Genomic DNA, 56,343 nt, shown 5'->3' on the forward strand with positions numbered 1-56,343 from the left:
AGCCGGTCGGGAAAATGTCAGAGAGCATCACATAATCATCTTCTTTTTCTACTGCGTCAGGCGGAAGCACCAGGCAGTTAAAGTCCGCAAACGGGACCCGAAGCAGTTCCGCCTGGCCACCTTCCCACGCGCCCATTTCAGCAAATCCGTAGGCCGCGCCCGCAGTACCGGGATTGGCGGTGAGGCAGAAGCCAGTCAGACCTTTTTCACAATTCTCGCAAAAACCGCATCCGACATTAAATGGCAGACAGACATAGTCACCGACCTTAACACGTTCCACTCCTGAGCCAATTTCAACTACCTCACCCAGGTTTTCGTGCCCCAGGATACGTCCCTGCTCAAAGCTGGTCCGACCTTCGTACATGTGCAAATCCGATCCACAAATATTGGTGGTGGTAATGCGGACAAGCACGTCGGTGGGGCGAACAATTTTTGCATCCGGCACGTCTTTTACTCTTACATCATAGGGGCCGTTGTAAATAACTGCTTTCATGATCTTCTCCTGCTTGCGGCCGGAAAGGTGTGGCTGCCCGGCCGGGTGAATGTCAATTAAGCTTAGCTGCCATGATTGATAACGCGATCGACAGCACGGCGATCGGGATGTTTCTTATCGGATACGTTGAGGACTGCTGGCGGGGGATGACGGTCAAAGCCAGCCGGGAAAAGATCAGGATGATGCCGCATCAAGCCGGGCGGCAGCAGCCGGTAGCGTTGCGGGTATATTTGCGTGAAGCAGTTATCAATTATCGGCAGCGGTCTTAGCCGCAGCTTGAAGATAAAGACCCAATTTATCAAAAGGATGAGTTGTTTTAAATCAGGCCAGACTTTGCCTGATTCACTGCCAGAACCTTATCAGAGAGCAACTTCCCGGTAGATGCAATCTTAGCTAAAACCCTGGACTCGCTTAGCCTGGCACCCTGGATATGGGTGTCTGTGTCCCCTTCTCTCTGCGCTACGTTAAGGCTGGAATAAAAAATATCGCTTCCGGGTCCCCGTCATCGAGATTGTCGACCTGACCGCTGGCGATAAATCCGGCGTTCAACAGCAGCCGCTGCATTGGCAGGTTAGAACGATTGGTGGAGGTGAACAGCTTCGGGTGCTGGCAGCGGGACCTCAACGCTGCAATCAACGCCAGACCGATCCCCCTGCGGCGGTAGTGTTCCCCTACCATCAGCATTTCAATAAAGCCGCAGCCGAAGAAATGTGTGTTCAGCACGCCATATCCCATCGCTATTCCCTGCTGTTCGGCAATATAACAGACAGACTGGGCACACCAGCTGCGGATTTGCGCCGCACGTTTTGGCTGGTGCTGGGCAACAGAGTCGATAGTAATCAGGGACATAGCATCGTTTTCAGTGGCCAGACGAACACGCATATTCAGTCTTCCTCTCTTTAATTGACTGCAGTGCAGCCTTAATAAAACGGCAATCCCGAACAGATTGTTTTAATTGCTGCGGGATTTTACAATCCCATAAGATGATTAGTTAACCCTAATCATCCCAGAGAGGCAGGGTTCATTTTCTGAAAGTTATCGTTAACCCGATATTGGGCCACCATATCTCTACCTCATAAACCCACCATATTTGCCAAATTTAGTTATATGCAGGGTGACAGCATGTTCGCTTCACGCTCGTTGCTGCCGGATGAAGCTGTTGCAACTGCTTTTTCACAGCGACCTGTATTGGCGCTTTGGCCAAACATCTGCGGCGAGTCGAATAGATCCCTGCAGTGCCGGCGGTCGTTTCGCCTGCCGATCGTCGTTTGACGCATTACCTTATCTCGATCACTTTTTAATAACGGCGTTCAGCAACGGCTCGGTTTGCTGTCAGTGGTAATACCCTCTGTATGTTGCTGCTAAAACGGGTTATATGAAACAAACGGAGAGCTGTATGAATAATAAGCACGTATTGCTGGTCGGTGCTGCCGGCGTAGTGGGCTTTGCCGCTCATGATTCCTTCCAAAAAGCGGGCTGGCAAATCACTACCCTTGGGCGTTCGCCGCACAGCCCTCACCCTTCTCCTCATATCAGCGCTGACCTGACCTCTTCCGAAAATCTTAATCAACACCGGGTAGCGTTTGAAACGGTGACGCACATTTTTTACGCGGCATTGCGCCAGGATGCCAATCCGGGCGTGGAGGCGGATATCAATGCGCTGATGTTTGAAAATCTGATCGGCGCGGTACGCTCGTCAGGCAATTCGCTGAAACATATTATCTTTATTCAGGGCGGAAAGGTTTATGGGGCCCATCTGGGCGTTTACCGCACCCCGGCGCGGGAAGAGGACAGCCGTCATTTTCCGCCGAACCTCTATTTCCGGCATGAGGACTATGCGAGAAAGATTGGCGATGAAGGCATCGGCTGGACTGCACTGCGCCCGGATATTGTCATCGGTCACTCATTCGGATCGCCGATGAACCTGGGAAATTTGATCGGCGTGTACGGAACAATCTGCCGCGAAACCGCAACCGCCCTGCATTTTCCCGGTCCGGATGACGCTTACCGCAATACCCTGGTGAACATCACTGACAGCCGCATCCTCGGTGATAGCGCTGTCTGGGCTGCCGAAAAGGCCAGATTCGGCGCGTTCAATATCACCAATGGCGACGTGTTTCGCTGGTGTCACGTCTGGCCGAAACTGGCTGACTGGTTTGGCGTTCCGGTTGGCGAGGCGCAGCCTGTCTCGCTTAGCGAACGTCTCAGCGCGCTTAAGCCTCTCTGGTCATCCATCGCCGACAAGGCGCAACTGCAGGAGCGAGATATCGATAAACTGGCGTTAGGTGGTTTCGGTGACTTTATCTTCCATGTTGAGAAAGATGCCATCTTTGACGTCACCAAAGCGCGTCAGGCAGGGTTTAACGCCATGATCAAGCGCTCTGATGAGGTGTTGATTGAACATCTGGATGCGATGCGAAGCAGCAAACTTATTCCCTGATTTCTCAGGCAGCCCGTCATCTGGCAGGCTGCCGGCCTGCTCTCCAGGCCCGTTTCTGGACGGCGGAAGATTACACCAACCCATTGTTCCGGAAGCCAGGCGCACCGGGATGCGGTACGCCTGGCCGCTTCGCCGGATAAGTGTCCGTTATGTGCCAGAAGCGGACGCTGCTAACTTCATGTTAAGTTGATGTGCGGGAAGCAGGTCACCTCGAACAGTCCACAGCGCAAGATGTCTCTTTGCTTCCGGATCGGTTCTCTTGTGTGACTTGCTTAAGGTTGACCATGGTTCTCTTTGGCAAACAATTGAAAGCCTGAGGCTTAGATAACATAAAAAGCAATAGGCAGAAACAATTAAAATATTGGCTGTTTTTGCCGATAGTTCCAGGTAAATTAATTCCGGGCTTCTATTATAATGAAAAAATATTTATCATTTACTATCCTGAGTATCTCTTTATTAAGTGGCTGCTCAGCCTTTAATTATTCCGCGCCGCTTTATAAAGACCCCGTCGGTGAAAAAAGCAATCTGGCTCGAATCCGTTTTGTTGGGAATGTAACCGGCACATCGATATCGACTAAAGAGAACAGAGAATATCAACAGTTAGTGCCGCATACTTCATTTGGTTATTATAATGACACCCGAGATATTGGTATGCCTAAGATAAGTTATCGCCAGAATGATTATAAGAATTATTATTTTGAAGTATATGCAAAACCAGGTCAGACTATTTTCCATATTCTTACAGACAATACCGAACAGGGAAGCTGCTCAATGTCAGCGTTAGTTAATCTTGAGGCTGGAAAAGATTACGACGTGAATTTTGATGCACATGAACAGTTTACTAAATGTGTTTTCCACTTTAGTGAAATTGTAACCGATCCAGCTACAGGAGTGAAAATCCTTAAAGCTAAACCGTTTAAAAAAGAGGATTACTTTGCGACCAAATTCAATTAAATTAATCATTTATACTTTAATGCTGGCTTTACCTTTCGTGCAGGGCTGTATGTCTGGAGGCGTGCGCTCACATAATCTTCCGGAGACATTTTCTGAAAAAAAACCTCTTAGCAGTTGGTTAATTGCTGGAAAAACAACTAAACGGGAAGTCCTGAACCGTTTTGGGCCACCCAATTTTCCTGAAAACTTCAGTGAAGCCCTGAGCTGGCGCTATATCTGGAGTCAACAAAGCAGACTCGTAATAGTTCCGCTTTCGCCGAAAATACTCGGTCATGAACAAATTCTTACTTTATCTTTTACCGAGGATGGTCATCTGATTAATTATAAACTTGATGAGCAGAGCCCTCACCTTCAAAAAGGTGATGATCCTAAAGGGGCATTTTTTTAAACACCCCAACCAGAGGCGTCTCCATCATAGCAATTGACCTGCTACCCTATACTTGATACAACGCGGACTTACTGATGTCCGCTCTTCGCTCAGAGCGGACTACGCCGCGCAAGCATGTCCACTCTGTGCCAGAAGCGGCACCTCACAAAGCTGAGTCCTTTCCTGAGATGGAGTCAGTCAAAAATAGCGCTGAAACGGCGGTAAAATAAGTTGTGATTAAGTGGCAGTTATTTACTCAACTGTTTATTGACCAAAAAGCAGCATGTCGCAAAAAAACTGATTCAAACGTTTTATGAAGCGCTGATCGGCAGAGTGTTGAAAATGTATCATTTTTAATTTTGAAATTGAGTTATCTAAACCAGCCGAAAAGATTTAATTTAAATTTTGCGTCATATTAATGCCGGTGATATGAAAGCCATTGTTATGATACAGTGCTTTGGCTGAGGCATTGTTCGGCGCTACTCTAAGTCCGACTTCATTGATGCCCATTTCTTTCAGCACTGTTTTCATTACGCTCAAGGCCAAACCGCCGAATCCACGACTGCGCCAGTCAGGATAAATGTAGAAATCACTTATCCACGCTGATGACCCGGTGAGGGACAGCCACAGAATGCCAATAATCTCTTCTGGTTCATCAGGGTGTTGAATACACCACAGCTGATTAGCTGGAGTCGCAACGCCTTTTGTTAACACGGTGTCAATAGATTCTATGGCTTTGGCTCGTGCTTTTTCAGGGCGATATTCCCGATTTCTTTGTAGATCCTGCGCATATTCATTGATGAAAAGAGAACGATAACTTTCGAATTCTTCTTCATTCATATCCCTCAGAGTAATCATGCTCTCTTCCTGATCAGGTAATTATGTACTGAAGATATCACCTGAAAGCGGGTTTTCAAGCGTCTCTGTTAAAAGAATTTTTTCTACCAATATCGACCACCGCTGATAATGTTGATATTTCAGAATAACCAGCAAAACTACACCAACTCATTATTACTAAGGTCCGCCCTTCGCTTATGTCAGGCCGCTTTGTGCAACAAGAAAACGTTGTCTACGGAACGGTAGCATTTACATTATTCAGCTCATTAAGGTGCGAACCGGCGCGAACCGATGACGCTGAGAATGATCCCCAGCGTCACCAGCAGCATCAAAGGACTCACCGTTTCCGAAAGCAGTAAAGCGGAAAGCCCGAGGCCAAAAAACGGCTGCAGCAGCTGCAACTGACTTACAGCCGTAATGCCACCGGTAGCTAATCCTCTGTACCAGAAAATGAAGCCGATCAGCATGCTGAAAAGGGAGACATAGCCCAGCGCCAGCCAGCTCTCGATGGTTATGGTATTGATATTTTCTGGCATCGTTACGCAGGCAGCCATCAGCATCAGCGGCAGGGAAATAATCAGTGCCCAACAGATGACCTGCCATCCACCAAGTTCACGTGAAAGCCTGGCACCCTCCGCATAACCCAGCCCGCAGACGAGCACGGAAGCCAGCATCAGCAGGTCGCCGAACAGCGAAACCGAAGCATTTTGCGACAGAGCATAGCCGCCCACTAACAGACTGCCCAATGCGGAAAATATCCAGAATGGCAGGCGCGGTCGTTCTCCTGCTCTGATCACGCCAAAAACAGCCCTCGCCAGCGGCAGCAGTCCGAGAAATACCACTGAATGGGAGGAGGTTATATGCTGCAGTGCAATGGCTGTCAGCAGCGGAAAACCGATCACGACACCAGCCACAACAATTATTAATGAGAACACCTGATTGCGCTGAGGAGGTTTCTGCCTGAAGAGCAAAAGCAGTGCAATCGCCAAAACCCCGGCAACAGAGGCCCGCATGAAAGTCAGAAAAAAAGGACTCATATCCTGCACGGCCAGGCGTGTAGCCGGAAGTGATCCGCTGAATATCAGCACCCCCAGAAAACCATTAATCCAGCCGGACAGCGAACCAGAATTAGCGTTATTTAAATCATTTGTCGCCACCACATCCCTCTCCTCAAGTGCTTATATCATCAGCCCGACGGTAAATTGACAGTTCCTATGCTAAGTCCCATGATTCATGACGATCAAAAAATTGTCATAGGTACAACTCATGAAGGTGCGCTATAAAGCTGTCGTGGATGAATATGCCGCTGCGATCCGCAACGGCAACCTTCCAGCCGGTACACGGCTTCCAACCCACAGAGCACTCTCAGTGGATAAAGGCATCTCCCTTGCCACTGCAACCCGCGTTTATGCAGAGCTGGAAGCCATTGGCCTTGTGCGCGGAGAAACAGGCCGCGGCACCTTTGTCAGAGATATCTCGTTACCTGCCGGCCAGGGTATTGATCAGCTGGCATTGGCAGCTGATGTGCTGGATCTCAACTTTAATTCCCCTTCACTGCCAGACCAGAAAGAACAACTACGCGATTCAATGCGCCAGCTGGCTGCCACTGGCGATCTCGATTCGCTGCTGCATTACCACCCTCATGCCGGAAGAAAAAACCATCGGGATATCATTGCATCCTGGCTGGCAACTGCTGGCATGGCGGCATCCGGGGATGACTTGCTGATTGTGAACGGTGCACAGCACGGTCTTACCGTCGCAGTGATGGGTTTGCTGAAACCCGGTGATGTGGTCGCTGTGGATGCACTGACCTATCCTGGTTTTAAAGCACTGGCCACGCTTTATCATCTGGAGCTTGTGCCCATACCCACCGGCGTGAACGGCCCTGACCTGACCGCACTCCGGCAAATCTGCCAAAGCAGGCGTGTCCGGGCGATCTACACAATGCCCACGCTGCATAACCCCATGGGCTGGGTGCTGAACCACGCCCAGCGTAGTGAGCTCGCGGGTATTGCCCGGCAATTTGATTTGCTGGTGATAGAGGACGCGGCCTACGCTTTTCTGGTTAATCGCCCTCCACCCCCGCTGGCCCGTTATGCGCCTGAAAGGACGGTCTACGTTAGCGGCTTTGCTAAAAATATCGCCACCGGCCTGCGTGTCGGCGTGGTGGTCTCTCCGGCTGGAATGCGACAGTCTCTCGAACGCGCTATCAGGGCCACGACATGGAATACACCCTCCCTTATGGTTGCTATTGTTTGTGGCTGGATTAAGGATGGAACGATAAAAAAAATGGAATCAATGAAGCGGCACGATGCCCGGCAGCGTCAGGCCATTGCGCGCGAGATAATGGGTGACGGCCAGTGGATAAGCCATGCCAGCGCTTATTTCATCTGGCTGCCCTTACCCGCAGAGGTCAGGGCTGAACGAATTTTGCATCGATTACTTGAGCAGCAGATATCTGTTTCAACCGCCGAGCCATTCAGTACATCATCAAATGTGCCGCACGCCATACGCCTGGCGCTCGGCTCGGTCAGCCTGGACAGGCTTCGGCTTGCCCTCACTGCGGTGAAGGAAACCATCAATTATGAAAAAGACATCTAGATAATGTTAAAAAGCTGCCTCTGCCTGATGACTGTGCTTTTCAAAATTAGCAATGTGCGTCTTTCGCTTATTTCGGACATCAGAATAGGCATCGTCAGTCCACTTTGCGCGTGCCGGCCTGACGCGTCGCGCACTGTGCCTGGTAACAGTCGATACTGCGCCAACATCAGACGTTGCCTGGGTCACGGTTTATTCAGCTATGTCGAACAGACCTTAATGCGATGAAACAAATACCGACGCTGGCTGTACCGGCGGAACGGCGAAGTGACGCTGCATGCGTTTTATCTCCTCAGCCGGCGGCAGCCCAAACAGGCGTTTGAACTCGCGATTAAATTGCGACGGACTTTCGTAGCCGACGGCATAACTCGCGGCGGCGGCAGTGATCTGCTGACGTACCATCAACATCCGCGCCTGATGCAGGCGTACCGATTTCACATACTGCATCGGCGGCATCCGGGTTATCGCTTTGAAATGGCTATGAAATGTCGGCACACTCATGCCGGCGTCCATCGCCAGTTGCGTCAGCGTTAACGGCTCAGCATAGGTAGCATGGATGCGCTGCAGCACTTTACCTATTTTGCCAAACTGTCCCTGCAGGGCCAGTGCGGCGCGCATTGCATTGCCCTGTGCGCCCGTCAATACGCGATAATAAAGCTCACGCACCCGCGCAGGGCCGAGGATCGCCGCATCAAGCGGATTGTTCAGGGCTTCAAGCAAGCGCAGCACGGCCGTTTTTACTGCGTCGTCCATCGGGCTGGACATCATGCTTTGCGGCGCGGCGGGAGGATGCGGGACATCATGTTGTTCAATCTGCAGCATCAGTTCAGCGGCCAGTTGAAAATCCAGATGCATATAAATCGCCAGCAACGGATGTTCTGCTGACGCCTCGGTTTCCATCACAAACGGCACCGGCACCGAAACTGCCAGATAATGCTGTTCATCATATAAATAAGTCTGCTGACCAAAATAGCCGCACTTGCTGCCCTGGCAGACAATCACGATCCCCGGATCGTAAAGCACAGGCGTTCTGGCAAGCGGGCGATCGGCACGTAAAATTCTCACGTCAGGCAACGCAGTAAGATTATACCCCTCCTGCGCCGCCAGTGCTTTCACTAAGGTCACCATCCCCGACATCACACCACCTCATAAAATCAGGCAAGAAAAAGAGAAGATACGGCCTGAAAATGCAGCAGAACATAAAATACTATGCAACTTCCACAGCTCAGGGGAGTTTTTTTATGACATCTGTAAAAACAATTTTAATCACCGGCGTCAGCAGCGGCTTTGGTCAGGCGCTGGCACAGGAAGCCCTCGCCGCAGGCCATCGGGTGGTGGGTACCGTTCGCACCCGCGAAGCACAGCAGGCTTTCGAGGCGCTCAATGTGCAGCGGGCTTTTGGCCGTCTGCTTGATGTCACCGACTTTGAGCGTATTGATAAGGTCGTTGGCGAGATTGAGTCTGACGTCGGTCCGATTGATGTGCTGGTAAACAATGCCGGTTACGGCCATGAAGGCATAATGGAAGAATCATCAATCACAGAGATGCGCCGCCAGTTTGACGTGAACGTGTTTGGCGCAGTGGCGATGATCAAAGCCGTGCTACCAGATATGCGCCAGCGCCGTCGTGGCCATATTATTAATATCACCTCAATGGGCGGTTTCATTACCCTGCCCGGCATCAGTTATTACTGCGGCAGCAAATTTGCACTGGAAGGAATATCTGAAACGTTAAGCAAAGAGCTTGCCCCGTTCAACATACAGGTGACAGCCGTGGCACCTGGCTCGTTTCGCACCGACTGGGCCGGGCGATCAATGGTTCGCAGCGTTCGTAGCATTCCGGACTACGACGCGTTGTTTGATCCTATTCGCCAGGCTCGTGAGGAAAAAAGCGGTAAGCAACCTGGCGATCCTGTAAAGGCAGCCCGCGCCATACTGGCAATCATTGAGAGCCAGACCCCGCCAGTGCATTTATTGTTAGGCAGTGATGCATTAGGTTTAGTGCGGCAAAAGCTCACGGCTTTAGGCAAGGAAATGGAACAGTGGGAAGCAATAACACGTTCAACGGATGGTTAATCCGCGACTGAAACAGTGAGTACGCTGGAACACGTAATAGGGCCGGTCGTACTGACGGCCATTTCGCGCGGGCCACAGTGCTGATGCTTTTCAGCACGGACTTCGCTTCGTGCGATTGCGTCCGCCCTGCGCTCAACGCCGACTGTAACCCAACGGCAGAAGCTGAGCTTGCCGTATACAATCTGACGCCTGGCAATCCTGTCGGTTAGTGCCCCAACCGGCTTCCTTTTATGGCCTGTTGCCGCACCGAAAAAAACTCTAAACTATTAATACTGTTACCCTTAGTGGTGTTTTTTTCCGGGAACATTGAAGGACTGATTTATGAATACATCGTTATCACTGGAAGAACTGGGCCCACGCATCTGCATTATGGGACCCTCAAACAGCGGTAAATCAACGCTGGCTGATGCGATAGCGCGTAAAACATCTTTGCCTTTAATCCATCTGGATCAACTGCATCATCTGCCGGATTCAAAATGGGTCCCCCGGAAACCAGAGGACTTTTATCGGTTACATGCTGAGGCGGTGCAAAAGGAAAAATGGGTGATGGAGGGCAACTATACAAAATGCATACATCCACGCCTCGAACGTGCCACTGGGCTAATCCTGCTTGATGTACCGGTGCCGATAGCGTTGCTGCGCTATATTCGCAGATGTTACTCATCAAAACCCAGAATCGGCGGGCTCAAAACCGGCAGGGAGAATGTTAGCTGGGAGATGCTCAAATACATTGCGCTTATTGCGCCTGCAAACCGCCTTCGCTACAGGACGCTGTATGAGCAGATTACCATCCCCAGGCTAATGCTGACGTTTCCCCGCGAGGTTAACGCCTGCTATCAATGCTGGGAACTCAACCAATAGATGTTTCAGTATTTGATGAGACTGAGCCGGTAAGGTCATTGGGTAATCACCAGAGAAGCCGGGCTTTGTGGTCATGCGATGGATGTCCTGTTTCATAATCCAGTCCTGCGGCCAGCCTGATCGGTGCCTGCATCAGCGCAGTGTCTGCTCCACTTCAGCGCGCGCTTTAATAGTTGAAAACCGGTTTGCAGATATGCGCTGGTGCTCACGCCTGCCAGAACGGCCGCAGTTTAATCACCCGGATGGAGTCAGCCCGGGATAGTTCCTCATTGAACTCAGACTTCAGCTTTCCCTTCAGCATCAGCAGGCGGATGCCCGCCTGTAGCGACGCATATCATCAGACGTAACCCATCATTTTCAGCAGCGACTGCACCTGATTCATCGCTTCGGTACGATGCGACACGCCCAGCTTCTGATAGAGATTGCGGATATGGGTTTTGATGGTGGTGGACGCCACCGCCAGTTCACCAGCGATTTGATCGTTGCTGTAGCCTGAATAGATTAACCCCAGCACCTGCCATTCACGCTGCGTCAGCGGACTGGTGCGGATCAATTCCGGCACGTCAGGATGGTTGAGTAACCGGCTGACAAATCCCTCATCAAAATGGGCGAACTTGTGACGGTGGTATTTGTTAATCTCCAGCAAAATTCGCCGGGCACGATGGTTGTCCAGTTCATTAAGGGTGTTCAGCTGGATCAGCTGGCGCAGCTGCTGAGCCATCATCTCGCCTTCAATCACAAAATGGCTGATAAAGCCGGTACTGCGCGCCAGTTTCAGCGCCTCGATCAGCGTGCGCTGCGCGTCGGCTTTGCGATCGGTTTGCCAGTAAATCTGATTAAGCAGCAGCAGGTTACGGTTTAAATCACTCATTAACCGCAGGGCGCGGGCGTTTTCATTCAGCTCCTCCAGTACCACTTCCGCCTGGCTGACATCGCCGAGTAAGATCTGCGCCCGGGCGATATTGCGCCACTGTCCCTGCAGGAAATGGTTATTGGCGAAAGCCGGCTTCGGCGTTTGCCGCATCCAGTTGCTGGCGCTCTCGTTGTCGCCGGTCATCTGCCAGTAGATCACCCGCACTTTATCGGCGTTAGCGATCCAGTCGCTGTGCCAGTTGCCGTTATTCAGCAGGTTTTCCAGCCGGTTGAGGTAGCTGCGTGCATTATCCAGATTGCCACGCGCCAGCGAGCACTGCACCAGCAGCCCCAGACACTGGATCTGCTGTTGCGGCTGAAAGCCGGTCAGTACCTGGATGCCTTCGCGTGCCGCCTGCTCTGCTTCCTCCAGCCGACCCCACGCCCACAGCAGCTGAGCGCGGATCCGCAGCAGAAACTCATGCAGCGGAAACTGCGCCAGATGCTGCTCATCGACCAGCACAAACGCCCGGCTCTGGATCTCATAGGCCGCCTGTATAAAACCCTGAGCAAACAGAATTTCACTCTGCTGAATCAGGCTCCACAGCGCGTAATGCCAGACCTCATCGCGACGCGCCATCTGTTCAGTCTGGCGCATCAGGTTAAGTGAATTGTCTAAATCGCCTTGCAATGCATCACCTCGCCGTGTACCGAGGTTGCCACAATGCGGCTGTAGTGACGGCTGGTGGGTAAAATATCCAGCGCCAGTTTCGCCAGTCGCTCCGCCTCATCGGTGTTGCCATCATTGATCGCCACCTGGGCACGCAGCGCATTAAATTCGCCGCGCAGCGCATCGTCAATCTCGCAGCGGCTGGCCTGTTCAAAGCGGGCCAGCAAGCTGTCCACTTCGGAAAAGCGATGCTGACTTTGCATCAGCCACGCCTGCAGCAGCACCAGCATTGGATTTTCCAGCATCATCTCCCACGGCAGCGCTTTCAGGGAGTTTTCCAGCAGCGGTAATTCGCTCTGATTAAACAGCGTCCAAGCGTGCTTCAGCAGCACATCGCGTAGCATACTGGCATCGCCGGAGGCCAGCGCATGATGAATCGCCTCGCCGGGAAAGCCCTGTGCCATCCAGCTTTCCGCTGCGGCCCGATGCAGTGCCGGCAGCTCCGCCGCCAGCTCCCACTGACAGCGCTGGCGCAGAAAATTACCAAACAGCGGGTGGTAGCTAAACCAGCAACCAGAATCGTCCATGCGCTGCAAGAACAGCCCCTGGCGCTCAATCTCTTCCAGCCGCATCTGTCCGTTCTCTTCGCGGGTAACACCGGCGATCAGCTCATCGTTCATTGAGCGCAGCAGCGCGGTTTTCAGCAAAAAATGGCGGGTTGGCAGGTCGACATTATCCAGCACCTCTTCCACCAGATAATCGGAAAGATGGCTGGCATTGATGCCGGAAAGACGCCGCGCCGAGTCATGTGCGGCACTGGCACCCTGGCGCGCCGACAGCACGATCAGCTGCAGCGCGGTGGCCCAGCCCGCGACGTCATCACACAGCTTGCCGCTCTCTTCGCTTTCCAGCGGCGCGGCCAGCCGGCAGTCGAAAAACTGACGCGCTTCCTGATGGGTAAACGCCAGCTGCTGGCTGCCGAGTTCGATCAGCTGCTCACGCACCCGCAGGTTAGCGATGCCGAGCTGCGGCAGATTTCGCGACAGCAGGATCAGGGTCAGATTTTCGGGTTGATGACGCAGGAAAAAACGCATCGCGTCGTGAATAACCGGATTGGTGATCAGGTGGTAGTCGTCAACGATCAGCCACAGCGGCTGCTGCCACTCCACCAGTTCTATAAACAGCTGTGAAAACAGGGCATTGAGATTAACGTATTGCCGCTTTTGCGCCAGTAATTCACTGCGTGGACAGCCGCCGTTGCTGGCCTGTTGCAGTGCAGCAATCAGGTAGTCGGCGAACCGCTCCGGCTGATTGTCACCCTCGTCTAACGAATACCAGCCAAGATGCGTTTTACCCGCCGCCCACTGCGACACCAGCGTGGTTTTGCCGTAGCCCGCCGGACTGGTGATCAGCACCAGCCGGTAATTGCCGGCGGCGGTCAGTTTTTGCAGCAATCTTTCACGGATGACGGTGCCTTCAAGGCGAACCGGGCGGCTGAGTTTTGAGGGAATTAGCATGGGCGCACGTTTCTCCATTCACGTCAAGCGCATCATTATTTTACGCTTCGTAATTATTCCTTACACGTTCATCCATTCGCCTGGCGAATGCAAGCAAACCCATTAACTAAACTTTACAAAAGCGCGCGGAATCACACTCCTGGCGCGCTTTCAGATTAGCCTCAGCCTCTCCACCCTCCCTATCCTCCTGGTCTAATTCGCTTCAGGAGGAGGAGCCGTATCTGTCGCACGGGCAAACTGGTGTCACATTGACCCATTGACTGTTCTGACAGGACACAAACCATGACACAGCCCGAATTTAACCCCGAACATTTTACTGCTGCCCTGACGCGTCAGTGGCAACGTTTTGGTCTGCGCGATGCGCGTGAAATGACTCACGCCCAGTGGTGGCAGGCGCTGAGCGGCGCGCTGGCCGATCTGCTGGCGGCACAGCCTCCGGTGGCGGCGGACAGTTCGCTGCGCCACGTCAACTACCTGTCGATGGAGTTTCTGATTGGCCGGCTGACCGGCAACAATCTGCTGAACCTCGGCTGGTACAACGCGGTCAATGAGGCGCTGGCGGGCTGGGATATTTCACTGACTGAGGTGCTGGAAAATGAAACCGATCCGGCGCTGGGTAACGGCGGTCTCGGACGACTGGCCGCCTGTTTTCTCGACTCGATGGCAACGGTCGGACAGCCTGCCATCGGCTACGGGCTGAACTACCAGTACGGTTTGTTCCGCCAGCGCTTCGAAGACGGCGCGCAGCACGAAACCCCTGATGACTGGCAGCGCGATCGCTATCCGTGGTTTAACCATAATGCGGCACTGAATGTCGACGTCGGTCTGGGCGGCAAAGTCACCACCGTCGACGGACGCCCGCACTGGCAACCGGCATTTGTGCTGCAGGGTGAAGCCTGGGATCTGCCGGTGGTGGGATACCAGAACGGCGTCAGCCAGCCGTTACGCTTGTGGCAGGCGAAGCATGCGCAGCCGTTCAATCTGAACCGCTTTAACGACGGTGATTTTCTGCGCGCTGAACAGCAGGGAATCGACGCTGAAAAACTGACTAAAGTGCTCTACCCGAATGACAATCATCAGAACGGCAAAAAGCTGCGTCTGATGCAGCAATATTTCCAGTGCGCCTGTGCGCTGGCCGATATTCTTCGTCGCCATCATCAGGCCGGACGCAGCATTGAATCGCTGGCCGATCACGAAGTGATTCAGCTCAACGACACGCACCCGACGCTGGCGATCCCTGAACTGATGCGCCTGCTGCTGGATGAGCATCAGCTCAGCTGGGATCGCGCCTGGCAGATTACTCAGCACACCTTTGCTTACACCAACCACACCCTGATGCCGGAAGCGCTGGAGTGCTGGGATGTGCGTCTGGTGCGCAGCCTGCTGCCGCGCCATATGATGATCATCAATACCCTCAATACCCAACTGAAAACCCTGGTTGAGTCACGCTGGCCGGGCGATGAAGCCAAATGGGCGAAGCTGGCGCTGGTGCATAACAACCAGCTACGCATGGCGAACCTGTGCGTCACCAGCGGCTTTGCGGTAAACGGCGTTGCCGCCCTGCACTCCAAACTGGTGGTGCAGGATCTGTTCCCGGAATATCACCAGCTGTGGCCGGAAAAATTCCATAACGTTACCAACGGCATCACGCCGCGTCGCTGGATCAATCAGTGCAACCCGGCCCTGAGCGCGTTAATCGATAAAACGCTGCAAAAACCGTGGCTGAACGATCTTGATGCGCTGCAGGGCCTGGAGGCGTTTGCCGACGATGCGGCGTTCCGCGCCGAATATCGCGCTATCAAACAGCAGAACAAAGTGGCGCTGGCCAACTGGGTTGCCAGCCGTACCGGGATTGAGATCGATCCTGAGGCGCTGTTCGACGTGCAGATTAAACGCCTGCATGAGTACAAACGTCAGCATCTGAGCCTGCTGCACATTATTGCGCTGTGGCAAACGCTGGTCACCGATCCGCAGGCGAATCGGGTGCCGCGCGTGGTGCTGTTCGGGGCCAAAGCGGCACCGGGCTATGCGCTGGCGAAGAACATCATTTATGCCATCAACAAAGTCGCGGAAACCATCAACCAGGACCCGCGGGTCGGCAACCGTCTGAAGGTGGTGTTTGTGCCGGACTATAACGTCTCGGTGGCCGAGCGCCTGATCCCGGCGGCCGATCTCTCCGAGCAGATTTCCACTGCCGGTAAGGAAGCCTCCGGCACCGGCAACATGAAGCTGGCGCTCAACGGCGCGCTGACCATCGGTACGCTGGACGGCGCGAACGTTGAAATCGCCGAACAGGTCGGCAGCGAGAACATCTTTATCTTCGGTCACACCGTAGACCAGGTGGTGGCGTTAAAGGCTGACGGCTATGCTCCGGCGCAGTGGCGTAAGAAAGATCATCAGCTCAATCAGGTGCTGCAGGCGCTGGAAGATGGCACCTTCAGTCAGGGCGACTGCGCGGCCTTTGAGGAAATGCTGCATAGCCTCGGTCCGCAAGGCGGCGACCCGTATCTGGTACTGGCCGATTTCCAGCCCTACCTGGATGCGCAGGCGCAGGTGGAAGCGCTGTGGAGCGATCGGGATGGCTGGACGCGCGCTACCATCCTTAACACCGCGCGCTGCGGCATGTTCAGCTCCGATCGGGCCATCCGCGACTATCAGCAGCGCATCTGGCAAGCCACGCGCTAAGGAACGCCATGAAAACCGAACAGGTACTGGATCAGTTTTCTCTGGCAGGTATTGCCGCCGAGTATATTAATGCCCACGGCCAGCCGCAGGCGATTCCGACCGACACCCGCCAGCGTTTGCTGGCGGTGATGCAGCCGCCGCGACCGGCGACCACGCCGCTGCCGCCGGTCGCGATTTTTCGCAGCGGCGAAGTACCGAGTCTCGCCCCGCAGCTCAGCACGGACGCGCACTGGCAGCTCACCCGCGAGTCGGGTGAAATCACCGCCGGGCGTTGCCAGCCCGGGCAACCGCTGCATCTGCCGCCGCTGGCAGAGGGCTATCATCAGCTGTCGCTGCAGCAGGCGCATCAGCAGTGGTCCTGCCAGCTGATTATCGCGCCGCCGCGCTGCTATGAGCCGCCCGCGCTGATGGCGGGTGAGGCTTTATGGGGTGCCTGCGTCCAGCTGTATACCCTGCGTTCGGCAGAGAACTGGGGGATCGGTGATTTTGGCGACTTACGCCGGATGTTGCCGGCCATAGCCGCACGCGGCGGCGCATTTATCGGCCTTAATCCGATCCATGCGCTGTTCCCGGCTACGCCTGACAGTGCCAGCCCTTACAGTCCCTCGTCGCGCCGCTGGCTGAATGTGGTTTACATCGATGTAGCGGCGGTGGCGGATTTTCAGCAATCGCCTGCGGCACAGGCGTGGTGGCAACAGGCCGACACCCGGCAGGCTCTTGAGCTGGCGCGTACGGCTGAGTGGGTCGATTATCCGGCCGTTACCCGGCTCAAAATTGATGCGCTCAGCTTAGCCTGGCCGCAGTTCGGGCAGCGCGATGCCGCCGACCCGGAGGTAAAAGCGTTCAACGACTTTGTTCAGCAGGGCGGCGAAAGCCTGTTACATCAGGCGTTGTTTGATGCGCTGCACGCCGACCAGATGGCGCAGGATAGCCAGCGCTGGGGCTGGCCGGTCTGGCCGGAGGCGTTGCAGCAGCCCGACAGTCCGGCGGTGCAGCAGTTTCTTCAGCAGCACGGCGACCAGGTGCGATTCTGGCTGTGGTTACAGTGGCTGGCCGCCCGGCAGTTCGCCGCCTGCTGGCAGTGCTGTCAGCAGCAGCAGATGCCGATTGGACTCTATCGCGATCTGGCGGTCGGCGTAGCGCAAGGCGGGGCCGAAACCTGGAGCGAGCGCCATCTTTACTGCCTGGATGCCAGCGTCGGCGCACCGCCCGATATTCTGGGCCCGCGCGGTCAGGACTGGGGCTTGCCGCCGATGGATCCGCAGGTGATGCGGCAGCGGGCCTGGCAGCCGTGGATCGCCCTGTTACGTGCCAACATGCGAGACTGCGGTGCGCTGCGTATCGATCACGTGATGGCGTTACTGCGCCTGTGGTGGATCCCTGCCGGTCAGGGCGCTGCTAACGGCGCTTACGTGCACTATCCGATTGATGATCTGCTGGCGATACTGGCGCTGGAAAGTCAGCGCAACCGCTGCATGGTGATCGGCGAAGATCTTGGCACCGTGCCGGAGGCCATTGTCGATAAGCTGCGTGACGGCGGGGTTTATTCCTACAAGGTGCTCTATTTTGAGCAGACTTCGGCTCAGGGTTTTCGTCCGTCGGCCGAGTGGCCGCGTCAGGCGATGGCGGTGGCCACCACCCACGATCTCCCGACGCTGCGAGGCTGGTGGCAGAGCGATGATTTGACCACCGGAGACCGGCTTGGCCTCTACCCCGACAAGGTGGTGCTGGCCGGGTTGTATCAGGATCGGCTGCGGGCGAAGCAGGCGTTGCTGCACAGTCTGCACCGGGTCGGTGCCCTGCCCAAACGTGCCGGACGCGATGCACGCCGTACCCAGATGAGCAAAGCCCTGAACCGGGCGATGCAGCGGTATCTGGCGGACAGCCACAGTGCGTTGCTGGGTCTGCAACCGGAGGACTGGCTTGATATGGCGGCTCCGGTCAATATTCCCGGCACCAGCGACGAGTATCCGAACTGGCGACGTAAGCTCAGCGCCACGCTGGAAACGCTGTTCAGCGATGCCGCCACCGACGCACTGCTGCGTGATCTGACGGCTCGCCGAAAACGCCTCGCTAAGAGATAAAGGCTGAATGAAAGAAAACCCCGGCTACTGGCCGGGGTCATTTAGCGTTCAGCATCAGGTTGATGATAAGCGTCCATAGCCTGAGCCTGCTTTAACAGCGTTTCCCAGTCATCAGGGGGATAGCCGCCGTCAAGCATCATGGCAAAGACTTTATAAGCATCGCGCTTACTGCCATAAGCACGCTTAGTCTCTGAGTCATTCATCCACGCCAGAATGATGGTTTTGTACTGTTCGCTGTACCTGAAGAATAATCGATACTGCATTAGAAATTTTGCACGGAACCAATGCCTGTTGTGATCGCCCAGCGTGCTCCCCTGGCGGAACTTCGCCTGAGTCGGATCGGCACCGATTTCACTGTTAATGACTTTGAATACCGCGGCTAAAAGTTTGGTGGCTGCTTTTTTTTGGTAGCTTTCCGGGTGTTTAATCCGGAGTGATTCTACTTCATCCACTAAGGCGATCAGTTGCGACCCAAAGCAGGGATGAAGATAAATTTTCCATTCCTTTACAGCAGCACGATCAATCATCAGATTTACTCGTCGTCCGTAAGCGGTGCATCCAGATTAACATCCATTCCCGCGGTTAAGGATGCAATGCGTGTGACTAATGTGGCGTCCAGCGTTTTAATCTTCTCTGGATGCTGGCGCATATCATCCGCAAGGAAACTGAGAAAACTCGCCATAACCGGATCATCATCCGACACCGTTTCCTGCCGGCTGATAAGCACTTTACCGCCAGGAAGAACCGCATATTCAATATTTTCGCCAGGTTGCAGGTTCATCGCATCACGAACGGCAGCCGGGATAGTGGTCTGGCTACGTGCGGTCAGTCTCGAAGAAGCCCGCAGCGATACGTCAGCCTGAGTTAAATTTCCCATCACTCGCTCCCACAAAAAGGTAAAAAGATAACCTCATAATAATGCACCTGCATTGGCAATGCAAATGCATTATATGGGCTTACAGGGTGGGTATGACGCGTTGTTTACGGCTTTATGCTTCCGGGTAATCTGGCGTGATAAGCATAAAAAAGGTGCGCCGCAGCGCACCAGGTGGGACAACATCAGTATTGTCGGGGCCGTTTCACCCCTTGCCTTTAACACTACTGATAAAGGTCTGCCGGGCGGAGGTCGATCCCAGCCGCTCGGCTTCATCCAGCAATTTCAGCGCCTTATCGATATTGCCGCTGTTCACTGCCTGTCTAATGTTCTGATTAAAGTAACTTTCGGTCTCATTGATGATCGGTTCAGCTTTGGCTTTTGGCGCCGTGGCCGGTGCAGCGCTGTAGGCGGCTGGCGCGACCGGGGCAGTGTTGCCGACGGTAACCGGACCAGGGCCGGAAGAACCAAACAGCGGGCCGACCAGAATTGATGAGCCGGAACTGGTTTGCAGTTTCAGCTTCAGCGTCCCTTCACGGCTGTGACGGGCGATCGGATCGGGAATGTCCGGTACCGCGTGACCGGTGCCCTGGGCGTACGCTTTCGCCGGGTCAAGCAGCGTGGTGGTCTGGGTCAGATCCTGCTCGGTGGTAAACACCAGCAGGTAAATTTTTTGCTGGCCAAGCGCCGGCGTGAGCTTCATCACCCCTTCCAGCCGGTCTGCCGCCATCACACCCGGTTTCTGGTAGGTGAAGTAGCGACTCGGGAACCAGGCGGCGGGCCGCATATTTTCATCCAGCACCAGCACGTTCGGGGCGAAAACCTGATTGTTCGCCACTTCGCTGCTCAGCGTCAGCGTCAGTTCACCGATATTGGCCGGCAGACTGTAGGCCGCCACTGGTCCGGCAACGTGCGGAGCATTCAGTGACTGTCCACTGGTCTCCAGCTGGGTAACCTGGGTCTGAGAAGCGGCAACTGGCAGCCAGCTCAGGTGTTGCAGCGTTTCCGGCGCAACCTGCGGAGCCGAGGAGAGATCCTGCGGCACCAGATTGATGTCCGCCAGGGCTGGCAGACTGTGTCCGGCCAGTAACGCTGCGCTCAGGCAGAGCGCCGTCAGGGTTTTTGTCATTTTCATTATGCCTACCTTATTGCAGGCCACGGCACGAACCAGGCAATGGCGCACCGTGACCAAAAAGACGAATCAGGCGCGCCGCCGCGCCTGTGCTGGAGAGCGTCGGCTTACCACCAGATTTCCATCTGCGCACCGAAGGTAATCTCGTCGTTGTCGCCACGGCTGTTGGTCAGGATGCCGTTACCGCTGCTGTCAGCGGAGGCGAAGGTGGTGAGATCGCCGGCGCTGTCTTTGTTGTAGCCCCACTTCTCATCCCACTTAGCGTAGGTGGCGAACACGCGCAGCGCCGGACGTGACCAGATGCTGTCACCCGCCTGCCACTGCTGCGCCAGGGTGATTTTATACTGGCCGTTGCGTTCGTTAGCCTGCTGCGACTTCACGTTGTCGTAGCCCAGTTCCAGCAGGGTGCTCATGATCGGCGTCCATTTGTACATCGGGCGCACGCCGACGGTGTACCATTCGGTGCCGCGGTTATTATCCAGATCGATATTCTGATACATCGCCACGTACATCAGGTCCCAGCGTTCCGCCAGCGAGATCGCGCCATGGTCGAGGATGCGATACATATCGCCGTTGTTGTTGAGGCTGGTGCCCTGCGGCACGCCTTTGCCCTGTGAGGTCAGCGCATCGGTGGCATACTGCAGCACAAATTTGTTGTAGCCCTTCAGCATGCTCTGGGTATGTTCAGCAGTGAACATCCAGCCATCTTTAGAGGCCCCGTCTTCCAGGCGGTAGTCGTCACGGGCATTGGCGCGACCGTAGTCGACCCCCAGCTCCAGCACGCCGTTGGGGTTGGTTTCCAGTCCGGCCAGGCGCACGTCAAACACGTCGTTGGCGGTGCTGGTGGCGAAGTCACGGATCCGATCGCTGGAGAAGGTGTAAGACCCGCCCGCTTCAGACGAACGGGTGGCGGCGAATGACAGCTTACCGAAACCGAGATCGACATCTTCCAGACCGGCACCCGGACCAGAGATATCCCAGTAGTAGAAGTCGATCATGTGAACGTCATGACGCTGATAAAAACGCTTACCGGCCCAGATGGTTGAGCCTGGCAGCGCCTCGATCAGGTTTTTACCTTTCACGTTGGCTTCACGGAAGGCCGGGGAGGTCGCTTCCCAGTCATTCTGCTGCGCCACGGAGTAGGCCACGTTGGTGTCGAAATAGAAGCTCTTATCGCCCTCTTTCCACACTTCCTGACCTAATTTTAATTCGGCGTAGGTTTCGCATTCGTTACCCAGACGGTATTTACTTTGAGCACCGGTGGCCTGAAAACATTGCTGTTCACCACCGCTGCCGGTCCAGCCAATGCCGGAACGGGCGTACCCGGTAAAATCGACCGCCATCGTCGGGGCGGAGAGGGTTCCCACCGCGACGGCAACGGCGAGGGGAAGTTTGCGCAGAGTTAACATTTTCTATCTCCTGAGGTCATTGCTTTTATTGTTTTGGCAGGGCTAAACACCCAGCTCCTGATACAGCCTGCGACAGGCGCTCCCGTCCTCACGGAACAGGTGACAGCGCTCGGGTGGCAGTCCGATACCGAGGATGGCGCCCTCTTTTACCAGCACGACGTCTTCCTGGCGGTAGACCAGGTTTTGACGAATGGCGGGAATCTGGATATGGATTTGTGTTTCATGCCCCAGCTGCTCCACCACCTGCACTTCACCCTCAAGGGTGACGTCGGCGATATCGCTGGAGAGCAGATGTTCAGGGCGGATGCCCAGCGACATATTGCTGCCGACCTGCACGCCCGCACTGTCGACCGGCAGCCAGACCAGCTGCTGATTCGGCAGCCGGACCTGCACCTGATCGATGGCGGTGGCGGTCACTTTGACCGGCAGGAAATTCATTTTCGGAGAGCCGATGAAGCCAGCCACAAAGCGGTTGGCGGGATAGTGGTAAAGCTCCAGCGGCTTGCCGACCTGCGCAATGCGCCCGGCGTCGAGCACCACAATCTTATCGGCCAGCGTCATCGCTTCGATCTGATCGTGGGTGACGTAAATCATGGTGCGCTTCAGGCGCTTATGCAGACGGGAGATCTCAATCCGCATCTGGACGCGCAGCGCCGCATCAAGGTTAGAGAGCGGTTCATCCAGCAGGAAAACCCGCGGTTCCGCCACCAGCGTGCGGCCAATTGCCACGCGCTGACGCTGTCCTCCCGATAACGCTTTGGGACGGCGATCCAGCAGGTGCGCCAGCTGCAGGATTTCCGCCACCTGGTTGACCCGCTGATGGATTTCCGCTTTTTTTACCCCGGCCAGCTTCAGGCCAAAAGACATGTTTTCCGCCACCGACAGGTGCGGGTAGAGCGCATAGGATTGAAATACCATGCCGATACCGCGCTCGGCGGGCGGCACCTCATTCATGCGGCGGTCACCAATCAGCAGCTCCCCACTGGTGATGGTTTCCAGTCCGGCAATCATGCGCAGCAGTGTTGATTTGCCACAGCCTGATGGGCCAACAAAAACGACAAATTCCCCTTCACGAATGGTGAGATCGATATCTTTCGACACCACCGTATCGCCCCAGGCTTTTGTGACATTGCGTAGCACAACGCTCGCCATGATCCCTTCCCTCTTAGCTGCTCATTGGTGTCTGCTCTCGGCAGACGGGTTCCGGGGCTCACTATGCGCAAGGATGGCCGGGCTAACATCCTCCGCCGCAGCGCAACCTGCTGGGGGAGGAGACGGGAGGAGGAGAAAGGCGGGCTGACGCGGCGGTGAGCGGCGGGCGGCGGTTTTTTGTGATCGCTAACGCAGACCTGCCGGATTTTTTAGCCCGTAACCGCCCGCTTCGCCGGTTTTTTGCCAGCCCGATCACACCCCTCAGCCACAGGGCGTAGAGCGAAGGAGGATGAGAAGCGGTGACGGATGCGCACAATGTTGCCGGAAGAGCAATCACCGCTTCCGCAAACAGGATGGACTTATGACGATGAAAACCGGTGCACGAATTCTGGCCCTCTCTGCCCTCTCTGCCGTGCTGTTTTCAGCATCCGCAGTGGCAAAAATTGAGGAAGGCAAGTTGGTCATCTGGATCAACGGCGACAAAGGCTATAACGGCCTTGCCGAGGTCGGTAAGAAGTTTGAACAGGAGACCGGCATTAAAGTGACGGTGGAGCATCCTGATAAGATGGAAGAGAAATATCCGCAGGTGGCCGCCACCGGCGATGGCCCGGATATCATTTTCTGGGCTCACGACCGCTTTGGCGGCTACGCACAATCGGGCCTGCTGGCTGAGATCACGCCTGACGCCAGCTTCCAGCAAAAAATCTTCCCCTTCACCTGGGATGCAGTGCGCTTTGACGGCAAGCTGATCGGCTATCCGATTTCGGTTGAGTCGCTGTCGCTGATTTACAACAAAAAGCTGCTGCCGACACCGCCAAAAACCTGGGAAGAGATTGCCGGACTCGACAAGCAAATGCGCGCCAAAGGCAAAAGCGCCATCATGTTTAACCTGCAGGAACCCTACTTCACCTGGCCACTGCTGGCCGCGGGTGGCGCTTATGCCTTTAAGCTGAATGACGGCCGTTATGACGTGAAGGATGTCGGAGTGGATAACGCCGGAGCCAAAGCGGGCATGCAGTTCCTGGTCGATCAGGTCAAGGCCAAAACCCTCAACGCCGATACCGACTACTCGATTGCTGAAGCTGCCTTTAACAAGGGTCAAACCGCCATGACCATTAACGGTCCCTGGGCGTGGAGCAACATCGATAAAAGCGGCATCGACTATGGCGTTGCTGAGTTACCGACGCTGAACGGCAAACCGTCGAAAGCCTTTGTCGGCGTGCTGAGTGCCGGTATCAACGCCGCCAGCCCCAATAAAGAACTGGCAAAAGAGTTTCTGGAAAACTACCTGCTGACCGACGCCGGACTGGACGCGGTTAACAAAGACAAGCCGCTGGGTGCCGTGGCGCTGAAATCATTCCAGCAGACGCTGGAGAAAGATTCCCGTATCGCCGCCACCATGAGCAACGCCCGCCATGGCGATATCATGCCGAACATCCCGCAGATGGCGGCGTTCTGGTACGCCATGCGCACCGCTACCCTGAATGCGCTGGGCGGTCGTCAGAGCGTTGACGCTGCCCTGAAAGATGCCCAGGCGCGCCTGAAAAAGTAATCCTCCCTTTACAGCCGGGGCAACCCGGCTTGAGTGACCGTTAAGGAAAACCGCATCATGTCAGGAAAACCGAAAACGCCAGGTCTGTTGATTAAAAGCGTTCTCATCGGGATCTGCTGTCTGCTGGTCGGCTATCTGCTGGTGCTGATGTATGCGCAGGGTGAATATCTGTTTGCGCTGCTGACGCTGATCCTCAGTGCGCTCGGCCTGTGGATCTACGCTAATCGTCGCGCCTATGCCTGGCGCTATGTTTATCCCGGCGTGGCGGGGATGGCGCTATTCGTGCTGTTTCCGCTCGCCTGTACCATCGCCATCGCCTTTACCAACTACAGCAGCACCAACCAGCTCACCTTTGAGCGGGCGCAGCAGGTACTGCTGAGCCGTTCCTTCCAGTCGGGTGAAGCTGTCAGTTTCTCGCTCTATCCGGCGGGCGATCGCTGGCAACTGATGCTGGACGAAGGTGGCAACCATTTTGTCTCGCCGCCGTTCCGCTTTGGCGGTGAACAGCAGCTGAAAATGCAGCCCGCCGCGCAACCGGCTGGCGAGCGCGCCACGCTGCGGGTGATCACCGGCAATCGCCAGGCGCTGAGTCAGATCAGTGCGGTGTTGCCGGATGGCCGTCAGTTACGCATGAGTTCACTGCGGCAGTTCTCCGGCACCCAGCCGCTGTATCAGGTTGGCGCGCAGGATGAGCTGACTAACCAGCAGAGCGGAACGCACTATCGCGCTAACCCGCAAACCGGTTTCTATCAGGCGATTAACGCCGACGGTAGCTGGGCGAATGAAACCCTGAGCCCTGGCTTCACCGTCAATACCGGCTGGAAGAATTTCCTGCGGGTGTTTACCGATGAAGGTATTCAGAAGCCGTTCCTGGCGATCTTCGGCTGGACGCTGCTGTTCTCGCTGATCACCGTGGTGCTGACCGTGGCGGTCGGTATGGTGCTGGCTTGTCTGGTGCAGTGGGAGGCGCTGCGCGGCAAAGCGGTTTACCGGGTGATGCTGATCCTGCCTTATGCGGTACCGGCGTTTATCTCGATTCTGATCTTCAAGGGGCTGTTCAACCAGAGTTTCGGTGAGATCAACGTGATGCTCAGCGCGCTGTTTGGCGTGAAGCCCGCCTGGTTCAGCGATCCGACGCTGGCGCGCACCATGCTGATTATCGTCAACACCTGGCTGGGTTATCCCTACATGATGATCCTGTGCATGGGACTGCTGAAGGCGATTCCTGACGATCTGTATGAAGCCTCTGCGATGGACGGGGCCGGACCGTTGCAAAACTTTTTCCTGATCACCCTGCCACTGCTGCTGAAGCCGTTGATGCCGCTGATGATCGCCAGCTTCGCCTTTAACTTTAACAACTTTGTGCTGGTACAACTGCTGACCAACGGCGGGCCGGATCGGATCGGTACCACTACCCCGGCGGGCTATACCGACCTGCTGGTCAACTACACCTGGCGTATCGCCTTTGAAGGCGGCGGCGGCCAGGACTTTGGTCTGGCGGCGGCCATTGCCACCCTGATCTTCCTGCTGGTGGGTGCGCTGGCGGTGATTAACCTGAAAGCGTCACGGATGAAATTCGACTAAGGAGCCTGGCTCGCCAGGCGTAATTGTTGCAGGCAGCCGGAACACGGACAGCGTGAAACAACCGGCGCCTACCCGAAGTAGCTGAGGATTGTGAGCACTGCCCGGCTTCAGACTGACAAAAAAATGGCCTGATGGACCAGGCTCTAAGGAGTTGTTATGGCTATGGTACAACCAAAATCGCAACGGCTGCGTCTGCTGACGACGCATCTGCTGCTGCTGTTATTTATTGCCGCCATCCTGTTTCCACTGCTGATGGTGATCGCCATTTCACTGCGCGCCGGTAATTTCGCCACCGGCAGCCTGATTCCGGAGCAGATCTCCTGGGAACACTGGCGGCTGGCGCTGGGCTTCAGCGTTGAACACGCCGATGGCCGGGTGACGCCACCGCCCTTCCCGGTGCTGTTGTGGTTGTGGAACTCGGTCAAGATTGCGGCCATCAGTGCGCTGGGCATTGTGGCGCTCTCCACCACCTGCGCTTATGCGTTTGCCCGCATGCGCTTTACCGGTCGCGCCAGCCTGTTAAAGGGAATGCTGATTTTCCAGATGTTCCCGGCGGTGCTGTCGCTGGTGGCGCTGTATGCGCTGTTTGATCGACTCGGCCAGTATCTGCCCTTTATCGGGCTGAATACTCACGGTGGGGTGATTTTCGCCTATCTGGGCGGTATCGCGCTGCATGTCTGGACCATTAAGGGCTATTTCGAAACCATCGATGGTTCGCTGGAAGAGGCCGCTGCGCTGGACGGCGCCACGCCATGGCAGGCGTTCCGGCTGGTGCTGTTGCCGCTGTCGGTGCCGATTCTGGCGGTGGTGTTTATTCTGGCGTTTATCGCCGCCGTTACCGAGGTGCCGGTTGCGTCGCTGCTGCTGCGCGATGTCAACAGTTACACCCTGGCGGTGGGGATGCAGCAATACCTTAATCCACAGAACTACCTGTGGGGCGATTTCGCCGCCGCGGCGGTGCTCTCAGCCATTCCTATCACCCTGGTGTTCCTGCTGGCGCAACGCTGGCTGGTCAGCGGCTTAACCGCCGGCGGTGTGAAAGGCTAAACGATCATCATTGTACGTTGCCACTGCTTACACAACAGCTGTTGTGGTTGAGGATTAGGCGGCCTGCGGGCCGCCATTTTTATGCTGTCAGCCTTCGGACGCCCCGCTGCCTGCCACCAGTGCCAGGATGATCGCGGTTAACGTCTGCTCACCTTCTGCCTGACGAATATCGCCGCGCACCACCGCGCCGGCTATCGCATCGGCCGCCCCCAGCATTCCCCACATTCCGGCGTCAGCAATCCGGTTTTTGCCGCTGAAAGGCGCAAACCACTGCTGACAGCGGGCGATAAAGTCGAGCTGATAATGTCGTTTAACGGCGGCAAGTTCAGGCGAGGTGCTGAGCGCAGACAACAATTCCGGGATTTCACGCCCCTCCGTCATCACGCAATCCACATAACAGGCGGCCAGCACCGCCGCTTTTTGCTGCAACCGCGGTGACGCGGCGCGCATGGCCGCTTCCATCAGTTCGGTCTGGCGACGATCAAAATCAGCATACAGGGCCGCCAGCAAACCATGACGGGTTGTGAAGTGATCGTACACCACCGGCTTACTGACCCCGGCGGCATCACCGACCCGCGCCAGCGTCAGGCCATCACTGCCTTCGGCCTGCATTAACTGCCATGCAACGTCTAACAACTGTCTGCGCCGGGCTTCACGCGACAGGCGCGGCCTGGCGGACTTTTCACTGGTCATGAGATCTCCGATCGACAAACAAACGCTGACCCAACTGCCGGGCCTGCTGATAGTGCGACTCAGGATAGCCCTCATCGCCGGTCAGCAACAGTTCGCTGGTCACCACCGGTGCGCCGCAGTAATCGAAGATGCCGTGCTCAATTTCATTGCGCATGCTGGCGAAGTAGCCGTGCCGCAGATAAGTCCGCGTATCGGCCGCCCCCAGCGCCAGCAGATGAACCGGAAGATGGCCGAGACGTTTCACTATCCTCCCTTCCTGCTCCTGGTAAGCCCAGCCCTGGGTAAAGACCCGATCAATCCAGCCTTTCAGCTGCGCCGGAAATGACCACCAGTAGATCGGATAGACCAGTACCAGCGCGTCGGCGCGATCCACCCGCTGCTGTTCAGCCAGCACATCAGGCGGCGAAGCAGCCTGGCCTTTAAACTGCCGCACGTCATGAAGAGTAAAACGCGGATCAAACCCTTCAGCCGCCAGGTCAGCCTGTTCAACGCTATGCTGACCGCTGGCAATGATGCCGCGCGCAAGCTGCTCCGCAACGCGGTGAGTATGTGCATCCCGATCGGGATGGGCCGTCACAATTAATGCGTGCATGGTCGTCACCTCCTTCATCACTATTAAGTTACTAAAGGTAGGTTACGGTTAGTAGGTTAGCAAGCGATGTTTATCGGCGATGGTGCAGACCGCATTTACGGTTTAAAGGTCGAGGTCGCCCGTAGCGCCTGTTCCAGCTTGTGCGGGTCGATAGTAAAGGGCAGATCCGCCAGGCTGGCGTCGGGGAAATGAATCTCACGGGCGATCTGTTGCAGCGTGGCGTCGTCGATCCCGGCGGGCAGCGTCAGCGGGCTGTTGAAACGCCGCAGCAGCGATAACAGCGTCGGCTCGACCTGCCCGTTATCCTGCTCGATCAGAGAATGTACCAGCAGGCTGAAGCCGACTTTTTCACCGTGCAGCCAGGGGTGAAGCTCAGGCTGATGCGTCAGACGGTCATGAATAACATGAGCAAATCCTGGCGTGGCCAGGCTGTCCTGAATACTGTTCGCCAGCCCGGCCAGCACAATATTGGCGTCGATAATCTTTTCCAGCGCGGGCGTGACCTGCTGCGCGACGTTGGCTGCCACCGCCTCCTCGCCCCAGCGATCGCACCACTCCAGCGCCTGCCTGGCGGCGTTAACTTTCAAATCCAGTGCCAGTTGATGCGGCGTCTGCCGCTGATAGGGTTCAAACTCAATCCATTTCGCCAGCGCATCCACCATTCCGGCGCGCAGATAACGTACATCGCTGGCGGCAATCACCTCGCTGTCGACCAGAATCCACTCCGGCATGCTGCTGAGCGGCTGGCTGCGCAGATGACCGCCCTGCTGATTGTAAATAATCGCCAGCGGTGACCAGGCCGCACAGGTCGCTGCTACGGTCGCCATGTTAACCAGCCGGACCTGCGGCAGCGCATCATTGACCGCTTTGGCGCAGTCCAGCACCCGCCCGCCGCCAATCGCCAGAATCAGCGATGCGCCGTGCGTCTGCACCTGCTGCTGTAGCCCGGCAATCGCCGCCTCGGTACATTCGCCGTTTAAAACGTCGAGCTGCCAGCGTATGCCGGCCCGCTCCAGGCTGATACTCAGCTGCGGATTGACCGCCTGCCAGGCGCGCGGCGAGGTCAGGATGTGAATATGTGTGGCCAGCGGCCGGATGATTTCACCCACCTCTGCCCGCAGGCCGGGACGTTGCAGATAGCCTTTCGGCGACATCACACGAAACATCAATCCCCCTTAGCGACGATAGGCCAGCGAGCGGACCAGCCGATCGCCCAGTTTTTGAATCAGCATCACCAGCACCAGCAGCACCACGATGGTGGCGGCCATAATCTGGTTATCAAAACGCTGATAACCGTAACGGATCGCCAGATCGCCTAATCCCCCACCGCCGACCACACCGGCCATTGCCGAGAAGCCAATCAGCATCACAATCGTCAGGGTAATGCCCGCCACCAACGCCGGTAAGGCTTCCGGCAGCAGCACGCGGCTGACGATATGCCACAGGGTGCCGCCCATCGATACCACCGCTTCAATCCGTCCTCGATCCACCTCATCCAGCGCGTTTTCGACGATGCGGGCAAAAAAGGGAAAAGCGCCCAGGGTGATCGGCACGATCGCCGCCGTGCTGCCCAGCGTGGTGCCGACCAGCAAGCGGGTAAACGGAATCAACGCGATCAACAGCACCACAAACGGCAGCGCCCGGCCAATGTTAACCAGTGCATTCAGCAGCCATGACACGCCCCGGTTAGGCAGAATGCCCTGCGGGCGGGTCAGAAACAGCACGACCCCGACCGGCAAACCGATTGCCACAGTAAAGAGCGCGGCCAGCAGCACCATGTAAAGCGTTTCTGCGGTGGCGTTCAGCAGCAGTTGCTGAAAACGTTCGCTGGTCAGGCTACGCATCGTGTTACGGCTCCACGTTGATATTTCTCGATAAATGCCCGATCCGCTGCGCCATCCTGCAGCAGCATCTGCCGCAGGCGTCCCTCTTCACGTGACATGATCTGGCTCAGGGAACCACTCTCCACCAGCCGCCCCTGTTCCAGCAGCGCGGCACCGTCGCAGATGCGCTTCACCACCGTCATCTCATGGGTAATGAGTACGATGGTGATCTTGAGCTGCTGCTGGATATCAGCCAGTAAGTCGAGAATCGAGCCGGTGGTTTCAGGATCGAGCGCGCTGGTCGCTTCATCACACAGCAGATAACGCGGCCGGGCGGCCAGCGCGCGGGCAATGCCGACCCGCTGCTTCTGTCCGCCGGAGAGCTGCGACGGCCAGGCACGGGCAAAGTGCTCCAGCCCGACCAGTTGCAGCAGTTCGCCAACCCGCTGACGGCGCGCCGTCGCTGGCACACCGGCGATCTCCAGCGGCAGATCGACATTGTCGTGTACATTGCGCGAGTGCAGCAGATTGAAGTGCTGGAAGATCATGCCCATCTGCTGTCGCTGCTGGCGCAACTGCGCCAGGCTCATGGCGGCGATATCCTGGCCGTCGATCTCAATCTGGCCGCTGGAGGGGCTTTCCAGCCGGTTCAGGCAACGCAGCAGGGTACTTTTTCCGGCACCGCTGCGGCCTAAAATGCCAAAAATCGTTCCCTCTTCGATGGTCAGCGACAGGTCATCCAGCGCGGGGGTCGCCGCGCCGGGGTAGTGTTTACTGAGATGCGAGAGTTTAATCATGCTGCGGGTCCGCTACCGGTATCACCGAGCCGTGATAGTTTTTACGGATGAAGTCGGCCACCTGTGGCGAGCGCAAATCTTTCGCCAGCTGCAGAATACGCGGATCTTTTGCCAGCGCTGGCGTGGTAACCAGCAGGTTGGCGTAAGGATTGTGGCTGGCAGACTCCAGTCCCAGCGCATCTTTCGCTGGCGTCAGTCCGGCCTCCAGCGCGTAGTTGCCGTTGATCACCGCCGCATCGACATCATCCAGCGCCCGCGGCAGTTGCGGTGACTCGATCTCGATAATTTTGATCTGTTTCGGGTTGTCGCTGATATCTTTCGGCGTCACCAGGGTAGAACCCGCTTCGCCCTGCGTACCAAGTTTAATCAGCCCTTTATCCTGCAACAGCCACAGCGCCCGGCTCAGGTTGGTGGTGTTATTGGGCACCGCGATGCTGGCCCCCTGCGGCAGGGCCGACAGGCTTTTCACTTTATGGGAGTAGATGCCCAGCGGTTCAATGTGCACGCTGGCCGCCACCGCAAAGGTTTTCCCCAGCGCTTTTTCCTGATCTTTCAGGTAAGGCAGATGCTGGAAGTAGTTGGCGTCAACGTCACCCGACGCCAGCAGCTCGTTGGCATTCACGCCGCCGCTCAGCTCGACGATGTTAAAATCGAGTTTTGGATCGAGCGTTTTAACATATTCCAGAATTTCGGCGTGCGGCACCGGATCGGCGGCCACACGTAAGGGTGCTGCCTGTAAACTCTGTGCAATTAGTAAACTCAGCCCGGCCAGGGCTAAAACGCGCTTTTTAATCATCATTTTTCTCTTAGGATTTTTAGTGTTGAAGTTGTTCGGGATAAAAACGCTGCGCGACTTCAGGATGGGAACGTAAACGCCCTTTGAGGTAGTTCCAGCCGACTTCACGTAACAGCGGATTTAGCGAATCGCTGCTCGGTCCGTGCGCCTGTTGCGCCAGTGAAGGCGGCAGCTGATAGACCGGCACCACCGCATCAAGCTGTGCGCCGAGGAAGAAGGCGATCGATAACCGCTCGCTGGACTGCTGAGGCGACACCACCCGATGTACGGTGGCGCGCAGATAGCCGTTGGTGGCCAGCTCCAGCAGTTCACCAATATTCACCACGAAAGCGCCTGGCAACGGCGAGGCGTCAATCCAGTGGTCAGGCGTGACCTCAACCTGCAATCCCGGCTGATCGTCCTGCAACAGCAGCGTCAGGAAACCGGAATCTTTATGCGCACCCACGCCCTGGCGTGACTCGCCATCCGTGCGGCCGGGATAGCGGATCAGCTTGATATGCTCGTTGGGGTAGTCGCCATACAGATTGTCGAAGGCGTGACGCGGCAGATCCAGCGCCTCGGCAAAGGCCCGCAGCAGCTCCAGCGCAACCGCGGTCATCTCCTGCTGCCAGCGGGTCACCACCGTTTGCAGCTCGGGCTGCGCGGCGGGCCACTGATTGGGTCCCTGCATCCGCTGCCAGGCGGGTGAATCGGCGGTCACCGGCAGAGCTTCGCGTTCTGCACCAATATCAAACTGTTCGCGGAAGTCAGGCTGGCTCCGGGTAATTTCCACACCGGCCAGGTTATAGCCGCGGAAATGGGGCGAGCTGGCCATTTGTACCGATAATTTTTCCTGCTCGGGCAGCGCAAAAAAATCCCGGGCGACGCGCTGTACCGCATTTAATAATTCAGCATCAATACCGTGATTAATTAAATAAAAGAAGCCGACATCACGTGCTGCCTGGCCTAATTTTTCCAGACACTGTTGTTGCTGCTGTTTATTACCGGACAATAACGCGAAATCAATTATCGGTAATTCTGACGGCGCTATCTTACTCATTATTGACACCCTGTTGGCATGGAATGAATTAACCTTGCCAGTTCAGCGGGTGTTTAACTACCAACTAATCCTGCTATCGATATTCAGTCGGCGGGAATATCCCGATTATTCTTAACCCGCTCAATATTCAGTGATTATTCTTCCGGCCAGTGAACAAACTCCGGCGGCTGCCAGGCGGTAATAGCAGGCAGTGGCTGGGTATAAAGCGCGATGTCGACAAAGCAGGTCTGGGCGCTGCATCCCTGCCCCAGCCGTGAACTGCCGCAATCGCGGGTCAGCACGTTGGGATTGCCGTGTTTATCCAGCGGCAGCTCGCCCTCCTGCTCGAGCGGGTCATACCAGGCACCGGTCGACATCTGCACCACACCAGGCCGGATATCCCGCGTCAGATGGACGCCCGCCAGCACCGCTCCGCGCGTATTAAACACCTTCACGATGCTGTTTTCGCCAATGCCGCGCGGGCTGGCGTCATCCGGATGCATCCACAGCGGCTCGCGTCCGGCAATCTTAGTCTGCTGGCTAATGCGGCCATGATCGTACTGACTGTGCAGTCGGGTACGCGGCTGGCTGGAGAGCAGATGCAACGGCCACTGCTGCTTCTCCTGCTGCTGCGCCTGATATTCATCCGGGTCCCACCAGGCGAAACCCGGCGCTTCGGCGTAACCGTAATCGGCGACCGTCTGCGAAAACAGCTCAATCCGGCCTGACGGGGTGGTTAGCGGTGCCGCTTGAGGATCGTCACGAAACGCCTGCAACAGCACCTGCGGCGTGTCGGGTAACGGATATTCCAGCTTGCCGCTCGCCCAGAACGCCCCGAAGTCGGGCAGCGTGATGCCCTGCTCTGCGGCGCGGGGTCGGGCCTGATCGTAGATTTCCGCTAACCACTGCCGTTCATCGCGTCCTTCAGTGAAGCGGTCAGCGAAGCCAAGCCGCTGCGCCAGGGCGGCAAAAATCGCATAGTCAGACTGCGATGCCGCCAGCGGTGCCAGATGCTGCGGCATGGCGATGATAAAACCGTCATTGCTGGCGCTGCCGATATCTTCGCGCTCCAGCGAGGTGGTGGCGGGCAGCACAATATCGGCGAACTTTGCCTGCGCGGTCCAGAACTGCTCATGCACGATAATGGTCTCCGGCTGTTGCCAGGCGCGCACCAGCTTATTGAGATCCTGATGGTGATGGAAAACGTTGCCGCCCGCCCAGTAGACCAGGCGGATATCGGGATAGGTCCGCTGCTGGCCATCAAACGCGTAGCCGCCGCCGGGGTTCAGCAGCATGTCAGCAATACGCGCCACCGGAATGTTCTGCTGCACCGGATTGTGACCGGCAGGTAGTCGCGGACCGGAAAACTGACGCCGTGCTGCCCCCGCCAGATTGGTCGAAGCATAGCCAAAACCCAGCCCGCCCCCCGGCGTGCCAATCTGACCCAGCAGCGCGGCAGTGGCCACCGCCGCCCAGAAAGCCTGTTCGCCCTGCCGCGCACGCTGCACCGACCAGGCAATATTGATCATTGTTTTGCATTCCGCCATCTGCCGTGCCAGCTGGCGGATCTGCGCCGCCGGCAGGCCGGTCAGCGGCGCGGCCCATTCCGGCGATTTGACCACTCCATCCCGCGCGCCGCTCAGATAAGCGGCATAGTGATCGAATCCCACCGTGCAGCGGGCAACAAAGCGGGCGTCGTAACGGGATTCGGCAATCAATACCTGACCTATCGCCAGCAACAGGGCGGTATCGGAACCCGGCTGAATCGCCAGCCATTCCGCATCCGCTACCGCCGACAGATCGTTTCTGACCGGGCTGATATTGATAAAGCGGGTGCCGTTGCGGCGCAACGTGGTCAGCCAGTGCGCCAGCGCGTGATCGTTGGCTCCGCCGCCATTCACCTGAGCATTACGCAGTGGCAGCCCGCCGATGGCCACAAACAGCTTACAGTGCTGCGCCAGCACCGGCCAGTGAGTGTGCTGACGTTGCAGAGTGTCCAGATCGCCGAGGATATGCGGCAAGGTGCGTTCACCGGCGGCAATACTGTAAGTGTTGGTACTGGCAGTATAGCCACCAAAGCCGTTAAAAAAGCGATGCAGCTGACTCTGCGCATGATGAAAACGTCCGGCGCTCGACCAGCCATATGACCCGGCGTAAATCGCCTGATTGCCGTGCTGCTGTCGTACCCGTGCCAGCTCGTCCGCCACCAGCCGCAGCGCGTGATCCCAGCTCACCTCAACAAACGGCTCTTTGCCGCGCGACTGGCGCGACGCGGGCTTGCCCTGCAGATAACCCAGCCGCACCGCCGGATATTTTACCCGGCTGTTGCCTTGTACCGCCTCCGGCAGCGACTGGCCGATCAAAGAAGGATTACGATCCCACGCCACCGGTCTGACCGCCGTCAGCCGTCCCTGTTCGGTGGTGACGTGATAGGTGCCCCAGTGCATCACAGCTAAATCATTGTTTTTCATCGGCTACTCGCGGCGAATACGACGCGACAGGCGCGTCCCCAGGGTTTGTAACAGCTGAACGATAACGATCAGCACCAGCGCGGTGGTGATGGTGGCAAAGGCATCAAAGCGCTGATAGCCGTAGGTGATGGCCAGATCCCCGATCCCGCCGCCGCCGACCGTTCCGGCCATAGCGGTAGCACCCAGCAATCCGATGGTGGCGGTGGTCAGGGCAAGCACCAGCGACGAGGCGGCTTCCGGCAGCATGAAGTACCAGATGGTCTGCAACGTGGTGGCCCCCATGGCGTTGGCGGATTCAAGAATGCCCTCATCCACCTCCAGCAGCGCGCTCTCCACCAGCCGCGAAATATAGGGCGCAATAAAAATCACCAGCGGCACGATCGCCCCGGCCGTGCCGATGGTGGTATTCACCAGCAGGCGCGTCAGCGGCAGAATAGTAATCAGCAGGATAATGAACGGCAGCGAACGGATAATGTTCACCAGCGGATTCAGTATCTGATGCACCAGCCGGTGCGGCATGATGCCACCGGGACGGCAAATCACCAGAATCACGCCGAGCGGCAGGCCGAGCAGCGCGCCAAACCCCAGCGATACGCTGACCATCACCAGAGTGTCCTGCAAGGCGATCAGAAACTGGTCGCCGGTCACCGCCGTTTCAAACAGATCAGACATGGCTGATTTTCACTCCTGTTTCCGTCAGAAAATCCTTCGCCGCCGCGATCTGCGCCGGTTCCCCGCTGAGCTGCACGATCATGAAGCCGAGGATGGTGCTCTGCACTTCGGACATATTGGCGAACAGGATGTTGACCTCCACCGCGTAGTGCCGGATCAGGCGATGAATAATCGGCTGCTGGGCGGTGCTGCCGACAAACTCCAGCCGCAGCGACTGCAGGTTCGGCTGCTGGCTCAGCAGCGCCAGCGTCTGCTGTGGCAGACGATCGTGGATCACTGACTGCACGAAACTGGCGCTGACCGGCTGTTGCGGATCGGCAAACACCGCCAGCACGTCGCCCTGTTCAGCAATCTGGCCCTGCGCCATCACCGCCACCCTGTTGCAAATCTTCTGCACCACCGACATTTCATGGGTAATCAGAACGATAGTGATGCCGTAACGCTGGTTGATCTCCTGTAACAGCAACAGGATCTGAACCGTGGTCTGCGGGTCCAGCGCGGAGGTGGCTTCGTCACACAGCAGGATCGCCGGGTTGGTTGCCAGCGCGCGAGCAATCCCGACGCGCTGCTTCTGGCCGCCGGAGAGTTCATCCGGGTAGCTGTGGGCTTTGTCACTCAGGTTGACGAACGCCAGCAGCTCGTCGACCCGTGCGCGAATAAAAGCCTTATCCCGTCCCTGTAAAATCAGCGGGATAGCCACATTGTGAAACACCGTTCTGGCATTCAGTAAATTGAAGTGCTGGAAGATCATGCCGATCTGCTTTTTAACCTGGATTAACCGCGATTTACTGATGCCGTGCAGCGCTTCACCCTGCACCTCAACCGTGCCCACGGTCGGCGTTTCCAGATGATTAATCATTCGCAGCAGGGTACTTTTTCCCGCACCGCTGGTGCCAATCACCCCGAAAATATCCCCCTGATTAATGGTCAGGTTGATGTTATCCAGTGCCCGAACCTCAACGCCATTGCGCGAGAACGTTTTGCTCAGCTGGCGGAAGACAATAGCCGGTTGACTCATTTGAAATAGTCTGGCAGCAGATAGCCGCTATATTTTGGCTGGCTGACAATATACTGCCTGAATTCCGGGGAGTGATAACCGGCAATAATATCGCGGGCAAACGCCGCCTGTTTATTTTTACCGGCTACCGTCACCACGTTAATAAACTGGCTGGTCGGCGCTTCCAGCTTCAGCGCTGAACTCAGTTTCATGCCGCTTGATACGGCGAAATTTCCCTGAATCACGCCAAAATCGACGTCTGGCAGTGCCCGTACCTGCTGCGCGTTGTCCATCTCTTTCAGCACGATTTTATACGGATTGTCGCTGATATTTTTCTGTGAAAAGGTCGCTGCGTCGCTGTCAGGGCTGATCTTCAGCCAGCCGATGCTCTGCAACAGCAGCGCCGCGCGATATTCATTAGAGGGCTGATTAGGCACCGAGACGGTGGTGCCCGGCGTCGGGGTTGGCAGCTGTTTAACCCGTTCAGAATAGAGCCCCATCGGCGGAGTCGGCACCTGAACAATGCCGACGTTATCTATGCCGAGCCGGTCATTCACCGATTTGAGATAGACCGGATGCTGCATGATGTTGGCGTCAATCGACCCACGGTGTACCGCGTCATTAACCTGAATACCATCGCTGAAATCTTTATATTCAATTTTATATCCCTGCTTAATTAACCAGGGCGCGACACCCTGTTCAAACTGCTCTTTATACGGGCCGGGATTAAAGCCAATCCGAATCACTTTCTCTTCGGCTGCCTGGGCGGCAGAAATTAACGTTGCGGCGGCGGCCAGTAAATAAAGCGTTCCCTTAACACTGATGCGCATAAAAAAACCTTATTCATTATTGTGAGAAAAATCGATTTAATCACAGCCGCGATAACCAGGAATAGTTAAAATCCGCCCGTCGCTTTGGCTTTTTTATGCTAACGATAGTTGCCTGCTGGAAATTCATTTAACGGCAATCGATAGCGTTATTTCTGCTAAATATTAATCACCCGGCTGTGGCATGCTCTGCCGCTTAGCAGGCGATTTTGCGGGGATAGTATGGCGGAGTTTGCAGCATCAGAACTGGTAGCAGGGCTGGAGGAAAACCTTTTCAGCCGGTTAGAAAAGCAGGCAGCGCAGGTGGATGATCCGCGCCTGCCGTTAATCGATCTTTCGTCAGGCAGCCCGCGTCAGCCGACGCCACCGCCGATTATTGCCTCACTGCAGACGGCAGTGACGCAGCCTGATAATCATGAATATCCCTCTTTCTGGGGCAAGCCAGCCCTGCGCCAGGCGATTGCTGATTTTTATCAGCGCCAGTATGGCGTGACGCTCGATGCTGAAAGCGAAATCGCGGTGTTTCAGGGGTCGCACATTGCGGTCACCGGCCTGCCGCGCGCCCTGCTCAATCCTGGCCAGGTGCTGATTTCAACCGATCCGTGCTATCCGCTTTATCGCTCTGCGGCGCGTCAGGCGAATGCCGACTTTTATGGCATTCCGCTGGAGCAACGCAACGCTTTCCTGCCCGATTTCAGCCGCATCCCGCCGCAGATTGCGGCGCGTGCCGGACTGCTGCTGCTTAATTATCCACATAACCCGACCGGTGCGCTGGCGACCCCCGACCTGTTTGCTGATGCGCTGGCGTTCGCCCGCCAGCATCACGTTCCGCTGGTGCACGACTTCGCCTATGCCACCGTCGGCAGTCAGCGCGGCGAGCAGCCGATCAGCCTGCTGGCGCAACCCGACGCCAAAGCCTGGGGAGTAGAGGTTTATACCCTGTCGAAAAGCTTTCTGATGGCCGGCTGGCGGGTCGGCTTTGCGGTCGGCAATGCCTCGATTATCGCCGCGTTTAAAAAGCTGCACACCCACAGTTACAGCACGGTATTTGGCGCAGTGCAGGATGCGGCCATCACCGCGCTGGAACTGCCGTCTGAACAGGTCGCCCAGCTGACCGAATGCTGGCATCAGCGGCGGGTGCAGGTGCTGGCTAAACTGGCCGCCCTGCACTGGCCGGTACGCGCCGCCCAGGGGACTTTTTTCCTCTGGCTGGCGGCCCCGCCAGGCATGACCGGCAAGCAGTTTGCCGCCCTGCTACTCGAGCAGGCACATTTGCTGGTCGCGCCTGGCGAAGGATTTGGTCCGGCGGGTCAGCACTATATTCGCATCAGCCTGACGGCAGAGACGGATTTAATTATGCGCGCCCTCGATCGTGTTGCAGCGCTGAAATTATTTGGCTGACGCGACCGACAATAATAATCAGTGCCAGCCGTGCTGATAATAAAATCGGCAATTCAGTAACAAAATATTGATAAGCGTAAGCACCGATGAACAAGTGCAGCGTGCTGTATTTGTCAAGAATTGCGGTTATTTCCCCCGAAAACTTGCAATAACTTACAATAATGGTCTAAGGTTTGGCGGCTGCGGTTAATTGCCGCTTCACTTAAACATTATTCGGCTTCTTATAGCTTTCATTTCCACGGTTTCTTCTGAACATTATTTTGCGGCTGCGAAAGCTATAAGACTCCTTTATTGAAGCACTTGAGGAGAATATGGACACCAGAAACTCATCGTCTGAACATCCAAAGAAGCACTTCTGGAACAGGAAGCAAAAAGAGCTGACTGTTGATGACATTACCGTGATCGATAACGACATGCTGAAGCGTGCCGTTGGCGCTGCCGCGCTGGGTAATGCGATGGAGTGGTTTGATTTTGGCGTGTACAGCTATCTCGCCGTGATTATCGGCAAAGTTTTCTTCCCGGATGCCAATAACGCGGTTCAGCTGATCGCCACCTTTGGTACCTTTGCCGCCGCCTTCCTGGTGCGCCCGATTGGTGGTCTGGTGTTTGGTCCGCTTGGCGACCGAATCGGCCGACAAAAAGTGCTGGCGATGACCATGATTATGATGTCGATCGGCACCTTCTGTATCGGGCTGATCCCGGCGTATTCGTCGATAGGTATCATGGCACCGATCCTGTTGCTGGTGGCGCGTCTGATTCAGGGCTTCTCCACCGGCGGTGAATATGGCGGTGCGGCAACCTTTATCGCCGAATACTCCACCGATAAACGTCGTGGTTTTATGGGCAGCTTCCTTGAGTTTGGCACCATCGGCGGTTATCTGCTGGGCGCCAGCCTGGTGACGGTGATGACAACCCTGATGTCGAATGAAGCGATGATGTCATGGGGCTGGCGCGTACCGTTCTTTATCGCCGCGCCGCTCGGCCTGTTCGGGCTGTACGTCCGTCTGAAACTGGAAGAGACGCCGGCATTCCAGCAGCACATGGAAAAACAGGAGGCGCTGGAGCAGAGCAAGCCGCGTCTGACGCTGATGCAGATGCTGAGCAAATACCGCGGACCGATGCTGAAATGTATTGGCCTGGTGCTGCTGTTTAACGTCTCCAACTACATGCTGACCTCCTACATGCCGAGCTATCTGACCGGTGTGCTGGGTCTGCCTGAACTGAGCGGCCTGCTGCTGGTGATGGTGGCGATGTTCGTGATGATGCCGCTGACGCTGCTGTGGGGACGCTGGACGGACCGCATCGGCCGTCGTCCGGTGATTGGTTTTGGCGCGGTCGGTCTGATTCTGCTGGCGATCCCCAGCTTTATGCTGATCGGTTCCGGTAATATGTGGGCAGTATTCGGCGGACTGCTGATTCTGGGCGTGCTGCACACCTGCTTTAGCGGCACCATGCCCTCTACCCTGCCAGCGCTGTTTACCACTGACATTCGCTACAGCGCACTGGCGATCGGTTTCAACCTGTCAGTCTCGCTGTTCGGTGGCACCACGCCGCTGATCACCGCCTGGCTGGTGGATACCACCAAAAACAACATGATGCCCGCTTATTACATGATGGGTGCCGGGGTGATTGGTCTGATTACTATCCTCACGGTGCGTGAAACCGCCCGCCAGCCGCTGACCGGTTCGTCACCCGCAGTGGCAACCAAAGCGGAAGCGCAGCGCCTGATTGATAAGCTGCGTAAACGCCCTAAGCCGACGGCGGCACCGGCTAAATAACCTGAGCCACACCCTGCTTTTGCAGGGTGTTTTTTTATCTGCCGTCCGTTACTTTCCCGCCGGGTTCAGCTGCCTGAACCGCGCCACTTTAGCCCGGTTTCCGCACAGCGCCATGCTACACCAGCGACGACGATGCGCTTTGGTACGATCGTAAAACCACAGGATACAGGCCGGATGTTCGCAGGCACGTATCCTGCTCACATCTTCCTCGGTCAGCAACCTCGCGGCCTGTTCCGCGACCCGTCCCAGCCGCTGTGCCACAGTGCGATCCGCATAGATCTGCCGCAGTTGCAGCACACCCTCAGCGTCATTAACCAACTGTAGATGGCTGTCCGCCTCGCTGAGATAGCCATTCAGCGCCTGCGGGTCAACGGCAGCGCCCGCTTTACGCTGCTGCACCGCGTCACGAATGATCTGCCGTAACTGCCGCGCCGCCTGCAACAGCGCACCCGCTTCATAGCGGCCGTGGGGCGTATCCGGTGCCAGCCTGGCCTGCTGCAGCCACGCCTCGACATCGCCATCGGTTTGCCAGAAATCGTGCGGCTGGCCATCAACTATCGCCAGTGTATTGATGAAATCCAGCGCCGGATGATCGGCCAGAAACCACGGCCCCTGCGGGTTGAATGCTTGTTTGTCCGCCATCTTTTTATCCTGTCCCGACCCCCTTATCTGCGCTTAATGTAACCGATAAAATTACCTTTGAACAGTTACAAACCGCCGTTGTAACCAGTTAAATATATCTTTACTGGTTACATGATTGGCGCATAATGAGCTACAGGTAACCCCTAAAATTCATTTTAACAGTTACAGGAGCAGGCTATGTCGATTCAACCGCACCCGATCTCATACCGTTATCAGCAGGCCGACGGCGTTAATATTTTTTATCGTGAAGCGGGCGATCCCGCATTGCCTGCCCTGTTATTGCTGCACGGCTTCCCCACTTCCTCCCATCAGTTCCGCGATTTGATTCCGCTACTGGCCGATAAATTCCACATTATTGCCCCCGACCTGCCCGGCTTCGGCTTTACCGAAGTTCCTGCGGAACGCAATTATCATTGGTCCTTTGATGCCTTCGGCCAGACGCTGACTGCCCTGGTGGATGCTCTGGGGCTGGAACGCTATGCGATGTATGTTTTCGATTACGGTGCGCCTGCCGGGCTGCGACTGGCGCTGGCCTATCCGGAGCGCGTCAGTGGGCTGATTTCACAAAACGGCAATGCTTATCTCGAAGGATTGGGTGACGCCTGGGCGCCGGTGCGTGCTTACTGGGACGATCCGAGTGAGGCAAATGGCGAGGTGATCCGCGATGCCATCCTGACGCCGGAAGGCATTAAGTGGCAATATCTGCATGGCGTCAGCGATCCTCAGCTGATCGCGCCGGAGAGTTATACCCTCGACACGCTGTTGATGGATCGCCCCGGCAATAAAGCGATTCAGCTGGCGCTGTTTCTGGATTACGCCAGCAACCTGACGCTCTATCCCGCCTTTCAGGCCTTCTTCCGTCAGCAGCAGCTGCCGACGCTGGTGATATGGGGCAAGCACGATCCGTTCTTTATTCCACCTGGCGCCGCGGCCTGGCAGCGGGATAATCCGCAGGCGGTGGTAGAGATGCTGGAGAGCGGCCATTTTGCGCTGGAAACCCATACCGCTTACATCGCACAGCGCATCCGCGAGATGTTCAGCGCCGAGTGACCGCCGCTGTTCCCGCAGGGCAAACACGCTTACGGGAGCAGATTGATGCCGGGTTATTCATTACTGAAACGGCCCACGGTGCTGGCGGCACCCAGTGCGTGTCCTTTCAGCTGGCTTAACAGCTCGCTCTGGGTTAATCCCGCTTTTAGCTGCCCCACCGGCAGATCGGTGGCGATCAACACAAAATTATAGTGGTGAAGACCGCTGCCAGCCGGTGGACACGGCCCATAGTAATGCGCGGTGCCGGGGGTGTTTTTGCCGCCGGTATAGCCTTTGCCCTGCGTCAGCTCGCCCTGCGCAAAGGCGCTGCGCGTCGGCGCAATGTTATACGCCACCATATGCGTCACCCCCAGCCCTTTGGCACCGACCGGATCGGTGATCATCAGCGCCAGACTGCGGGTGCCGGCGGGCATGGCAGACCAGTTAAGTTGCGGTGAGATATTTTCACCGGTGCAGGAAGGATTACTTTTATTCGCACCGGCAAATTTTTTATCCAGTAGCGCATTATCGCTGAAGTCACTGGACTGCAGGGTAAATACGGATGCTGCCAGGGTGGTTGCAGGCAGCGTTGCCAGCACCATTGCACAGAGTAATTTCTTCACCAGCCACTCCTTTGTAAGGTCAGTATCAGGGTAAATTGCGGCAGATGAACGGTCCGCTGCCGAATGCTGCCGGTTAAAGCTGCCTGTTAAATATAACGGTTTTAAAAATTTTCACGGCCTTAACGCTGCTATCGAGTCGAATAGCCGCATGCCGCAGCGCTACGTTGTCCTTTGGCGCGTTAATCGTTATAAGTTAACGCTTGTGCTCCCTTATCAGTGACCGTGCGCCGCAGGGTCACCAGAAAGCAGACCTTATGCAGATCGAAGACCTTCGGATTTATGTCGCCGTCATTCATGCCGGTAACTTTACCGCCGCGGCTGACCAGTTGATGTTATCGAAGCAGTATGTAAGCCGCCGCATGGCCGCGCTGGAAGCGTCGCTTGGCGCACGGCTGCTGATTCGCAACACCCGCAAACTGTCAGTAACCGATGCCGGTTCGCTGTTTGCTCAGCACGCCCAGCGCATTCTCGATGACATTCAGGAAGCGGAGCTGGCGGTATCGGAACATCGTCAGATCCTGCGCGGCAGCTTTCGTATCAACCTGCCGATGTCATTCGGGATGAATCATCTTTCGCCGCTGATCGCCGAGTTTCTCAGCCAGCATCCGGCGCTGCAGTTCCAGATTGAACTGGCCGATCGCTATGTCGATGTGATTGGCGAAGGGGTTGATATGGCGATCCGCATCGGCGCGCTGGCCGACTCCACGCTGATTGCCCGTCCGTTAGGCGAACTGAAGCGGGTCATTTGTGGCAGCCCGGCCTATTTAGTCCGGGCCGGAACGCCACAACAGCCGGACGAGCTGCTGCAGCACGCCTGTCTGCGCTATGGTCGTGAAGGCCAGAATGGCTGGGAGTTGCAGGTCGGTGGAAAACGTAAACTGCTGGCGGTACAGGGACCGATGGTGAGCAATAACGGTGAAGTATTACGTGACGCGGCGCTGGCGGGTTTAGGGCTGGTGCTGCTGCCGGAATTTATTGTTGGTCCGGCGCTGCAGCGGGGTGAACTGGTGACGGTGCTTGAGCCGTTTCATCCGCCGTCGCTGGCGCTGAATGCGGTTTACCCGCAGCACCGTCAGCGCAGCGAAGTAAACCGTCAGTTTCTGGCCTTTTTACAGGCGCGATTGCTGGCGTAACCGCGCCTGTCAGATTAACCGTGACTCAGGGCGGCGAACACCCGCGCCACCGCAACCGCACCCGGATCGGGCACGCCGTTGAGGTTATCGCTGTTGAGATAGGACGATCGTCCCGCTTTGGCCTGGCCCATGCTGGCGGTGGCATCACTGCCCTGCTGCGCCGCTTCCGCTACCTCAGCCAGCGATTTGCCGGCAACCATCGCCTCGATAGCCGGTTGCAGCGCATCGATCAGGGTACGATCGCCCAGCTGCGCGCCGCCATACTGCTTCATTTTCTCCAGTCCCTGTTGCAGGGCAGAGGGCAACGCCTCGCCCGCTGCCAGTTGCTGCGCCGCGGCAGTAAAGAAGATCGCCATTAGCACGCCGCTGGAACCGCCCATCACCGTCGCCAGACGTTCACCGGTGACCGCCAGCAGATCGGGTAACGCGTTGAGCGGTAGCTGGTTGTCGGCACATTCGCGCTGGATCTGACGGGCACCGGCGGCGAAAGTCGATCCGGTATCGCCGTCGCCCACCTGCGCATCCAGCTGGTTCAGCTCACTTTCACAGGCGATCAGGGTTTCGCATATGATATTTACTCTGCGGGCGACCGCCGGGTTTTCCGACGGCGTGGCCGGATGTTCCGTCACCTGCTGTTCGGCCGTCACCGGCTGCAGCGCGCTCAGCCTGACGGCATTAACCCAGCCAGAGACTTCTACCGGCGCGCAAATCGCCTGCTCAAACAGCGGGGTCAGGATCATGCTGGTCACCGAAAAACCTTTCATATCCAGCGCCGTCATCAGCGGTGCAGGCCCAATCAGATAGTCGACCTGCTGGCTCAGCGGCGAGGCGATCAGATCGCGGGTTACCAGGCTCATCTCCAGCGCCGACATGCCGCCCAGATTGTTCACCAGCAGCGCCCGTGGCTGCTGCGGGTCGCCCTTCTGCATCACTTTTTCCAGCAGCAGCTGGACGATTTGCTCGCTGTTCTGGGTTTTCAGCACGTCGACGCCCGGTTCACCGTGGATACCCAGTCCCATTTCGACGCTGCCTTCCGGCACCCGCTGTGCGGTCTGCTCATCGGGCAGATGGCAGCTCGACAGCGCAACGCCCATGGTCGCGATCGCCTGGCTGGCTGATTCAGCCGCCGCGGTTACCGCCGCCAGATCGTCACCGCGCTCGGCGACAAAACCCGCGACTTTATGCACCAGCAGCGTACCGGCCACGCCGCGCGGCTGGGGATTCTCCGGCAGCGCGACATCATCGCCGACGATCACCATATTGACCTTAAAGCCGGCCTTGCGCGCTTTCTCCGCCGCCAGACCAAAGTTGAGCCGATCACCGGTGTAATTCTTGACGATTAACAGACAGCCCGCGTCTCCGGTGAGGTTGATGATAGCGTTATAAACCGCATCGACGCTGGGCGAGGCGAATACGTCGCCGCACACCGCCGCCGTCAGCATGCCTTTACCGATAAACCCGACGTGCGCTGGCTCATGGCCCGATCCGCCGCCGGAAATCAGTGCAACCTGCTGCTTTTTCCAGTCCTTACGCATCACGATACGGATCCGTGGCGCAACCGCCAGCCGTACCAGGTTTTCCCACGGACTGGCATAGATCATGCCATCCAGTGCGCTGTCGACAAGGTCATCCTTTTTGTTCATTACGAACCGGGTCATGGCTTTTCCTCTTCTGAAGGGGTCAGTTTGCTCATCACGAAGTGTTGCACAGCAAGCGGCGCTGTGGGGAATATCACCGCTTTATACGCAGAAATCAGACAGTTCGGCTGGCAACCGATCTGCACACTGTTCAGGGCCTTAGCAGGAGGGGCAAACTGATTAGGGCTTAATCCGTTGTTTTTGCCGGCGGCTCTGGTGGAGTTCTGAGACGTGATACGCAGATTCTGACGACTGAATGACGGCTGGTAACCCTGATCCTGTCACCCAGGCAGTCCGGATAACCCTTCCTGCAATGCGCAATCTGCGCGTCACCGGGCCTGCGGGCCTGCTCGCTGCACCTGAAGAAGGAGAAAAGGATGCCAGGTTGCAGAGGCTGGCGCGTCGAACGTTCTCTCTATTGGCGTCAATTCCACCAGCAAGACATCATGGCGCGGTATCTGCAACCTTGCTGCCTGCTGAGGCGGACAGCAAACGGTTATCATGCTGTGCCGCTCGGCTTAACCGGGCCTGATGTTTCGCCAGCGCGCCAGCAGGGTGAACACCCGCCGCCCGCAACGCCTGAGCCACTTTTCCCCCCTGCGGTTTCAGGCTGAAATCGCCCAGGACCCACGCCGTCATCCAGCCGTAAAACATCAGCCACAGCGCGCAGTTACTTTAGATTTTTAACGGCGTTCGACTTGATCTGGATCACAAAAATCCGCATCATGCGCAGCGAAAACCTTAATGACGCCGCGGAGATATCAATGACACTGTACCAGGGTATGCTAATTTTTTATGCCGTTGTTGCATTGGTCGCTACGCTAATCACCTTCTTTATCGCTAAAGATAAGCTGAGCATTAAACTGCTGAGCGCATTTTTAGTCGGCGCTACCTGGCCGATGAGTTTTCCGGTTGCACTGATGTTTGCCCTGTTTTAATTGACAATTTAGCCTTTGCCACCACACTCAGGTAATACGCCTCTGGCCAGCTAAGTGTGGCCACCGGACGTTTGTTTGCTCATGATAATCCCAATAAGGAGCGGATATGCGTTTTCTCAGCCTGATAATTGTGGTCACGTCCTTAACCGCCTGCAGCTCTCCCTGGGGCACTGAAAAACCGGTACCTGCCGGAGAAACCCGCCAGCAAACCTGCCAGCCAGGCAGTAACCCCAACCAAAACGACTGCGGTCATTTTCCAGAGCCTGAATTTCACTGAACCGCTGCGTCGCCACCTGCTGCATCACAATAGCCTGCAGGTGGACCAAAGCGTGACGGCGCAAATGTGAATGGATAACAAGGCTTTACTCTTCACAGCTGGGTCAGTAGAGTAGCGTCCAGACATCAAATCTGATGCGTAAGCGTTAACGTCAACCAACGCCCCCGCAGCATTGCTGCCTGTGATGATCATTCTGATGACCCCTGTTCAACAACCTGCAAAATCTCATTCGCGCTTTTCCGGCACCGCTTTTTTTCTGTTTGTTCTGCTGCTTACCGCCGCCAACCTGCGCGCACCGATCACCGCTGTTGGCCCGGTACTGCAGGATATTCGCCTGACGTTCGGCCTCAGTGCCGGTGACGCGGGCCTGTTTAACTTTATTCCGCTGATGCTGTTTGCCCTGCTGGCCCCGCTGGCGGCCTGGCTGGGCAATCGGATCGGGCTGGAGCGCAGCCTGTGGGGCGCGTTGTGCCTGATCACCGTGGGTTCGCTGCTGCGCTGGCAGCCTGCCGAAGCCGCATTATGGGGCGGAACCCTGCTGCTGAGTGCCGGCATCGCAGCGGCCAATGTGCTGCTTCCGCCGCTGATTAAGCGCGACTTCACCGCTCACACCGCCAAATATATCGGCCTTTATGCCGCCACGATGTCGATTACCGCCAGCCTGGCCTCGGGCATTGCGGTGCCGCTCAGCCAGCTGTCGGCAGCGGGCTGGCGTCTGTCGCTGGTGGTCTGGGCGCTGCCGGGCCTGGTGGCGCTGATTGCCTGGCTACCGCTGTTACGCCGTCACGTTACCACACTGCCGACCTCATCAGAGACGGTCACGCATCGTCATCCCTGGCGCTCGCCCGGCGGCTGGCAGATTGCGCTGTTTATGGCGCTGCAATCACTGGCGTTCTATACCCTGATTGACTGGTTCACGCTGTATGCTCAGGCCAGCGGCTTTAGTCAGGCGGCCGCGGGTTGGTTGCTGTTCTGGTATCAGGCGATAGCGATCGTCGCCAACCTCGGCTGTATGGTGGCGCTGAAGCGGGTGAAAGACGCGCGTCTGACCGCGTTTATCGCCTCAACCGCCATTTTCCTCGGCATGCTCGGCCTGCTGCTGTTGCCGCAGGCGGCGGTGGCGTGGCTGACGCTGGCCGGTCTGGGCGCGGGTGCTTCGCTGGTACTTTGCCTGTCATTGTTTAATCTGCGAGCCAGCAACCATCGCCAGGCCTCGCAGTTATCGGGGATGGCCCAGTGTGTCGGTTATGCGCTGGCGGCGCTCGGTCCGCTGTTTTTTGGCGTGCTGCACGATTACAGCGGTAACTGGACTTTACCGTTCACGGTGCTCACCGGACTGAGCCTGTTGCAGATGCTGCTGGCACCGCTGGCCGCTCAGTCAAAGCCCATCAGCTGAATCTGCGGTTCTGCAGGGCTCACAATGGCAAGAAATTAGCCTTGATTCGCTGGCCGCTGACACGCATCATCCGGCCAGTTTTCATTGACGGGAGAAACGTGCGTGTCTGAACTGAGTAATGAGCTGCTGCTGGAGGTGCTGGACCAGGTACGTCCTCTGGTGCATCAGGGAAAAGTGGCCGATTACATTCCGGCGCTGGCGGAGGTCGCAGCCGATCATTTAGGCATTGCCGTCTGTCTGCGCGACGGTACCCTGTATCAGGCGGGTGATGCGGAAACGCGCTTTTCGATTCAGTCGATCTCCAAAGCCCTGTCGCTGACGGTGGCGCTGACCCGCTATGACGACAGTGAAATCTGGCAGCGGGTCGGCAAAGAACCTTCGGGTCAGCCGTTTAATTCGCTGGTGCAGCTGGAGCTGGAACAGGGCAAGCCGCGTAATCCGTTTATCAACGCCGGTGCGCTGGTGATTTGCGACCTACTGGAAACCCGCCTGACCGCCCCGCGTCAGCGGATGCTGGAGATTGTGCGTCAGCTCAGTCAGCAGCCGGATATCAATTATGACCGCCACGTCGCCCGTTCTGAGTTTGAGCATTCCGCCCGCAACGCTGCCATCGCCTGGTTGATGAAATCGTTTGGCAACTTTGATAACGATGTCACCAGCGTGATGCAAACCTATTTTCACTACTGCTCACTGTCAATGAACTGTATTGAGCTGGCGCGTAGTTTCGTCTACCTGGCGAACCAGGGGCTGACGCTGGATGGCAGCCGGATGATTACGCCGCGTCAGGCGCGGCAGATTAACGCGCTGATGATCACCAGCGGCATGTATGACGGTGCGGGTGAGTTTGCCTGGCGCGTCGGGATGCCTGCCAAGTCGGGGGTTGGCGGTGGAATTATTGCGGTGATCCCCGGCGAAATGAGCATTGCAGTCTGGTCGCCGGGGCTGGACAGCGCGGGCAATTCACTGGCCGGAACTGCCGCGCTGGAGTGTCTGACCGACAAACTGGGCCGCTCAATTTTCTGAATCAGCTCACCACATTGATCGGCTGGCCGTGGCGAAAGGCCGTGAGGTTAGCAGTGATGCCCTCGACCAGATTGTGCACCCCACTCTGACTGGCCCAGGCGATATGCGGCGTCAGCAGCAAATTCGCTAAGCCGGTTTGCAGCAGCGGATTGTCGGCGGCCGGCGGTTCGCTGCTCAGGACGTCGAGCGCGGCCCCGCCGATCTGGCCCTGCCGCAGCGCCGCAGCGAGATCCGCTTCGTGAATCAGCCCGCCGCGTGCGGTATTGATCAACAGCGCCTGCGGCTTCATTTTACCCAGCGCCTCGCGGTCTATCATCTGTCGGGTCTGCTCGCTCAGGGGGCAATGCAGCGAGATGATATCGCTGCTGGCCAGCATCTGCTCAAAACTGACGTAGCCGTCACGCAACGTCGGGCTGCCTTTGCGCTCGGCGAACTGCACCTTCATGCCTAATGCCTGCGCCAGTTTTGCTACCGCCTGACCAATAGCGCCTTTGCCAACAATGCCCAGCGTCGCGCCGCCAATATCCTGAATCGGCTGACGATGAAGGCAAAAATGTTGCGCTGCTGGCCACGCCGTCCGGCTACTGCTGGCGTAATCCAGTAGCTGACGACGCAGGACAAAAATCGCCGCAATCACCCCTTCCGATACGCTCTGGGTTGAGTAACCCGGCACGTTGCTCACCACAATGCCTCGCGCCCGACAGGCATCGAGATCGATACAGTCGTAACCGGTCGCGGCAACGCAGATAAAGCGCAGCGCCGGCAGTTGCTCAAGCGTGGCCGCCCGCAGCGGCACTTTGTTGGTGATGGCTACCGTGGCGTCTTTCAGCGCGCTCACGATGGCGTTTTCCGCAGTATGCTCCCGCACCTGCCAGTCTGTGCAGCCCGGCAGCGCGGGCAACGGAACCGGTAACGTGGCCCCATCCAGCATCACAATTTTCATTTTTCATCCTTTTTGACAGCAATAAACGCAGCCGACCCGCTTCTGGCGCGCAACAATGTTAGCCTTATGTATTTCCAGAGTAACAAACAGGTTAAATGACAGCAGAATTAAAGTGAATATGTTCAAACTGTGCGAAATTTTTCAGAATTTATGCCACTTTCTTTAACCCTTTTATCCCCTTCGCGTTACACTGCCGCCCTGAATTCTGACCGATTATTCTGATGTAAATCATGCAAACACCCGCCTGCCGACAACGACTCACCGCCAGTATTGCGATCCTGGCCGTGCTGCTGTTGTTTGTTGCGCCGATGGTGTCAAAAAACCTGGCGGAACATCACGCCAGTCTGCAGCGCCTCTCCGCCATCAGTGGCGAGATGCCGATGATGACGCATCACGGTGAGATGCCGATGATGGATCATCACAGCGAGATGCCGATGGCCGGCCATGAGATGATGGCGCCCGGTTTCGCCTGCGGCTACTGCGATTTACTGATTCATGTTCCGCTGATGTTATGGGTGTTTATCCCGTTCATCTGGTGGATGTGCCTGATCTCCCGGGCACCGCCACCGCCCGCCACCGCTCCACCCCGGCGGCGACGTTCTCTGCGCACCCATCGTCCGCGTGCGCCCCCGCGGCTGGCGTAAACCTCACTGTTTTTTGACCTGTACTTCTTACGCGTTACGGCGTCAGAAGCTTTGTCCTGTCTTTTGAAAAGTGTGGAATGCTATGTCCTCTATTCAGGAAACCACCGCTGCGCCGCGCGGCGCAGTGTTAAATCTGTTTCGCCGCCTGCATTTTTATATTGGCCTGTTTATCGCGCCGTTTATTTTTGTCGCCGCGCTGACCGGTACGCTCTACGTTCTGACGCCGCAGATTGAGCAGGCGATCTACCATGACGCCTTAACCACTGACGCACAGGGCGTGGCGAAACCGCTGTCGGCGCAGATCGCCGCAGCCCGCCAGCGTGCCGGTGAAAACGCGCGCATCTATGCGGTTCGTCCGGCACCGGGTCCGCAGGAGACCACCCGGGTGCAGTTCACCGGGCGCGACCTCGGCCCGTCGGAATCGCGTTCACTGTTTATCGATCCCTATACCCTGCAGGTGAAGGGTGACATGACGGTTTACGGCACCAGCGGGGTATTGCCGCTGCGGATGTGGCTCGATCAGCTGCACCGCGGCTTACTGTTAGGTGATTTCGGCCGCAACTACAGTGAACTGGCCGCCTCCTGGCTGTGGGTAGCGGCACTCGGCGGGGTGGTGTTATGGCTCGGCACCCGACCTCGCCGTTCCGCCAGAAAACCGCGCCGGGGAGTTACCGCTCTGCGTCACTGGCACGTTACGCTGGGACTGGTGCTGGCGGTCGGGCTGGTGTTCTTCTCGGTTACCGGACTGACCTGGTCGCAGTGGGCAGGCAATAATATTGAAAAAATGCGCAGCGATCTCGGCTGGATGACGCCGCAGGTCACTACCGCGCTGAACGGTGACGCACCGGCAGTCCCGGCCGATCCGCACGCTGACCATCGCGGCAGCGGCGAGGGCATGACCATGGGCGATATGGCGATGCCGGCCCGAAAAGCCGCGCCCGCGCTGCCAAATCAGCCGGACGGCAACTGGGATCGCGCACTCAACGCCGCGCGGCAAGCCGGTCTGCACGCCAGCAAGCTGGAGTTACGTCAGCCGAAAGCCCCCAATCAGGCATGGACCATCTCTGAGATTGATCGCAGCTGGCCGAGTCAGGTCGATGCAGTTTCGATTAATCCCAACGATTTTAGTCTGGTTGATCGGGTGGAGTTCGCTCATTTCCCACTGGTGGCAAAACTGACCCGCTGGGGGGTCGATGCCCATATGGGCGTGCTGTTTGGCCTGCCGAACCAGCTGATTCTGGCGCTGTTCGGTTTTGGTCTGTGCGCAATGATCGTGCTGGGCTACCGCATGTGGTGGATACGCCGTCCCGCGGTGCCGCAGCTCAGCCCGTCGCAAACGCTGTTGTCAGCCTGGCTGGCGCTGCCGCGTTACGGTCAGGGTGCCAGTCTGATTGTGGCGCTGGCGCTGGGCTATGCCTTGCCGCTGATGGGGATTAGCCTGCTGGTGCTGGTGCTGCTGGATATTCAGCGCTGGCGTCGTGCGCAGCGCAGCGCCGAACGGCGGGTTGATACCGCGCCGGATAAACAGTCACCGCTGGCGATTATTCAGTCACGCTTTGCGGTTAAACGTAAAGAGATGCGCTATTTCCTGCGTAGCGTGACGGTGCTGGCGCTGATTGTGATTACCGTGATGGCAAATGCGATGATTGGCGGAGTGATCGATCAGTATCAGATCCCGTTCAGCAGCTGGTCGCTGACCATGTACATCACCCAGGCGATGATGATCCTGCTTTACTCCACGGTGTTTACCGGCCTGTTATCCATTCCGCTGTGGTATTTCTTCCTGGGCGAAAGCGACGAACAAGGTAAGTAAAGCGCCCTGCCCGCTCTTCCGGCGGGCAGGCTGTTATTCAAATTAACTGACGAGGCCCGGCAAATCTGCCGGCTTCTCATTCCCGGCGTAACGGTTATCATCGTTATCATTGATCCCCTGATGAAAGAGTAAATCATGAACATCGTGCGAGCGAATCCTGAACAACTGTTTGAGTACGGCCCTTTTACCGTACGCCGCCAGCGGCCAGGCGAGAGCTTAAGCCCGCTGGTCAGCGTTGACCTGATGACGCTGAAACTCGATGCACGCATTCCGATGCAGCAACATCGCGATGAAGAGGTCTTTACCTATCTGTGGCGCGGTTCAATGCGTCATCAGGACAGCAATGGCGAAAGCACCTCACTCTCCGCGAAACGGGTGATGCTGGTGAACGCCGGCGATGGCGTGCAGTACGAAGAGTCGGTTCCGCTGTACGAAGCAGAACTGTTGCAGGCGGTGATCCGACCAGCTCAGCGCGGCGGTGAAGGTATGACACAGGTGCTGGAACGTGACCAGGGCATTATGGCCAACGGCTGGACTGAACTGGCGGGGCCGGAAACCTCTGACGCGCCGCTGGAACTGCGGCAGGATGCCTTTATCTACGACGCCCTGCTGGAGCGAGGCCATACGCTTGAGGTGCCATCGCTGCCCGGTTTTGTCGCTTACATTACCGTGCTGGAAGGCGTGATTCGGATCGGTGAGGAGCGGCTGTCGCGCGGTGACGCGGTCAGCGGCGTGGATGAAAGCATGGAAATTGTCGGCGATCGCGACGCCAATCTGATCTGCTTCCTGATCAAACCTGACAGCGTGCAATAACAATGCGCGGGAACCTTTCCCGCGCCATTTATCGGCTGCTTTGATCTTCTGCTATTGCGCCCGTTGCTGCTGCATCGCCTTTACCCGCTTAAATGCATGTTTAAACTGACGCACATCGTCGAGCAGCCAGTGACGCTGGGTCAGGGGCGCGTCATCCAGCGACTGCGGCAGCGGCACGCCGGCCAGCGATCCACGACAGCAAAACGCACGCGCCAGCGTCGGTGTTTCGATGCCGATATACTGCGCAAATTCAGGTAATGTCATTAATGCTGTAGTCATTTCCAACCTCCTGAACAAAATACCAGTCTGCATTTTTGGTCCATTTCTTACCGGCATTTATTGATCTGAAACAAGGATGTGTTACTAATCATCTGCCTGCTAATGAAATTATTTGTGATGCCCACCGCAAACAGACAACGAAGTGAGGAATATCGTGCACCGTTATGGATTGATGAGTCTGCTATTTGTTTCAGCCTTGAGTTGCGCACATACTCTGGTGCCCGGTCAGCCCGTTCCCTCGGTTTATATTGCCGATAAAGGCGAAATGGTGATTGATCAGGGCGATGTGAATTATCAGCGCTGGAATAGCCAGACCCTGACCGGCAAAGTCAGATTAATTATTCATGTCGCGGGACGTCTGTCGGCCAAAGAGCAGAGCGCGGGATTAATCGAGGCCATTCAGCAGGCGAATTTACCGCATCAGGGTTTCCAGACCACCACCATCGTCAATACCGATGATGCCCTGCCCGGCAGCAGCCTGTTTGTGGTTCGCAGTATCGCAGCCAGCAAAAAAGCGGCACCGTGGCAGCAGTTTATTATTGATAATAGCGGCGTAACGGCGCACAGCTGGCAGCTAAAACCGGGCAACGCGGCGGTAGCGGTGATTGATCGCCAGGGCATTGTCCGTTTCGCTAAAGATGGCGCATTAAGCGCTGATGAGGTGGCCGGAATAATCAGTCAACTACGCAGCTTACTCGGATAATTCAGGCTGAATCAGGCGACGATTCACGATGAAAATTCAGGTAAAGAAACGCTGAATGCTGCTGAATTGCCCAACTTTTTCCCGATCCTCAACTATTATTGTTTGAATGGATTGACCCGCCGTTCTTTGAAAACCTGCCAACTATGCTATGGCAGCCGGGGACGATTATTAAAGATGGCATCGAATAATTTCGACCTGCTGTGAATTCCTCTGTAGATAAGGACAGCCTTAATGACGGTCTGCGCAGAAAAACACGTCAATTCCATCCACAGCGAAGCAGCAAACCTGTTGAATGATATTGAACAACGGCTCGACTCTTTATTGCCGGTTGAAGGTGAACGTGATTTTGTCGGTGCGGCAATGCGCGAAGGCGCGCTGGCACCGGGTAAACGTATTCGTCCGATGTTGCTGCTGCTGGCGGCCCGCGATCTGGGCTGTGACGCAAGTCCGGACGGCTTGCTGGATCTCGCCTGTGCGGTAGAGATGGTCCACGCCGCTTCGCTTATTCTGGATGATATGCCCTGCATGGATGACGCGCAGATGCGGCGCGGACGCCCCACCATCCACTGCCAGTATGGCGAACACGTGGCGATTCTGGCGGCGGTCGCGCTGCTGAGTAAAGCCTTTGGGGTGATTGCGACCGCTGAGAGCCTGTCTGCCAGCGCCAGAACCCAGGCGGTGAGCGAGCTTTCTCACGCCATTGGCATGCAGGGGCTGGTGCAGGGCCAGTTTAAAGATCTCTCAGAAGGGGATAAACCGCGCAGCGCTGACGCTATTCTGATGACCAATCACTTTAAAACCAGCACCCTGTTCTGCGCCTCAATGCAGATGGCGTCGATTGCCGCCGGCGCTTCGGATGACGTGCGCGAACAGCTGCACCGCTTTTCGCTTAATCTCGGCCAGGCGTTTCAGCTGCTGGACGATTTAACCGATGGCATGAGCGATACCGGAAAGGATTGTAACCAGGATGCCGGTAAATCGACGCTGGTCAATTTGCTGGGAGCCCAGGCGGTGGAAAACCGTCTGCGCGACCATTTGCGTTGCGCCAGTGAACATCTTTTACTGGCCTGCCAGGACGGCTATGCCACTCAACATTTCATTCAGGCCTGGTTTGAGAAAAAACTCGCTGCCGTCAGTTAAGGATGCTGCATGAGCCACTTTGCGGTGATTGCGCCGCCTTTCTTCAGCCATGTTCGCGCGCTTCAGCATCTTAGCCAGGCCCTGATCGCACGTGGCCATCGCGTGACGTTTATCCAGCAGATCGACGTTAAGGCGTTACTGAGCGACAGCAACATCGGTTTCTTCCCGCTGGGATTAGCCAGCCATCCGGCCGGCAGCCTGGCGCAGACGCTGCAACTGGCAGCGCATCCGCTCGGTCCGTCGATGCTGAAACTGATCAACG

52 protein-coding genes and 1 pseudogene (2 of these 53 cut by a window edge) are annotated in these 56,343 nt (G+C 56.7%); 25 read left to right on the forward strand and 28 right to left on the reverse strand.

Annotated features, from left to right (window positions below; genetic code table 11):
• Window positions 1–493: the beginning of a glutathione-independent formaldehyde dehydrogenase gene (locus AC6I8I_RS22590; protein WP_312057407.1), read on the reverse strand. The gene continues 641 nt to the left of window position 1, outside the view; the window shows 493 of its 1,134 coding nt (coding positions 1–493); the start codon lies at window positions 491–493; its stop codon lies beyond the left edge, outside the window.
• Between the two features lie 71 nt (window positions 494–564).
• On the opposite strand from AC6I8I_RS22590, the gene AC6I8I_RS22595 reads away from it, so the two are divergent.
• Window positions 565–762, forward strand: a complete 198-nt coding sequence (locus AC6I8I_RS22595; protein WP_497820992.1) for a hypothetical protein — start codon at window positions 565–567, stop codon at window positions 760–762.
• A gap of 190 nt (window positions 763–952) precedes the next feature.
• On the opposite strand, the gene AC6I8I_RS22600 is transcribed toward AC6I8I_RS22595, so the two are convergent.
• On the reverse strand, window positions 953–1,375 hold the full coding sequence (locus tag AC6I8I_RS22600; RefSeq protein WP_497828746.1) for a GNAT family N-acetyltransferase: 423 nt from the start codon (window positions 1,373–1,375) through the stop codon (window positions 953–955).
• 514 nt (window positions 1,376–1,889) lie between these two features.
• On the opposite strand from AC6I8I_RS22600, the gene AC6I8I_RS22605 reads away from it, so the two are divergent.
• The 3 genes from AC6I8I_RS22605 (at window position 1,890) to AC6I8I_RS22615 (ending at window position 4,275) form a co-directional block, all read left to right on the forward strand.
• On the forward strand, window positions 1,890–2,933 hold the full coding sequence (locus tag AC6I8I_RS22605; protein WP_497828747.1) for an NAD-dependent epimerase/dehydratase family protein: 1,044 nt from the start codon (window positions 1,890–1,892) through the stop codon (window positions 2,931–2,933).
• A gap of 414 nt (window positions 2,934–3,347) precedes the next feature.
• A complete protein-coding gene (locus tag AC6I8I_RS22610) occupies window positions 3,348–3,887 on the forward strand; it encodes a hypothetical protein (protein ID WP_312056458.1) in 540 nt (179 codons plus the stop codon).
• A 49-nt stretch (window positions 3,888–3,936) separates the two neighbouring features.
• On the forward strand, window positions 3,937–4,275 hold the full coding sequence (locus tag AC6I8I_RS22615; RefSeq protein ID WP_312056457.1) for a hypothetical protein: 339 nt from the start codon (window positions 3,937–3,939) through the stop codon (window positions 4,273–4,275).
• A 372-nt stretch (window positions 4,276–4,647) separates the two neighbouring features.
• Here the strand turns inward: AC6I8I_RS22615 and AC6I8I_RS22620 are convergent, their stop codons facing one another.
• A complete protein-coding gene (locus AC6I8I_RS22620; protein WP_497828748.1) occupies window positions 4,648–5,112 on the reverse strand; it encodes a GNAT family N-acetyltransferase in 465 nt (154 codons plus the stop codon).
• Window positions 5,113–5,357: 245 nt separating this feature from the next.
• The gene (locus AC6I8I_RS22625) at window positions 5,358–6,248 is read right to left on the reverse strand and encodes a DMT family transporter (RefSeq protein ID WP_497828910.1); all 891 of its coding nucleotides are present in this window, start codon (window positions 6,246–6,248) and stop codon (window positions 5,358–5,360) included.
• A gap of 109 nt (window positions 6,249–6,357) precedes the next feature.
• On the opposite strand from AC6I8I_RS22625, the gene AC6I8I_RS22630 reads away from it, so the two are divergent.
• A complete protein-coding gene (locus tag AC6I8I_RS22630; protein ID WP_497828749.1) occupies window positions 6,358–7,692 on the forward strand; it encodes an aminotransferase-like domain-containing protein in 1,335 nt (444 codons plus the stop codon).
• Between the two features lie 213 nt (window positions 7,693–7,905).
• On the opposite strand, the gene AC6I8I_RS22635 is transcribed toward AC6I8I_RS22630, so the two are convergent.
• Complete coding sequence (locus tag AC6I8I_RS22635) at window positions 7,906–8,826, reverse strand: AraC family transcriptional regulator (protein ID WP_312056451.1); 921 nt, start codon at window positions 8,824–8,826, stop codon at window positions 7,906–7,908.
• Window positions 8,827–8,930: 104 nt separating this feature from the next.
• Between AC6I8I_RS22635 and AC6I8I_RS22640 the strand changes: the two genes are divergently transcribed.
• The gene (locus AC6I8I_RS22640; protein WP_312056460.1) at window positions 8,931–9,764 is read left to right on the forward strand and encodes an oxidoreductase; all 834 of its coding nucleotides are present in this window, start codon (window positions 8,931–8,933) and stop codon (window positions 9,762–9,764) included.
• Window positions 9,765–10,085: 321 nt separating this feature from the next.
• Entirely contained in the window at window positions 10,086–10,625 is a 540-nt protein-coding gene (locus AC6I8I_RS22645) for a P-loop NTPase family protein (RefSeq protein WP_312056449.1), read from the forward strand.
• Between the two features lie 337 nt (window positions 10,626–10,962).
• Here the strand turns inward: AC6I8I_RS22645 and malT are convergent.
• Window positions 10,963–13,664 (reverse strand): annotated as a pseudogene (malT, locus tag AC6I8I_RS22650) (HTH-type transcriptional regulator MalT).
• A 282-nt stretch (window positions 13,665–13,946) separates the two neighbouring features.
• Between malT and malP the strand changes: the two are divergent.
• Both malP and malQ read left to right on the forward strand, forming a co-directional pair.
• Window positions 13,947–16,349, forward strand: a complete 2,403-nt coding sequence (gene malP / locus AC6I8I_RS22655; protein WP_312056446.1) for a maltodextrin phosphorylase — start codon at window positions 13,947–13,949, stop codon at window positions 16,347–16,349.
• A gap of 8 nt (window positions 16,350–16,357) precedes the next feature.
• Window positions 16,358–18,433, forward strand: a complete 2,076-nt coding sequence (malQ, locus tag AC6I8I_RS22660; protein WP_312056444.1) for a 4-alpha-glucanotransferase — start codon at window positions 16,358–16,360, stop codon at window positions 18,431–18,433.
• A gap of 41 nt (window positions 18,434–18,474) precedes the next feature.
• Here malQ and AC6I8I_RS22665 read toward each other — a convergent pair whose 3' ends face one another.
• The 5 genes from AC6I8I_RS22665 to malK form a co-directional block, all read right to left on the reverse strand.
• Window positions 18,475–18,960: a type II toxin-antitoxin system YhaV family toxin gene (locus AC6I8I_RS22665; RefSeq protein WP_312056443.1), complete on the reverse strand. Its 486-nt coding sequence runs from the start codon at window positions 18,958–18,960 to the stop codon at window positions 18,475–18,477.
• Window positions 18,961–18,965: 5 nt separating this feature from the next.
• Complete coding sequence (locus AC6I8I_RS22670) at window positions 18,966–19,310, reverse strand: type II toxin-antitoxin system PrlF family antitoxin (RefSeq protein WP_312056441.1); 345 nt, start codon at window positions 19,308–19,310, stop codon at window positions 18,966–18,968.
• A gap of 202 nt (window positions 19,311–19,512) precedes the next feature.
• Window positions 19,513–20,442, reverse strand: a complete 930-nt coding sequence (malM, locus tag AC6I8I_RS22675) for a maltose operon protein MalM (protein WP_312056439.1) — start codon at window positions 20,440–20,442, stop codon at window positions 19,513–19,515.
• A 104-nt stretch (window positions 20,443–20,546) separates the two neighbouring features.
• Entirely contained in the window at window positions 20,547–21,848 is a 1,302-nt protein-coding gene (locus AC6I8I_RS22680; protein WP_312056437.1) for a maltoporin, read from the reverse strand.
• A gap of 42 nt (window positions 21,849–21,890) precedes the next feature.
• Window positions 21,891–23,000, reverse strand: coding sequence for a maltose/maltodextrin ABC transporter ATP-binding protein MalK (gene malK / locus AC6I8I_RS22685; protein ID WP_031377707.1), 1,110 nt, complete (start codon window positions 22,998–23,000; stop codon window positions 21,891–21,893).
• Between the two features lie 361 nt (window positions 23,001–23,361).
• Between malK and malE the strand changes: the two genes are divergently transcribed.
• The 3 genes from malE (at window position 23,362) to malG (ending at window position 27,183) form a co-directional block, all read left to right on the forward strand.
• Complete coding sequence (gene malE / locus AC6I8I_RS22690) at window positions 23,362–24,552, forward strand: maltose/maltodextrin ABC transporter substrate-binding protein MalE (RefSeq protein ID WP_031377708.1); 1,191 nt, start codon at window positions 23,362–23,364, stop codon at window positions 24,550–24,552.
• Between the two features lie 57 nt (window positions 24,553–24,609).
• Window positions 24,610–26,136, forward strand: coding sequence for a maltose ABC transporter permease MalF (gene malF / locus AC6I8I_RS22695; RefSeq protein ID WP_497828750.1), 1,527 nt, complete (start codon window positions 24,610–24,612; stop codon window positions 26,134–26,136).
• Between the two features lie 156 nt (window positions 26,137–26,292).
• Complete coding sequence (gene malG, locus AC6I8I_RS22700; RefSeq protein ID WP_031377710.1) at window positions 26,293–27,183, forward strand: maltose ABC transporter permease MalG; 891 nt, start codon at window positions 26,293–26,295, stop codon at window positions 27,181–27,183.
• A gap of 87 nt (window positions 27,184–27,270) precedes the next feature.
• Here the strand turns inward: malG and AC6I8I_RS22705 are convergent, their stop codons facing one another.
• The 11 genes from AC6I8I_RS22705 to AC6I8I_RS22755 all read right to left on the reverse strand — a co-directional run bounded on the left by AC6I8I_RS22705 (window position 27,271) and on the right by AC6I8I_RS22755 (window position 37,872).
• The gene (locus AC6I8I_RS22705) at window positions 27,271–27,876 is read right to left on the reverse strand and encodes a TetR/AcrR family transcriptional regulator (RefSeq protein ID WP_497828751.1); all 606 of its coding nucleotides are present in this window, start codon (window positions 27,874–27,876) and stop codon (window positions 27,271–27,273) included.
• Complete coding sequence (locus AC6I8I_RS22710; RefSeq protein WP_046289302.1) at window positions 27,866–28,468, reverse strand: NAD(P)H-dependent oxidoreductase; 603 nt, start codon at window positions 28,466–28,468, stop codon at window positions 27,866–27,868. Before AC6I8I_RS22710 ends, AC6I8I_RS22705 begins: the two co-directional genes overlap by 11 nt.
• Window positions 28,469–28,563: 95 nt before the next feature.
• A complete protein-coding gene (locus AC6I8I_RS22715) occupies window positions 28,564–29,634 on the reverse strand; it encodes an iron-containing alcohol dehydrogenase family protein (protein ID WP_497828752.1) in 1,071 nt (356 codons plus the stop codon).
• Between the two features lie 9 nt (window positions 29,635–29,643).
• Window positions 29,644–30,312: a methionine ABC transporter permease gene (locus tag AC6I8I_RS22720; protein ID WP_497828753.1), complete on the reverse strand. Its 669-nt coding sequence runs from the start codon at window positions 30,310–30,312 to the stop codon at window positions 29,644–29,646.
• Entirely contained in the window at window positions 30,300–31,088 is a 789-nt protein-coding gene (locus AC6I8I_RS22725; RefSeq protein WP_497828754.1) for a methionine ABC transporter ATP-binding protein, read from the reverse strand. Before AC6I8I_RS22725 ends, AC6I8I_RS22720 begins: the two co-directional genes overlap by 13 nt.
• A complete protein-coding gene (locus AC6I8I_RS22730; protein ID WP_312056459.1) occupies window positions 31,081–31,884 on the reverse strand; it encodes a MetQ/NlpA family ABC transporter substrate-binding protein in 804 nt (267 codons plus the stop codon). The genes AC6I8I_RS22725 and AC6I8I_RS22730 overlap by 8 nt, the downstream gene beginning before the upstream one ends.
• A gap of 19 nt (window positions 31,885–31,903) precedes the next feature.
• On the reverse strand, window positions 31,904–32,923 hold the full coding sequence (locus tag AC6I8I_RS22735) for an isopenicillin N synthase family dioxygenase (RefSeq protein ID WP_497828755.1): 1,020 nt from the start codon (window positions 32,921–32,923) through the stop codon (window positions 31,904–31,906).
• Window positions 32,924–33,057: 134 nt separating this feature from the next.
• Window positions 33,058–35,373: a molybdopterin-dependent oxidoreductase gene (locus tag AC6I8I_RS22740; protein WP_497828756.1), complete on the reverse strand. Its 2,316-nt coding sequence runs from the start codon at window positions 35,371–35,373 to the stop codon at window positions 33,058–33,060.
• Between the two features lie 3 nt (window positions 35,374–35,376).
• Entirely contained in the window at window positions 35,377–36,045 is a 669-nt protein-coding gene (locus AC6I8I_RS22745; RefSeq protein WP_031377548.1) for a methionine ABC transporter permease, read from the reverse strand.
• Window positions 36,038–37,063 (reverse strand): methionine ABC transporter ATP-binding protein, encoded by a 1,026-nt coding sequence (locus tag AC6I8I_RS22750; protein ID WP_312056420.1) that lies wholly within the window; start codon window positions 37,061–37,063, stop codon window positions 36,038–36,040. Before AC6I8I_RS22750 ends, AC6I8I_RS22745 begins: the two co-directional genes overlap by 8 nt.
• A complete protein-coding gene (locus tag AC6I8I_RS22755) occupies window positions 37,060–37,872 on the reverse strand; it encodes a MetQ/NlpA family ABC transporter substrate-binding protein (protein WP_312056419.1) in 813 nt (270 codons plus the stop codon). Before AC6I8I_RS22755 ends, AC6I8I_RS22750 begins: the two co-directional genes overlap by 4 nt.
• Before the next feature lie 219 nt (window positions 37,873–38,091).
• Here AC6I8I_RS22755 and AC6I8I_RS22760 point away from each other — a divergent pair, with 219 nt between their 5' ends.
• On the forward strand, window positions 38,092–39,270 hold the full coding sequence (locus AC6I8I_RS22760; protein ID WP_312056418.1) for an aminotransferase class I/II-fold pyridoxal phosphate-dependent enzyme: 1,179 nt from the start codon (window positions 38,092–38,094) through the stop codon (window positions 39,268–39,270).
• Between the two features lie 311 nt (window positions 39,271–39,581).
• Window positions 39,582–41,048, forward strand: coding sequence for a glycine betaine/L-proline transporter ProP (gene proP, locus AC6I8I_RS22765; RefSeq protein ID WP_312056416.1), 1,467 nt, complete (start codon window positions 39,582–39,584; stop codon window positions 41,046–41,048).
• A 48-nt stretch (window positions 41,049–41,096) separates the two neighbouring features.
• On the opposite strand, the gene AC6I8I_RS22770 is transcribed toward proP, so the two are convergent.
• Window positions 41,097–41,690 (reverse strand): CGNR zinc finger domain-containing protein, encoded by a 594-nt coding sequence (locus tag AC6I8I_RS22770; protein ID WP_497828757.1) that lies wholly within the window; start codon window positions 41,688–41,690, stop codon window positions 41,097–41,099.
• A 177-nt stretch (window positions 41,691–41,867) separates the two neighbouring features.
• Here AC6I8I_RS22770 and AC6I8I_RS22775 point away from each other — a divergent pair, with 177 nt between their 5' ends.
• Complete coding sequence (locus tag AC6I8I_RS22775; RefSeq protein ID WP_497828758.1) at window positions 41,868–42,740, forward strand: alpha/beta fold hydrolase; 873 nt, start codon at window positions 41,868–41,870, stop codon at window positions 42,738–42,740.
• Between the two features lie 53 nt (window positions 42,741–42,793).
• Here the strand turns inward: AC6I8I_RS22775 and AC6I8I_RS22780 are convergent, their stop codons facing one another.
• Window positions 42,794–43,342, reverse strand: a complete 549-nt coding sequence (locus tag AC6I8I_RS22780; RefSeq protein ID WP_312757661.1) for a YbhB/YbcL family Raf kinase inhibitor-like protein — start codon at window positions 43,340–43,342, stop codon at window positions 42,794–42,796.
• A 254-nt stretch (window positions 43,343–43,596) separates the two neighbouring features.
• Here AC6I8I_RS22780 and AC6I8I_RS22785 point away from each other — a divergent pair, with 254 nt between their 5' ends.
• Window positions 43,597–44,475: a LysR family transcriptional regulator gene (locus tag AC6I8I_RS22785; RefSeq protein ID WP_312056411.1), complete on the forward strand. Its 879-nt coding sequence runs from the start codon at window positions 43,597–43,599 to the stop codon at window positions 44,473–44,475.
• Window positions 44,476–44,489: 14 nt separating this feature from the next.
• Here the strand turns inward: AC6I8I_RS22785 and AC6I8I_RS22790 are convergent, their stop codons facing one another.
• Both AC6I8I_RS22790 and AC6I8I_RS22795 read right to left on the reverse strand, forming a co-directional pair.
• A complete protein-coding gene (locus AC6I8I_RS22790) occupies window positions 44,490–46,133 on the reverse strand; it encodes a dihydroxyacetone kinase subunit DhaK (protein ID WP_312056409.1) in 1,644 nt (547 codons plus the stop codon).
• Window positions 46,134–46,556: 423 nt separating this feature from the next.
• Window positions 46,557–46,751 carry a hypothetical protein gene (locus AC6I8I_RS22795; protein WP_312056408.1) on the reverse strand — a complete coding sequence of 65 codons (195 nt, stop codon included), beginning with the start codon at window positions 46,749–46,751 and terminating at the stop codon, window positions 46,557–46,559.
• A 125-nt stretch (window positions 46,752–46,876) separates the two neighbouring features.
• Here AC6I8I_RS22795 and AC6I8I_RS22800 point away from each other — a divergent pair, with 125 nt between their 5' ends.
• The 3 genes from AC6I8I_RS22800 to glsB all read left to right on the forward strand — a co-directional run bounded on the left by AC6I8I_RS22800 (window position 46,877) and on the right by glsB (window position 49,746).
• On the forward strand, window positions 46,877–47,050 hold the full coding sequence (locus AC6I8I_RS22800; protein ID WP_008924737.1) for a GhoT/OrtT family toxin: 174 nt from the start codon (window positions 46,877–46,879) through the stop codon (window positions 47,048–47,050).
• A 473-nt stretch (window positions 47,051–47,523) separates the two neighbouring features.
• On the forward strand, window positions 47,524–48,723 hold the full coding sequence (locus tag AC6I8I_RS22805) for a CynX/NimT family MFS transporter (protein WP_312056407.1): 1,200 nt from the start codon (window positions 47,524–47,526) through the stop codon (window positions 48,721–48,723).
• Between the two features lie 102 nt (window positions 48,724–48,825).
• Window positions 48,826–49,746 carry a glutaminase B gene (gene glsB, locus AC6I8I_RS22810; protein ID WP_312056406.1) on the forward strand — a complete coding sequence of 307 codons (921 nt, stop codon included), beginning with the start codon at window positions 48,826–48,828 and terminating at the stop codon, window positions 49,744–49,746.
• A gap of 1 nt (window position 49,747) precedes the next feature.
• Here the strand turns inward: glsB and AC6I8I_RS22815 are convergent, their stop codons facing one another.
• Complete coding sequence (locus AC6I8I_RS22815) at window positions 49,748–50,689, reverse strand: D-2-hydroxyacid dehydrogenase (RefSeq protein WP_312056405.1); 942 nt, start codon at window positions 50,687–50,689, stop codon at window positions 49,748–49,750.
• A gap of 230 nt (window positions 50,690–50,919) precedes the next feature.
• Between AC6I8I_RS22815 and AC6I8I_RS22820 the strand changes: the two genes are divergently transcribed.
• From AC6I8I_RS22820 to AC6I8I_RS22830, 3 genes are all read left to right on the forward strand, one after another.
• On the forward strand, window positions 50,920–51,333 hold the full coding sequence (locus AC6I8I_RS22820) for a DUF2946 domain-containing protein (RefSeq protein ID WP_312056404.1): 414 nt from the start codon (window positions 50,920–50,922) through the stop codon (window positions 51,331–51,333).
• An 82-nt stretch (window positions 51,334–51,415) separates the two neighbouring features.
• Window positions 51,416–53,146, forward strand: a complete 1,731-nt coding sequence (locus tag AC6I8I_RS22825) for a DUF2534 family protein (RefSeq protein WP_312056403.1) — start codon at window positions 51,416–51,418, stop codon at window positions 53,144–53,146.
• Window positions 53,147–53,281: 135 nt separating this feature from the next.
• The gene (locus AC6I8I_RS22830; RefSeq protein ID WP_312056402.1) at window positions 53,282–53,959 is read left to right on the forward strand and encodes a pirin family protein; all 678 of its coding nucleotides are present in this window, start codon (window positions 53,282–53,284) and stop codon (window positions 53,957–53,959) included.
• Window positions 53,960–54,010: 51 nt separating this feature from the next.
• Here the strand turns inward: AC6I8I_RS22830 and AC6I8I_RS22835 are convergent, their stop codons facing one another.
• Window positions 54,011–54,238, reverse strand: coding sequence for a hypothetical protein (locus tag AC6I8I_RS22835; RefSeq protein ID WP_312056401.1), 228 nt, complete (start codon window positions 54,236–54,238; stop codon window positions 54,011–54,013).
• A 172-nt stretch (window positions 54,239–54,410) separates the two neighbouring features.
• Between AC6I8I_RS22835 and AC6I8I_RS22840 the strand changes: the two genes are divergently transcribed.
• The 3 genes from AC6I8I_RS22840 to AC6I8I_RS22850 form a co-directional block, all read left to right on the forward strand.
• On the forward strand, window positions 54,411–54,941 hold the full coding sequence (locus AC6I8I_RS22840) for a YtfJ family protein (protein WP_312056400.1): 531 nt from the start codon (window positions 54,411–54,413) through the stop codon (window positions 54,939–54,941).
• A gap of 231 nt (window positions 54,942–55,172) precedes the next feature.
• A complete protein-coding gene (locus AC6I8I_RS22845) occupies window positions 55,173–56,081 on the forward strand; it encodes a polyprenyl synthetase family protein (protein ID WP_312056398.1) in 909 nt (302 codons plus the stop codon).
• Between the two features lie 9 nt (window positions 56,082–56,090).
• Window positions 56,091–56,343, forward strand: the start of a protein-coding gene (locus tag AC6I8I_RS22850) for a glycosyltransferase (RefSeq protein ID WP_312056397.1). Its footprint extends 1,040 nt past the window's final position; only the first 253 of its 1,293 coding nucleotides appear in the window; it begins with the start codon at window positions 56,091–56,093; its stop codon lies off the right edge, out of view.

This window comes from Pantoea sp. X-Soil-YNGN-775, assembly GCF_059730575.1.

Excerpts from the sequence above, each read along its gene's own strand:
- AC6I8I_RS22595 (WP_497820992.1), top strand. The coding sequence starts at position 565 with ATGATTGATAACGCGATCGACAGCACGGCGATCGGGATGTTTCTTATC.
- AC6I8I_RS22600 (WP_497828746.1), bottom strand. The coding sequence starts at position 1,375 with ATGCGTGTTCGTCTGGCCACTGAAAACGATGCTATGTCCCTGATTACT.
- AC6I8I_RS22605 (WP_497828747.1), top strand. The coding sequence starts at position 1,890 with ATGAATAATAAGCACGTATTGCTGGTCGGTGCTGCCGGCGTAGTGGGC.
- AC6I8I_RS22610 (WP_312056458.1), top strand. The coding sequence starts at position 3,348 with ATGAAAAAATATTTATCATTTACTATCCTGAGTATCTCTTTATTAAGT.
- AC6I8I_RS22615 (WP_312056457.1), top strand. The coding sequence starts at position 3,937 with ATGTCTGGAGGCGTGCGCTCACATAATCTTCCGGAGACATTTTCTGAA.
- AC6I8I_RS22620 (WP_497828748.1), bottom strand. The coding sequence starts at position 5,112 with ATGATTACTCTGAGGGATATGAATGAAGAAGAATTCGAAAGTTATCGT.
- AC6I8I_RS22630 (WP_497828749.1), top strand. The coding sequence starts at position 6,358 with ATGAAGGTGCGCTATAAAGCTGTCGTGGATGAATATGCCGCTGCGATC.
- AC6I8I_RS22635 (WP_312056451.1), bottom strand. The coding sequence starts at position 8,826 with ATGTCGGGGATGGTGACCTTAGTGAAAGCACTGGCGGCGCAGGAGGGG.
- AC6I8I_RS22640 (WP_312056460.1), top strand. The coding sequence starts at position 8,931 with ATGACATCTGTAAAAACAATTTTAATCACCGGCGTCAGCAGCGGCTTT.
- AC6I8I_RS22645 (WP_312056449.1), top strand. The coding sequence starts at position 10,086 with ATGAATACATCGTTATCACTGGAAGAACTGGGCCCACGCATCTGCATT.
- malP (WP_312056446.1), top strand. The coding sequence starts at position 13,947 with ATGACACAGCCCGAATTTAACCCCGAACATTTTACTGCTGCCCTGACG.
- malQ (WP_312056444.1), top strand. The coding sequence starts at position 16,358 with ATGAAAACCGAACAGGTACTGGATCAGTTTTCTCTGGCAGGTATTGCC.
- AC6I8I_RS22665 (WP_312056443.1), bottom strand. The coding sequence starts at position 18,960 with ATGATTGATCGTGCTGCTGTAAAGGAATGGAAAATTTATCTTCATCCC.
- AC6I8I_RS22670 (WP_312056441.1), bottom strand. The coding sequence starts at position 19,310 with ATGGGAAATTTAACTCAGGCTGACGTATCGCTGCGGGCTTCTTCGAGA.
- malM (WP_312056439.1), bottom strand. The coding sequence starts at position 20,442 with ATGAAAATGACAAAAACCCTGACGGCGCTCTGCCTGAGCGCAGCGTTA.
- AC6I8I_RS22680 (WP_312056437.1), bottom strand. The coding sequence starts at position 21,848 with ATGTTAACTCTGCGCAAACTTCCCCTCGCCGTTGCCGTCGCGGTGGGA.
- malK (WP_031377707.1), bottom strand. The coding sequence starts at position 23,000 with ATGGCGAGCGTTGTGCTACGCAATGTCACAAAAGCCTGGGGCGATACG.
- malE (WP_031377708.1), top strand. The coding sequence starts at position 23,362 with ATGACGATGAAAACCGGTGCACGAATTCTGGCCCTCTCTGCCCTCTCT.
- malF (WP_497828750.1), top strand. The coding sequence starts at position 24,610 with ATGTCAGGAAAACCGAAAACGCCAGGTCTGTTGATTAAAAGCGTTCTC.
- malG (WP_031377710.1), top strand. The coding sequence starts at position 26,293 with ATGGCTATGGTACAACCAAAATCGCAACGGCTGCGTCTGCTGACGACG.
- AC6I8I_RS22705 (WP_497828751.1), bottom strand. The coding sequence starts at position 27,876 with ATGACCAGTGAAAAGTCCGCCAGGCCGCGCCTGTCGCGTGAAGCCCGG.
- AC6I8I_RS22710 (WP_046289302.1), bottom strand. The coding sequence starts at position 28,468 with ATGCACGCATTAATTGTGACGGCCCATCCCGATCGGGATGCACATACT.
- AC6I8I_RS22715 (WP_497828752.1), bottom strand. The coding sequence starts at position 29,634 with ATGTTTCGTGTGATGTCGCCGAAAGGCTATCTGCAACGTCCCGGCCTG.
- AC6I8I_RS22720 (WP_497828753.1), bottom strand. The coding sequence starts at position 30,312 with ATGCGTAGCCTGACCAGCGAACGTTTTCAGCAACTGCTGCTGAACGCC.
- AC6I8I_RS22725 (WP_497828754.1), bottom strand. The coding sequence starts at position 31,088 with ATGATTAAACTCTCGCATCTCAGTAAACACTACCCCGGCGCGGCGACC.
- AC6I8I_RS22730 (WP_312056459.1), bottom strand. The coding sequence starts at position 31,884 with ATGATTAAAAAGCGCGTTTTAGCCCTGGCCGGGCTGAGTTTACTAATT.
- AC6I8I_RS22735 (WP_497828755.1), bottom strand. The coding sequence starts at position 32,923 with ATGAGTAAGATAGCGCCGTCAGAATTACCGATAATTGATTTCGCGTTA.
- AC6I8I_RS22740 (WP_497828756.1), bottom strand. The coding sequence starts at position 35,373 with ATGAAAAACAATGATTTAGCTGTGATGCACTGGGGCACCTATCACGTC.
- AC6I8I_RS22745 (WP_031377548.1), bottom strand. The coding sequence starts at position 36,045 with ATGTCTGATCTGTTTGAAACGGCGGTGACCGGCGACCAGTTTCTGATC.
- AC6I8I_RS22750 (WP_312056420.1), bottom strand. The coding sequence starts at position 37,063 with ATGAGTCAACCGGCTATTGTCTTCCGCCAGCTGAGCAAAACGTTCTCG.
- AC6I8I_RS22755 (WP_312056419.1), bottom strand. The coding sequence starts at position 37,872 with ATGCGCATCAGTGTTAAGGGAACGCTTTATTTACTGGCCGCCGCCGCA.
- AC6I8I_RS22760 (WP_312056418.1), top strand. The coding sequence starts at position 38,092 with ATGGCGGAGTTTGCAGCATCAGAACTGGTAGCAGGGCTGGAGGAAAAC.
- proP (WP_312056416.1), top strand. The coding sequence starts at position 39,582 with ATGGACACCAGAAACTCATCGTCTGAACATCCAAAGAAGCACTTCTGG.
- AC6I8I_RS22770 (WP_497828757.1), bottom strand. The coding sequence starts at position 41,690 with ATGGCGGACAAACAAGCATTCAACCCGCAGGGGCCGTGGTTTCTGGCC.
- AC6I8I_RS22775 (WP_497828758.1), top strand. The coding sequence starts at position 41,868 with ATGTCGATTCAACCGCACCCGATCTCATACCGTTATCAGCAGGCCGAC.
- AC6I8I_RS22785 (WP_312056411.1), top strand. The coding sequence starts at position 43,597 with ATGCAGATCGAAGACCTTCGGATTTATGTCGCCGTCATTCATGCCGGT.
- AC6I8I_RS22790 (WP_312056409.1), bottom strand. The coding sequence starts at position 46,133 with ATGACCCGGTTCGTAATGAACAAAAAGGATGACCTTGTCGACAGCGCA.
- AC6I8I_RS22795 (WP_312056408.1), bottom strand. The coding sequence starts at position 46,751 with ATGACGGCGTGGGTCCTGGGCGATTTCAGCCTGAAACCGCAGGGGGGA.
- AC6I8I_RS22800 (WP_008924737.1), top strand. The coding sequence starts at position 46,877 with ATGACACTGTACCAGGGTATGCTAATTTTTTATGCCGTTGTTGCATTG.
- AC6I8I_RS22805 (WP_312056407.1), top strand. The coding sequence starts at position 47,524 with ATGACCCCTGTTCAACAACCTGCAAAATCTCATTCGCGCTTTTCCGGC.
- AC6I8I_RS22815 (WP_312056405.1), bottom strand. The coding sequence starts at position 50,689 with ATGAAAATTGTGATGCTGGATGGGGCCACGTTACCGGTTCCGTTGCCC.
- AC6I8I_RS22820 (WP_312056404.1), top strand. The coding sequence starts at position 50,920 with ATGCAAACACCCGCCTGCCGACAACGACTCACCGCCAGTATTGCGATC.
- AC6I8I_RS22825 (WP_312056403.1), top strand. The coding sequence starts at position 51,416 with ATGTCCTCTATTCAGGAAACCACCGCTGCGCCGCGCGGCGCAGTGTTA.
- AC6I8I_RS22830 (WP_312056402.1), top strand. The coding sequence starts at position 53,282 with ATGAACATCGTGCGAGCGAATCCTGAACAACTGTTTGAGTACGGCCCT.
- AC6I8I_RS22835 (WP_312056401.1), bottom strand. The coding sequence starts at position 54,238 with ATGACTACAGCATTAATGACATTACCTGAATTTGCGCAGTATATCGGC.
- AC6I8I_RS22840 (WP_312056400.1), top strand. The coding sequence starts at position 54,411 with ATGAGTCTGCTATTTGTTTCAGCCTTGAGTTGCGCACATACTCTGGTG.
- AC6I8I_RS22845 (WP_312056398.1), top strand. The coding sequence starts at position 55,173 with ATGACGGTCTGCGCAGAAAAACACGTCAATTCCATCCACAGCGAAGCA.